This window comes from Acinetobacter sp. YH12070 (genome assembly GCF_013419625.1).
GTDB classification, from domain to species: domain Bacteria; phylum Pseudomonadota; class Gammaproteobacteria; order Pseudomonadales; family Moraxellaceae; genus Acinetobacter; species Acinetobacter amyesii.
Genome location: NZ_VOZT01000025.1, coordinates 1 through 48,481, shown reverse-complemented (window position 1 = coordinate 48,481; position 48,481 = coordinate 1). Strand labels below are relative to the sequence as shown.

Genomic DNA, 48,481 nt, shown 5'->3' with positions numbered 1-48,481 from the left:
GTCCAGATTTAAATCCAATAGAAAATATGTGGTCACGAGTCAAGGCGATTCGAACTAAGTTTAGAGTTAAAGATATTGATAAATTATTTAAAGATTACTGTAATGATTTATTTGGTATTTAGCTATATTACCTGAAATTATCATCAACGTTGAACAAAGTTCAATGGATGAACAAATAAAAAAAGCACTAACCAAAGTAAATGGTGCAACCAATGCGATCGTTGCAGCAGACATTCAAGATATACCCAAGCGAACAAATGCTGATTTATTTAAAAATCAACCGGGGATTTACGCAGCATCTTCAGGAAATGAAGGGGTAAAACTGTCGATACGTGGCTCGGGGATCAATCGCGCACCGGGGGCGCATGCTTCAGGGTTGTATGTAACCTTAGATGATTTGCCATTTACAGGGCCAGGAGGAACACCTTATGAACTGCTTGAGCCGCTGTGGGTAGAGCATATAAAGGTTTTACGAGGGGCGAATGGTTTAACACGTGGCGCATTAAGCTTGGGTGGTCTAATTAACTATGCAAGCCCAACAGGAAAAAATGCAGCAAAACTGTCAGTGCATCATGAAATGGGCAGCCACGGTTATCAAAAAAGTGAAATCAATTCAGGACAACAAATTGGCGACTTAGACTATTATCTTTCCTTAACGCAAAGTGATGATGACGGTTTTCAAGATCATGCTTCAAGCCAGAGCAAAGGTTTATCGGCCAATGTGGGATATAAAATAAACCCTAACCTTGATACACGTTTTTATCTCCGTTACCGAGAGACTGAACACCAAACGCCGGGACGTCTAACCCAACAACAGATTGAACAAAATCCAAAACAAGCAGTAGCCCAAAATATCTCGCTGAATAATAATCGTCCGCAGCCGGGAAGTCTTTGGTTGGCGAATAAAACCAATATGACTTTGGACTCGGGCGATCGTTTACAGTTGGGTCTGGCCTATCATCATTATCCGATGGATTTGCAAGAAGGTTTGTATAGTACCGATGTTGACTATGATGATATCAGCACCTTATTTAACTACCAATTTGACCGAACGCTATGGGGGCGTGAAAGTCAGAACACCTTAGGTTTTCGTAGTACCACACATTTGCCAGATGGTCAGGTCATTGAACGCTTACGTGTTGCGCAAGGCGCCTATGCTGCGGGTACAGAAACGCGGCATTATACCTATCAAGGCGGTGACTATGTTTTATATTATGCCAACGCCTTGGCACTACACCCACAGTTTTGGCTCGATAGTCGAGTTGCATTGGCGTACACCCATCGTGAAAGTGAAGTGACATGGCCTGTGCAAAGTCATAAAGAAAATATTCGTGAATGGAATGTCCTGCCATCGCTAGGTTTTCGATATCAAATCCAACCTGAAACACAGCTCTTTGCCAATGTCAGTCGAAGCTTAGAAGCACCACATCCTTGGGCTTTAATTTGGGGTTCGGATCAAAAGTTCCCCGATGAAAGTGGCGCAGCGACGGGACGCCAAAATGCTCCGATTCATTTGAATAGTCAGACAGCGAATACTCTTGAACTAGGTGGGCGTGGTCAACATGCACTGGGTGAGTGGAATATTGCATATTACTATTCACAGGTTAAAAATGAACTGTTGGCTGTTGAAATCCAACCAGAGCCTAATCCGATAATTTACGAATCGAATGCTTCAGACACCATCCATCAAGGGATTGAAGTCGGTTTAAACAGTTCACTTTGGCAAAATGATGTATATGGACAGGTTCAACTAAAACAAGCCTATACCTTGAATGATTTTCACTATAAAAATGATGCGGTATTTGGAAAAAATGAGCTGGCAGGTATACCAAAACACATCTATCAGGCTGAACTGAAATACGAACATCCTTTAGGCTTTTATGCTGCGGTGAATACACTTTATGCCGCAAAGGTCGCAACCGACTATGCCAATAGTTTCTACGCAAAAGATTGGCAAATTTGGGGAGCATCGTTCGGCTATATGCAACCACAAAAACAGTATTTGGCTTGGTTGGATTTCAGAAATATGGCCAATAAAAAATATGCATCTACCGTGACACCGGGCTATAACGATGCCGGCAAAGATCCTGCTCGTTTAACACCGGCTGAAGGTCGGGCGGTATATGCAGGACTAACGTATCATTTTAATTAAGTATCTTGTATTCAAATACAGTTATCCCTTGCAAAGCCTTATGCTGCGGATTTGAAAATAAAAAAGGGAGCCAATCAGCTCCCTTTTTTAAACCTTTGATTGGGCTGTTAAGCAGTTCGAGGCATATCCTGAATACGTCGCCATGGCTGAGCTTCTTCAATTTCATACGCCAGTTCGATCAAGGTTTTTTCATCACCGACATCGGCTGATATTTGCATACTGATCGGTAGTCCGTCGTTTTGGGTTTCTCCCATAGGAATCGACATACCTGGCGCACCAACAACATTTTGGATGGGGGTAAAAGTCACATAGTTCTGTATACGTTCAAATAACTGGTCAAACGGTAATTGAGGTGATAAATAGCCGATTTTCGGTGTGGTATGTGCAAGTACAGGCGATAGCAAAACGTCATAATGCTTAAAGATTTCACGATATTGTTGCTGCATTTTCTTTAATCGATACAGAAACAGCGGGGTTTTATAAAAGTTCTTTTTATACAACTTCGATAAACCAACGGTTAAGTGATCTAACTCTTTGGGATTAAAGTCAGCGCCAAACATTTTCTTGCCAAAGGTACTCAGTAAAAAGGACAACATCCCCCAATATTCACTGAAATCTTCAACAAAGCTTAAGGAAAAAGGTAACTGTAGTTCTTCAACATGATGGCCTAATTTTTCCAAGAGTGCTGCGCTATGCATTAAGGTTGTAGTTGTTTCGCTATCTATTTGCCCTGTAATCGATTGCGGGACTAAACCGATGCGTAGTCGACGTTTAGAAGGGCCATAAATCATGCCTATTCGTGGCAGTTTTTTATTGTAATAACTTGACTCCATTCCTGCATAAAAATGCGCTGTATCTCGTATGCTACGGGTTAAAACACCTTCACTGATGATATTAATCGGAAGAGAGCCTGCTGCTTCACTGTCATAAGTACGGCCACGGCTAGGCTTTAATCCAATCAAACCGCAGCATGCAGCAGGGATACGAATTGAACCACCGCCATCATTGGCATGGGCAATCGGCACTACACCGGCTGCAACGAGAGCTGCGGAACCGCCTGAAGATGCACCGCAGGAATAACTTAAATGCCACGGGTTATAGGTGGCTGATCCATCTTTATATTCGGTGCTGGCATTTAGACCAAATTCAGGGAGCTTGGATTTCCCTAATACGACAAAACCTTGATCTAAGATTTGTTGGCTAATTTGAGGATTACGATCGGCTGGTTTTGAACCGATGGCCTTTGAACCATGGCGTGAGGGTAAGCCTTGATAATCTAGATTATCTTTAAAGAAAAAAGGGACGCCCGCAAATAGACCATGTTCAACATATTGATTTTTCTCTAAAGCACGTTGAAAACAGTCCAATTCAATGGCATTTAGATGCGGGTTCACTTGTTCCGCACGTGCAATGGCCGCTTGTGTTATTTCCTGTACAGAGGCTTCTTTAGATTTGATGAGCTGTGCAATCCCCACAGCATCTAGATCTGTGAGTACATCGGAACTAAAGGCATGTATGCGTTGACTGTGTTTTTGATCTTCCATGAACGAACCTATTTGTTTTTTGAATTTTGGTAAATATTGAATGAATTCATTGTTATCTCAACAACAATTGTATGTATTTGAACAATATTACTTTGAGCATAATAATGACAATAAAAATTGTCAAATATTCGTCTGATCTGAGGAAAGTGCAGAGATTGTACTAAGGAGGGCATCTAAAGCCTGTTGAATCTCTTCCTTCCATGCAAAGGAGCAATTTAAACGGATATATTGAGTTTTCGCTTCCGCTACATTAAATAAACGGCCTGGTGCAACGCTAATCTGCTGTTGAATTAAGGCTTCATAGACTGCCATACTTTCAACATTCTCCGGTAATTTTAACCAAAGAAAATAACCACTTGGATGATATTGTAATTTACATCCAGTCGGCAGGCGGCTTTCCAAATAACGGTAAAACTGTAATTTGTGTTGCTGTAGACTTTTTCTTAGGACCCGTAAATGTTTTTCATAATGATAATTTGAAATAAATTCCACCAAGGCATTTTGCAATAAGGTATTGACGGAAATAGTACTCATGAGTTGTAAGTGTTGAATCGCTTGAGAGTATTTACCGGCGTGCACCCAACCGACCCGAAATGCAGCGCCCAACGTTTTAGAAAAAGAAGAGCAATGTAAGACCATATTATTTTGATCAAAGTATTTCATTGAAACAGGTTTCTTGGACGCATAATGCATTTCTTCATACACATCGTCCTCAATTAAATGCACATGATATTGGTGTAAGAGCACGGCAATTTTTTGCTTGATTTCATCACTCACTGTGAAGCCCACAGGATTATGTGAATTCAGCATCAACCAACAGATCTTGACGGGATAAGTTTTTAAAATATGTTCAAACGCGGTTAAATCAAAACCGTCTTGTGGATGTTCAGGTAAGGTCACCACTTTAAGGCCTAAGCGCTCTGCAGCTTGCAAGGCGCCATAGAAAATATTTTGCTGTAACACAATATAGTCACCCGGTGAAGCTATTGCCTGTAAGGAAAGATTCAGTGCATCCATACAGCCTGAGGTAATCACAATATCCTCTGGATCTGTGGCAATGCCTTGCATGCAATAGCGCTGTGCAATTAACTTACGTAGGGCTAAATTACCAGGTGGAAGATTATCAATGGCATCGTAACTTTTGGAATTTCGGGAAATTTGCCCCATGATTTGGGTTAACTTTTTAGAAAAAACAATGTCTTGAGCTGGAAAAGCTGATCCCAAGGGAATGATTTTTTCATCTTGTATTGATTTTAAATACTTAAATACTAGTGAGTTAATTTCAACCGGTGTGTTTAAGGACACGATTTGAGTTTGTTCAGCCTCTATTTCGACTAAGCCTTGCGCCACATAGTAGCCAGATTTCTCACGTGCATAGATTAAGCCACGCGATTCTAACTCCTGATAAGCATTCATGACTGTGATTAAACTAAAGCCGGACAACTGCACTTGTTCACGCAAAGACGGGAGCTTTTCGTGCGCTTTTAAAGTGCCATTTTCAATCAGTTGACGTAGGTGCTGAGCAAGCTGTTCCGATTTATACATAGTCATCAACTAGACAAAATTCTGTTATAAATATATCAGTAAAATTAATTGTGCATTATATTTTTATAACAGATGAGTCTGTACTGTTATATGTTTTTTCAAATTCACTGTATCTAGTTTTAAGCTTGAATTTTTTATAAGGTGCATTGACCACAACACTTGTGGCGTCAAATGGTATGGAAGTTAGGGAGTTGAATATGTTTAAAGCCAGTGAATTAGAACTGTTACAACATTTACTGGTGGATGTTCCATTGACAGATTCAACGCTGCATCTGTTGCAACAACAGCATACTAATTTAGAAGCGGTACTTTTGCGCAGTCGAATTTTGCGTCAAGTACAGCAAGTGGGCTATGTCAGTATTTGTCAGGAGCATATGAATGCCAAGGCTGAAAATGCGGCTTTTTTATTTGCACCCTTTATCTTAGCGAATTTGAATCAGAAGGTGATCTACGCTGCACCGCAAAGCCCTGAAAATATTGCGATATTGAATCGTTATTATCATGCTGAGGCTAAACTTAGCGCATTTAAAGTTGATGATGTTTTATCGGGATTCAATGTCTACATTGAGCTACATAATGAACAACTATCGCCAGCAGAATACTTCTATTTTAGTTTGATCAATAACTTATGTAATCCGAAAGTTTCCAAAATCATTTGTATTACACATCTAGATATCGACTTAGAAAAATTAAAACAGCTCGCTGAATTTTTAGATGTTGAAATCCATGTATTGGCGGATAAAGCTGAACCGATTGACTTTGATCTAAATAAAATCAATATGTTAAAGCTGCTATTTAAAGACAAAGATCAGCAATATATCGATTTATGCCAAAAATTTTCGTTTATCAATGCGAAAATTTTACAACGATTAGGTTTATATGAGTTTGACCGTGCGCAAGTCTTGGTAGAAGACATGTTTTATTCAGAACACATCTTTGAAAAAATGTCGGTCTACGGTGAATATATTCAAACGCATCTACAGCACCAAGTTAAAAAGCAAAGTCCTGCATAAGCGATAAAGATGACTAATTAAGTTTATAGCTGTGAATTGATCACTTTAAAAATGCAAAAAGCTTGTAAATCTAGACTTACAAGCTTTTTTTAAATTCAAATTTAAACCAAATTATTTGGTCTGATGATCAATTCATTATGAACTGATCATGAGCAAACATGAAATGTAAGATATACATGCAATAGCGAGTTGCAATAAGCGAATAGATTATCGCTTAAGGTAGATAAGAATTATCTGCACCAACGACAAACGCTACACCAATACAGAATAAAAGCACATAGATCGAGAACCAAATAATGGCACGTTTAAAGGCCTTATCTGAAATTTCACTGTCTGCATATTTTTGCGGTTTTTTAGGCTCTTGATTGCTCATAAGATGTACTCTAAATCCCTAATGGTTATAGGTGATTATTGGGGTATATCGCTTGAAAGCATAGATACAACATTCATCTAAATTTCTATAACAGTTATAGTTTGGAAGCAGCCATCCTGACTTAATCCATTAATAAACTATGATATTGGTCGGTTCTTTTTCTCAAAAAGTCCCAAACCAATTTAATGCGTGGCTCATGTTGTAAATCGACTAAGGTTAGCATCCAAAAGGTATGTACAAAACGAACATCTTGCGCCAAGACCTGTTCTAATTCGGGTTTTTCCTCGGCCAAAAACTTGGGCAATATTGCCAATCCTGCACCCGCACTCACGGCAATTTGTTGTGCCAAAATACTACTACTTCTAAAGTTGGCATTGAGCTGAATAGGTAAGCGCTCTAAACAATACAGTTCAGGGCTATAGACCAAATCATCTATATAGTTCACAAAAGTGTGTGATTTTAAATCTTCTAAGGTATGAATGGGTTGCGTGTTTTTTAAGTATTCCTTACTGCCATAAATCTTTAAACAATAGTCTGCCAGTCGAGTAATGATATAGGGGCCTGATTTCGGTCGATCAATGGAAATAACAATATCTGCTTCACGATATGAAAGCTTGATCATTTTCGGCACAGGAATAAGGTCGATTGTCAGCAATGGATATTTTTTGGACAATTCTGCCAAGAGCTGTGTCAAAAATGCTGTTCCAAATCCTTCGGGTGTGCCAATTCGCACACGACCTTGCATAGGTTGGTTAGGTTTTTCGATTTGTAAAAAAGCCTGTTCCATTTGTTCAACTCGAGGAACCAGTGCCAAACCTTCTAAGGTAAGCTCATAACCTGTGGCTTCACGTTTAAATAATGGCGTGCCTAAAGCCAGTTCTAGCGCATGTATACGTCGAGAAACCGTACTATGCTCCACACCAATAATTCGTGCAGTATTGGTTAAGGTTTTCGCACGAGCCAAAACCAAAAAATACTGTAAATGATCCCAGTCTACTTTCATTGTTATTGTCATCCCTGTGCATATTTGCACATCAATCGTGCGTGAATCTCTATTGGTAGTCAAAATTTTCTTTGCTAGTTTGAAGTGAATTGGAAAATATAAATATAAGGCTTTTGGATATTTTCTAAGTCAGTACAAAACAATAAGTGCCTATGGAGAGGTCATGAACACAATGTCAAATATTCAGTCAGCGACGGCTAAATTATTAATTAACGGTAAATTTGTAGAGTCAAACACTACAGAGTGGCAAGACATTCTAAATCCTGCAACTCAAGAGGTTTTGGGTCGTGTTCCAATGGCGACTATGGAAGAAGTGGATGCAGCGATTGCTTCAGCGCAAGAGGCGTTTAAAACTTGGCGCTTAACGCCTGTTCAAGCACGTATGCGCATTATGCTGAAGCTACAAGATCTCATCCGTAGCAATATGAAAGAGATTGCCCGTGTACTGACGGCTGAGCAAGGAAAGACGCTTGCAGATGCTGAAGGTGATATTCAACGTGGTTTAGAAGTCGTTGAGCATGCGTGTTCGGTTGGCACACTTCAAATGGGCGAATATATAGAAGGTGTTGCACGTGGTGTGGATACCTATACCTTGCAACAACCTCTGGGTGTCTGTGCAGGAATTACGCCATTTAACTTTCCTGCGATGATTCCACTCTGGATGTTCCCAATGGCGATTGTCAGTGGAAATACCTTTGTCTTAAAGCCATCTGAACAAGATCCATTATCGACCATGATGCTTGTCGAACTTGCAATTGAAGCTGGTATTCCAGCAGGTGTATTAAACGTAGTGCATGGTGGTAAAGACGTCGTTGATCGTTTATGCACACATCAAGCTATTAAGGCCATTTCATTTGTAGGCTCTACAGCCGTTGGTACACATGTATATAACCTTGCAGGACAGCATGGAAAACGTGTGCAGTCGATGATGGGAGCTAAAAACCATGTGGTGGTAATGCCAGATGCCAATAAAGAACAAACTTTAAATGCCCTCGTTGGTGCAGCATTCGGTGCGGCAGGTCAGCGTTGTATGGCTTTGTCTGTTGCTGTCATGGTTGGTGAAAGTAAAGAATGGGTTAATGAACTGGTTGAAAAAGCCAAAACGCTGAAGGTCAATGCAGGGCATGAGCCGAATACCGATATTGGCCCAGTCATTTCACCTCGTGCAAAAGCACGTGTACTGGATTTAATTCAAAGCGGTGTAGAGCAAGGTGCAGAGTTGCTGCTGGATGGTCGTGATGTTCAAGTCATTGGCTATGAGCAAGGAAACTTTGTCGGAGCAACGATTTTTAATCAAGTTTCAACTGATATGCGCATCTATACCGAAGAGATCTTTGGGCCCGTGTTAGCCATTATTCATGTCGATACTCTAGAGCAGGCGATTGAATTGATTAATGCCAATCCATTTGGCAACGGTGTTGGACTATTTACACAAAGCGGTGCAGTCGCTCGTACATTCCAAAGCGATATCGATATTGGTCAAGTGGGTATCAATATTCCAATTCCTGTACCAGTTCCTTTCTTTAGCTTTACAGGATCGCGTGGTTCAAAACTGGGTGACTTAGGTCCATATGGTAAGCAAGCAGTTCAGTTCTATACACAAACCAAAACCATCACCAGTCGTTGGTTTGAAGATACACAAGAAAAAGGTGAAGTGAATACCACCATTAACCTACGTTAATTTAGGAGTTCAAGGATGAATATTGCCTTTATCGGTTTAGGAAACATGGGCGGAAAAATGGCCCAAAACCTACTCAAAGCAGGTTTTACGGTTTACGGTTTCGACTTAAGCGAAATTGCGATTCAGCATTTTACTGAAGCAGGTGGCATCGTTTGCCAAAGCCCACAAGATGCCGCGAAACAAGCAGATGTCGTGATTAGCATGTTGCCTGCTGCCAAGCATGTCAAAGAGGTGTACTTGGGAGAAAATGGTGTATTGGCGGTAATGAAAGCAGGAAGCTTATGTATCGATAGCAGTACCATTGATCCGCAAACCATTAAGGATATAGCCGAGGCGGGTGCTGCACATCAGATAAAAATCTGTGATGCACCTGTTTCAGGCGGAACTATTGGTGCTCAGGCAGGTACATTAACCTTTATGGTCGGTTCGGATGATCAAACCTTTGAAAAAACCAAAGCGGTATTGGGCCACATGGGTAAAAACATTGTGCATTGTGGTGATGTGGGTGCAGGTCAAATTGCGAAAATTTGCAATAACTTGATTCTTGGTATTTCCATGGCAGCCGTTGCTGAAGGTATGGCACTCGGTGCGCGTCTGGGAATTGATCCTCAAGCCTTAGCGGGTGTGGTGAATAGTTCGAGTGGACGTTGCTGGAGTTCGGATGTATGTAATCCATGGCCGGGTATCTCAGCAAATGCACCTGCGGGACGTGGCTATACTGATGGTTTTGCAACGCAGTTGATGTTGAAAGATTTAGGGCTGGCTGTAGAAGCCGCAGGACAAGTCAAACAGCCGATTATTTTAGGCGGACTGGTTCAGCAAATGTATCAACAGCTGTGTTTACAAGGTAATGCTCACTTAGATTTTTCAAGCATCGTGCAGCAATATTTACCTAAGGATGCTGAATAATCGCATTGAACACCAATCAGGCCTAGGTATGGCTAACAATACAAACACTCGTGTCGGAATAACAATAAATTGAGACTGAGGTAGAGAAGATGTCGAATTATCAAGATGTTGCTAAGGCATTTGACTTAAATCATGCTGCCAAAGAAATGTTATCAGGCTCTTTAGAGCAATTAAATGCATGCTATGAATGCTGTGACCGTTATGCGATTGATCAAGATAAGGTCGCACTGTATTGGCAAGGTAAAGATGGGCGGAAAGAACAATATACCTTTGCAGAGCTACAACAGTGGTCGAGCCAATTTGCCAATTTTTTAAAGTCACAGGGTGTGCAAAAAGGTGATCGTGTATCGGGTTTATTACCTCGTACAGTTGAATTACTTGTGGTGATTTTAGGGGCTTGGCGAATAGGTGCTGTATATCAACCGCTGTTTACCGCCTTTGGCCCCAAAGCCATTGAACATCGTTTACACCTTGCACAAAGCAAATTGGTGATTAGCGATGTTGGTAATCGCAGTAAATTAGATGAAGTTGCACATTGTCCCCAAATCGTTACTGTTGCAGATCTAGCGGGTCAAGGGATTCAACAGGGAGATTTAAACTTTTGGGATGAAGTAAACGCACAGTCTACAGATTGTGAAATTGTCCTACAGAGCATCAATGATCCATTTCTTTTGATGTTTACTTCAGGTACTACAGGTCCTGCAAAGCCCTTAGAAGTCCCGCTTAAAGCTTTGATCGCTTTTGGTCAATATATGAAAAATGCGGTAGGGCTACGTGAAGATGATTCGTTTTGGAATATTGCCGATCCGGGTTGGGCTTATGGTTTGTATTACGGAATTACTGGGCCACTTTTACTTGGACATGCAACACTCTTTTACGAAGGTGGTTTTAGCATTGATAGTTTGTGTCAGATCGTAGATGACTACAAAGTAACAAACCTTGCAGGTGCACCGACAGCATATCGAATGATGATGGCGGCTGATCCTGAACAAATGGCAAAACTTAAAGGCAAATTTCGTGTGGTCAGTAGTGCTGGAGAGCCGCTTAACCCTGAAGTGTTCCGCTGGTTTAAACAAGTCCTAGATGCACCGATCTTTGACCATTATGGGCAGACTGAAGTCGGTATGGTGGTGTGTAATCACCATGGTTTACAACATGATATTCGCGCAGGTGTCGCAGGTTATGCCAGTCCAGGATATCGCGTGGCGGTTGTTGATGAACAAGGGCAAGAGCTAGCTGCAGGAACGCCGGGAGTGCTTGCCGTCGATATTAGTCAATCACCGATGATGTGGTTTGGTGGATATAAAGAAAGTCGTAAGTCACCCTTTGTAAAGCATTATTACCTCACTGGTGATACCGCAGAATTACACGCAGATGGCAGTATGAGCTTCGTTGGTCGTAATGATGATGTGATTACAACATCAGGTTATCGTATCGGGCCATTCGATGTAGAAAGCGCTTTACTTGAGCATGATGCAGTGATTGAAGCTGCGGTCATTGGTGTACCTGATCCGGATCGGACAGAAATCGTAAAAGCTTTTGTAATTTTAGCTGAGCATGTCACAGCGTCAGAAGAATTAGCAGAGCAGCTAGGGCAATTTGTGAAAAAGCGCCTATCTGCACATGCTTATCCACGATTGGTGGAGTTTGTTCAAGAACTGCCGAAAACCCCAAGTGGAAAAATTCAGCGTTTCTTATTGCGAAATCAAGAGATTGCGAAACAATCCACGCAGCATGCAAGTTAAATGACGTAACGATTAACCCTAAATGAATGCCGAACAATCATGATCAAAATCAAGCTTTCATTCAGTTCTAGTCATTTTCAAACTGGATGAAAGCAATTGATTGATGTACAGGAAGATAAGATGCAATTTACCGAAGAACAATTATTAATTCAGGACATGGCACGCAGTTTCGCACAGGAACAAATTAAACCTCAAGCGGCCGAATGGGATAAACACGGTACCTTTCCCAAAGCGGCTTTAGCACAGATGGGTGAACTGGGTTTATTGGGCATGCTGGTATCAGATGAATGGGGTGGTTCAGATACAGGTAATCTTGCCTATGTTATGGCTTTAGAAGAGATTGCCGCGGCCGATGGGGCAACCTCAACCATTATGAGTGTACATAACTCGGTAGGCTGTGTTCCTATTGCTAAATTTGGCACAGAAGAACAAAAGCAGAAATATTTAGTGCCTTTAGCACAAGGCAAAATGATCGGTGCATTTGCATTAACTGAGCCACATACGGGTTCAGATGCTGCTGCCATTAAAACTCGTGCAGTAAAAGATGGCAATGAATGGGTGATTAATGGTGCTAAGCAGTTTATTACCTCGGGACATAATGCAGGGGTCATTATTGTCTTTGCTGTGACTGACCCAAGTGCAGGGAAAAAAGGCATGAGTGCTTTTATTGTCCCAAGAGAAACACCTGGTTATGAAGTGATTCGTACTGAAGAAAAGCTTGGATTACATGCTTCCGATACCTGTCAAATCGCACTCACAGACGTGCGTGTGCATGAAAGCCTGATGTTAGGAAAAGAAGGTGAAGGTTTGAAAATCGCCTTATCAAATCTAGAAGGCGGTCGTATTGGTATAGCGGCGCAAGCAGTTGGTCTTGCACGTGCAGCATTAGAAGAAGCAACCCGATATGCCAAAGAGCGTATTACTTTTGGTAAACCAATTTTTGAACATCAGGCAGTTGCGTTTCGATTGGCAAGTATGGCAACAGAAATAGAGGCCGCACGCCAATTGGTCTATCACACGGCACGTTTAAAAGAAGCAGGACAACCTTGCTTAAATGAAGCGTCTATGGCCAAGCTTTTTTCATCTGAAATGGCTGAGCGTGTTTGCTCCGCAGCATTACAAGTCTTTGGTGGTTATGGCTATCTCAAAGATTTCCCGATAGAGCGTATATATCGTGATGCACGTATTTGCCAAATCTATGAAGGCACAAGTGATATCCAACGTTTAGTGATTGCCCGCAGCTTATAACGTTGTCTTTAAGACATTTAAAACGACAAGGCTTCAGACGAAGCCTACTTATAAATATTGAACATATATAGGGATCTCACATGCAATTTGAAACGATTCTGCTTGAAAAGAACAATGGTGTAGGACTCATTACTTTAAATCGTCCTCAGGCCTTAAATGCGTTGAATAGCACATTAATTAAAGACCTTAATTTAGCCTTGGATGATTTAGATCGAGATCCAACCATCGGTTGTATGGTTATTACAGGTTCAGAAAAAGCCTTTGCCGCTGGTGCAGATATTAAAGAAATGGCTGAACTGAGTTTTCCAAATATTTATTTGGATGATTTTTTTCATCTGGCAGATCGAATTGCTCAGCGCCGTAAACCTCTAATCGCAGCTGTCAGTGGTTATGCGTTAGGTGGAGGCTGTGAGTTAGCACTCATGTGCGACTTTATTTACTGTGCCGATAATGCAAAATTCGGTTTACCAGAAGTGACTTTGGGAGTAATCCCAGGGATAGGTGGGACACAGCGCTTAACGCTTGCTATTGGTAAGGCCAAAGCAATGGAAATGTGTCTGACTGCGAGACAAATGGGCGCAGCAGAAGCAGAGCAGAGTGGTTTAGTTGCTCAAGTCTTTCCTAAAGAGGCGTTGGTCGAAAAGACCTTAAAAGCTGCTGAAAAAATAGCCGAAAAATCTGTAGTCGCAACCATGATGATCAAAGAGTCAATTAACCGTGCATTTGAAGTCAGTTTGCAAGAAGGTTTGCGTTTTGAACGCAGAACATTCCATTCGATTTTTGCAACTCAAGACCAAAAAGAAGGCATGCAAGCATTTATTGAAAAGCGCCAAGCCAATTTTAAAGACAATTAAAAATAAAAAAGGATGATACGGATATGAGTACAAATAACTTAATGATTGAAGAACATGGACATTTAGGACAAATCAGTTTAGATCGCGTGGCAAGTTTAAATGCCTTGTCTTTGAATATGATCCAAGGGATTCAACAGCAATTAGCACTATGGGCTGATCAAACTAATATTCATGCTGTACTTATTCGCTCAAATAGTCCTAAAGCATTTTGTGCAGGTGGCGATATTCGTTATCTCTATGATAGTTATATGAATGGTAAAGAAGATCATCAAGCTTATTTTCAAGCTGAGTATGAAATGCTGAATACCATTCGTGCGTATGAAAAACCGATTATTGTCATACTTGATGGCTATGTACTTGGCGGTGGATTTGGCTTGGCCCAAGCATGTCATGTGCTTATCAGCAGCGAAAAATCTAGATTTGCCATGCCTGAAACTGCCATTGGATTTTTCCCAGATGTGGCTGCGACACACTTTTTATCACGTTTAGATGATATTGGTGTGTACATGGCAACTACAGGCGATCAAATCAGTGCCAGCGATGCGTTGTATCTAGATTTGATTGACTACCATGTTCCGAGTGAGCAACTTGTTCAATTAGAAGAAGAATTAAGAAATTCCAAGCAACTAAGCAAGGAAAATATTGAACAATTGATTGCGAAATATATTACTCGACCAGCGGAAAGTGAACTTAGTCAAAATGCAGATTTAATTCGTAAGCATTTTGGTTTTGAGAGCATTGATGCCATTGAAAATAGTCTTGAAAATGAACAGCATAATGATGCTCAAGCGTGGGCGTTAAAAATACGCAATACCTTGGAACAACGATCTCCAATCGCGAAAAGGATCAGTTTGCAACTCCAACATTTAGGTCGAAGTCTTTCACTAAAGCAATGCATGCAAATTGAACGACATTTGCAAGATGTTTGGTTTCAACATGGCGATATTGTCGAAGGTGTGCGCGCATTAATTGTGGATAAAGACAAACAGCCAAAGTGGCAACAGTCTAGTCCGACCTTAGATAAAATAATGGAGGAAATATCTATTTAATCAGTAATTTAAAAACATTCACGGTTCAAACACTTGGGTAATATTCATATTCAATTTCTTATTCAATATGAACAAGTGACTCAGCGTAAATTAAACATATATAAGATCTAAAAATATTGATTTTCATGAAGAAAATCATCACACAAATCAAGCATCGTGAAAATGCAACATAGAAATATCTTGCAGAATAAGGAAGATAACAATGCAAAATGTACAGGGAAACACAGCTCCACCAGCTAAGTCTTCGCATCGTTTAGCAGGTATTTCCAGCATGGTGGGTACAACCATCGAATGGTATGACTTTTTTATCTATGGTGCTGCCGCAGCACTCATTTTCAATCGACTTTTCTTTCCAAATCTTGATCCATTAACTGGCGTATTGGCAGCATTTGCCACTTATGCTGTTGGCTTTATTGGTCGACCACTTGGTGGAATTGTTTTTGGTCATTTCGGCGATAAAATTGGTCGTAAATCAATGTTATTGGTCACACTAATGTTGATGGGTATTCCAACGGTGATGATTGGGTTGTTACCGACTTTCGAAACCATTGGTTATTGGGCAACGGTCTGTTTAATTATTTTAAGATTTATACAGGGCATGGCCATGGGTGGAGAATGGGGCGGAGCAGTCCTCATGGCGGTAGAGCATGCGCCAGCGGGTAAAAAAGGCTTTTGGGGAAGTTTACCGCAAGCCAGTACAGGTGGTGGTTTATTGCTCGCTTCGGTAGCTTTAGGCTTAGTCTCAATGTTGCCTGAAGAAGCACTATTTAGCTGGGGTTGGCGTCTGCCATTTTTAGCCAGCATTATTTTACTGGCTGTAGGTTGGTATATTCGAGTGAAAGTGCCTGAGTCACCAGACTTTGAAAAAGTTAAAACTCAAACCGAAACAATTAAAGTTCCAGCAAAACAAGTGTTTAAAAATCATCCTAAGCAGTTGATTACGATTATTTTATCTCGAGCTGCTGAAAATGCTTGGTTCTATTTAGCATCGACATTTGCTTTAGCCTATACAACCACACAGCTAAATATTCCTAGACAAGACATTTTGTTTGCAACGATTTGTGGTGCTGCGGTCATCATGGTCATTACGCCAATTTTTGGGCATTTGTCTGATAAAGTTGGGCAAAAAAACATGTTCAGATTTGGTTTATGCGTACTGGCTTTATACAGCTATCCATTTTTTGCAATGTTAAATACCAAGGATCCTGTATTGGTTTGGACGGCCATTGTGATTGGTATTGGCGTAGTTTTTCCTTTGATGTATGCGCCGCAGTCACAGTTATTTTCACGCCAATTTCCAGCAGAAATACGTTATAGCGGTATTTCAATCTCAGTTCAATTTGCAGGCGTGCTAGGTGGTGGTTTAGCTCCATTAATCGCGACGAAATTGTTGAGTATTGGTGATGGAAGCCCCAATTTAATTATTGCCTATATTTCAGGCTTTGCAGTGATTGCGATTATTGCGTCGTCATTTTTAAAGCCGGATCAAATAGAGCAAAAAACAAAAGCATTTAGCAGTAAAGAAATTAAATCTTCATAAATCAAAAATCAGGTAAACAGTAGGCTGATTTAAATATAGAAATTAATGTGAATTAGCCATAGCAATCGTTGTTATGGCTTTTTTCTTGTCTGAGGATTGTAGCAGGACAAATAATATTGTCAGTATTGCGTAGGATCTTGGCGGCACAAAATATGTTTGATGTGTAAGAGCAACAAATCAAGTTTGTTACACAGATGAAAGATTTAAGCACCAATAAATTAAAAAATATTAAATATCAAAGTCTTAATTATACTATTTCGTATAATATATATTATGTTAAATAGCATATCCAAGACTGTGGCCTACACAACGCATCCGTTGCCACAGCTCGACATCGTGAATCTGTAAAATTATCATTCACGATGCCGAGTACGCTAATGAACATAATATACGTTATGCCGAAATCAGAATCTTATCAATTGGCGAATCTGACGTTCCTGATGTTTAAATTCAAACCCTCTCATTTTTTCAACTCGCTCAGGTTATAATAATGGTCTCCCAAAATATGATTGATCTAATATGAGCACCTCCAATGACCCTTTACACGGCAAAAAACTTGCTGACATCTTGGATGAATTATTGGATTACTACGGTGGTTTTGAAGGCTTAAGCCGCAAAATTGAAATTAGATGTTTTTGCATAGATCCAAGCGTTAAATCATCACTACGATTCTTACGTACTACACCTTGGGCACGTGAAAAAGTAGAAAGCTTATATTTGTATGTCTTACGCCAAAAAGCCAAACAGAAAGCGTAACGATGAATGCCTATGCTCGAATAATTTTGTATAGCAGTTTATGGTTTAAGATAAAATAAAACTGCTTAATCCTTCTAGCACTTCCTTGTACGCAGTATCTTCGCCTCAGATTTAAATTGATCCCTATTATGAGCAATACTTTTTCCCAGCATCCTCAAATTGGTGTAGTCACTACATTTTCTGAATTGATTCATAGTCATTTCGAAGGTCAAATGAATGCGCTTTGCTGGCAACGCAGCATACAAGGTGACTTTAAAGAAATAGTCGAAAAACTCGAACTGATTGAAAATATAACCGAAATTTCTATAGATGATCTGATGAAGTTAACACTTTCATCGCAAGGCCATTTAGCCAGAGAAGTTATTTTAAATGATCTGCAACAATTAACAGAATTTGGTGCATCACCTTCGTTGAACTTGCTCAAATGTTATGAACGAGATGATGAATTCGATTTCATCTCAACCGATGTTTATTCCTTTCATGTCGATCGATCACCTATCGCTACCGATACCTTTTTATGTACATATTATGGTGCTTCCAGTGATATTGTGCCAAATGATCAAGTGACACAAAGAATCTTAATTCCTAAAATACGAGAACAACTTAAAGATTTGTACGATGGCCCTACCTCAGAATTTGATGATTTTTTAGCGGAATATTTTTTTGATTTACATTATCAGCTCAAAGAAAATGCTGTGCCTGTAAATCTAGGCAATGGTCATCTTTGGCGTTTAGCGGTGGATCATCCTACACAGCCAGTTTTGCCTTGTGTGCACCGCGCACCTGTTGAAAATGCAGGTGAATATCGGCTTATGCTGATTTGCTGATTTTAAATATTGATGGATCCTGAGTCCATACGATCCATTCTGTCTAATGAATGAATCGTATGGGGTAATGCAATATCGTTTTAATCTTGATTGATTAGTCTAGATTATTTAGATCGAGCTGTATTCAGCCAGCGGTAGAGCACGGGCAATAGCACCAAGGTCAGTAAGGTGGAAGAAAGAATACCGCCAATCACCACAGTCGCTAAAGGTCGTTGTACTTCTGCACCTGTACCTGTTGCCAAAGCCATTGGTACAAAACCTAAAGAGGCAACGCAGGCGGTCATGAGTACTGGGCGTAATCGAAGTACAGCACCCTGCCATACGGCTTCATGTAATGGATATTTGTTCCTCAGCTCTTTAATAAAGGTCAGCATGACTAGACCATTTAGCACAGCAACGCCTGAGAGTGCAATAAAGCCAATACCCGCCGACATCGAAAGTGGAATATCCCTAAACCAAAGAAACAGTACACCGCCCGTTAAGGCAAAGGGTACGCCAGTAAAGACCAGCAGGCTTTCTTTCACATTATGAAATACTGCCATTAATAAAATAAAGATGGTTAGTAGTGCTAAAGGAATAACAATTTGCATTCTTGCTTTGGCTGATGCAAGGTTTTCAAATTGACCGCCATATTCAATCCAATAACCGCTTGGTAATGCATATTGTTTCAGCTGAGTCTGCATATCCGCCACAAAAGAACCTAAATCACGGCCTTCAACATTGGCAGTTACTACAATACGGCGTTTACCATTCTCACGGCTGACTTGATTGATCCCATCTACATTAGAGACTGTGGCAACATTTGAGAGTACAATACTGCCACCATTTGGCAACTTTAACGGTAGTTGTGAAATCGTACTTACATTACGATCTTGATCATTTAAACGAATAACAAAATCAAAACGGCGATCACCTTCTAAAATCTTCCCTACACTTTGTCCACCGACACTGGCTGCCACAGTATCCTGTATAGATTTAACACTTAAACCATATTGCGCAGCCAAAGCCTTATCTATTTCAATATTTAATAAAGGTAATCCTGCGGTTTGTTCAACTTTTACGGCGCTACTCCCCGCAACTTGCTGCATAATTTTGGCGATTTTAGTGGCTTCTGTGTTGAGCACTTGCATATCATCGCCAAATATTTTAACGCCCACATCACTACGCACACCTGAGATCAACTCATTAAAGCGCAGTTCAATAGGTTGGGAAAACTCACTGTTATTACCTGGAATTGTAGCCACATAAGCCACCATACGGCCACGCAGTTCATCCACACTTTCTTTAGGGTTTGGCCATTCATTTCGTGGTTTAAGCATAATATAACCATCGGAAATGTTCGGAGGCATTACATCGGTTGCCACTTCTGCCGTACCTGTACGAGCAAATACAGCCTGAATCTCTGGAAATTTTTTCAACAGCAGTTTCTCAGCGTTTTCCTGCATTCTTAATGACTCTTCTAGGCCTGTGCTTGGTGAGCGCATCAGTTGAACTGCAAAATCACCTTCACTCAGCTGTGGTGCAAACTCACTGCCAATTTTGGTGCTTAAAAGCCCAGTAATGAGCAGTAAACACAGTGCAAAAGTCATCACCACAGCCTTGTAATGAAAAGCTGTATTTAATATTCGAAGATACTGTTTTTTCAGCCAAGTCATCCAACGGCTTTCTGTTTCTTTAATTTCACCTTTTACCCAAAGCGCTACAGCAGGAGGTACAAATGTAATAGACAGAATAATCGCTGCCACAAGTGCCAATACCACAGTTAATGCCATCGGATGGAACATTTTTGCTTCTACACCGCTTAAAGCAAAAATTGGCAAATACACCACTAAAATAATTAATTGTCCAAATATCAGCGGACGGCGTGCCTGACGTGCAGCCAAAAAGACTTCTTTAAAGCGTTCATTTTGCGTTAATGGACGTTTCAACGTTTGCTGTGCATGAGCTAAACGTCGTATACAGTTTTCAACAATCACCACTGCACCATCAACAATAATCCCAAAATCCAGCGCACCTAAGCTCATCAAGTTCGCGCTGATATTCTTTTGTGCCATGCCAGTTAAGGTAAATAACATTGAAAGTGGAATAACGCAGGCAGTAATTAAAGCGGCACGGATATTACCTAAAAAGATAAATAAAATGATGATGACCAGAATTGCACCTTCAACCAAGTTCTTTTGAACGGTTTTAATAGCTTTCTCCACCAATGTGGTACGGTCATACACTGTTTCAATTTTTACCCCTTTGGGTAAGCTGGCTTGAATGTCTTTAATTTTGGCATCTACAGCTTTCGAGACAGTTCGGCTATTTTGTCCCATGGCCATCATGGCAATACCTAAAACAGTTTCTTCCCCATTATAGGTTGCACCACCTGTTCGCAAATCATGCCCTATCGATACTTGTGCAATATCACCCACACGAATTGGACTGCCATTTGGGCTGTCAATCATGGTGTTTTCAATATCTGAAATGGTGTTTAAGGTTCCCGGCACTCGAACTGTTAACTGCTGACCATTTTCCTCAATAAATCCTGCACCACGGTTTTCATTATTTTCTGTAAGCGCTTGCTGTAATTGTTCTAATGACAGGTTCAGCTGTTGCATGCGGTTTAAATCAGGTGAAACCACGTAGGTTTTATTAAAACCACCAATACTGTTGACCTCGGCAACACCTTGTACACGCTGTAATTGCGGACGCACAATCCAGTCCTGAATTTCACGCAAATCCATCGCGCTATATGCCGTACCATCTGCTTTTTTTGCATTGGGTTCTGCTTTCAGCACCCATTGATAAATCTCGCCCAAACCTGTCGAAACTGGCGACATCGTCGGAGAAACCTGAGCTGGCAATGACGACTGAACTTCCTGTACCCGCTGATTAATTTGCTGACGTGCCCAGTAAATATCCGTACCGTCTTTAAAGACAATCGTGACTTGTGACAGGCCATAACGGGAAATAGAACGGGTCAACTCCAAATCTGGAATACCTGCCATCGCATTTTCAATCGGATAAGTAATCCGCTGTTCAACTTCTAACGCTGTAAAGCCATTGGCCTGCGTATTAATTTGCACTTGGGTGTTGGTAATATCAGGTACTGCATCAATCGGCAGTTTTTGATAACTGTAAATCCCGACGGCAATCCATGTGCAGACAAACAGCATCACCCAAATTGCATTTTGAATTGAAAACTGAATAATGCGTTCGAATAGACCTGCTGGCTTTGGTAAATTTGTGTTCGGATTCTCTGAATTAGTGTTCATGGCCAGCCTCGTCTTTTTCCAGTTCCGATTTCAGTAAAAAACTGCCTTGGGAAATATACTTTTGCCCTGCATCAAGACCCGAAATCACTTCTAGCCATTGCCCATCACTGGATGCTTGTCCAAGTTTTAGCGCTTGCGCTTTTAAATGCACTTGACCTTTTTGTTCAGATTCAACAATAAAAATACTGTCTTTACCCTCTATGCTTTGCACGGCGGACTTTTGCACCCGTAATACATTTTTAGTACCTGAATCTGCCAATAGCACGTTGACCATCACATTCGGGCGAAGCTCAGCAGATTGTTGTTTTAATTTGGCACGTACCACCAAGCGTCCCGTTTGCACATCTGCCTTTGACGTCAGGCTTTGTACCTCTGCGCTATAGAGCTGATCTGAGCCATTGATTTTGAAAGAGACGTTTTGACCCGTTTGTAATTGTGCGGAATATTGATGAGTTAAGTTAAATTCTAGCCACAAATCTTTTAGCTGTTCAATGGTGAACAATTGATCTGCCAATTGCACATTTTCACCTACAACAATATCTTTTTGACTGATTACACCTGCAATAGGCGCACGAATGATAAATCGTCCGTTTTGACCGCTATTCGCGCCCAAAGCTTGCAAGCGCGATTGTGTCGACTGTACGCTAATTTGAGCCTGACGATAGGCATTTTCAGCACGCTGAAAGTCCTGTTTGGCAGAAATCCCTTGAGACCATAGCTTTTGCTCACGCTGATAATCTTGGCGAGACAAATCTAAATTGGCTTCTGCCATACGCAAATTAGCTTGCTGATCAATTAATTCAGGCACAGAAAGCACAGCTAGAGTTTGCCCTTTTTGTACGGTTTGACCGAGTGCCACACTGACTTGCTCGACATGTCCGCTAAAATTTGGGGAAATATGTGCCTGCTGATCTGTATTGACCGCCAATTTACCCGGCAATTGAATAATATTTTCGACCAGACCATTTTCCGCAGTCGCCATTTTAATACCTTGTTCCACCATTTGTTGAGCGGTGAGTTGCAGTTCACCTTCTTCCGCATGTTCTGCTTCAGCATCACTATCATTAGCCTCGTTATGCTCTCCCTCACTCTCAGTTTTATCTGCATCGGATTTGTTTGTACTTAACCAAATAGCAGTACACAGCATCAGCGTTAAGCCAATCAAAACTGCAATCATCAAAAGCTGTGAAATTTTTCCATCTTGTTTAATTTTCATGTGATTAACTGCCTTATTGTGCTGATGCGCTGTTGATGAGGGTTTGGGATGCTTCAATGGCTTTTTTATTTAGTTGGCTATAAGCATCTGAACGGCTGATTTCTTCATAATTAGTGCCAATACTTAGGGCTTCAGCACTGAGTGCGCTCTGCCAAGCCTGCGCCAAAATTTGTATTTGGCTAAGTCGAAGGTCTTGGAGTTGTTTTGTGGTTTGCTGTACATCTGTAATGGCAAATTTCCCTGCCTGAAAACCTTGCAAAGTTCGGTTTTGAACCTTTTCAGCCAAGCCAATCTGACTGCCTGTGGCATCAAACTGCGTACGTAGACCTTTAAGCTGGTGAATGCTGTTGGCGATGTCCAAAACTTACTGTTTTAACTCGCGCTGTTGCTGATGATTTAATAAAATTTGCTGTTTTTGCGCCATTGGAATGGCATATTGCTGGCGGTTAAAAATATTGAGCGGAATATCCACACCAAGTACCAAGACCGTATCATTGGTATCTGTTGGAGACTTGGTACGTGACATGCCCATATTTAGGGTTGGGTTTGGACGTGTCTGTACTTTTAAATGTTCAATTTGCTGATTTGCCTGCTGAATATTCAAGGCATACAATTTTTGTAACCAGCCTTCCGATAAATTACGCTCAACTAAACTTTGGCTCTGTTCAGGCCACGGTGTAACACTGTTATTCAACGCGATTTGCGAGGTGGTTTCACCCCATAAATTAGAAAGCTGACGCGCCACAGTTTGCTGTTTTAAAAACGCCTGTTGGTATAGACGTTGTATTTCCAAAGCTTCAATTTGAGCACGCTCCACATCCACCAAAGCTATACTGCCTGCTTGATAACGTTTTTGTGCACTGTCCAAATTAGATTTGCTGAGTTTGAGCTGTGTAGCGTAAATCGATTGCTCATTTTGAGCGATGGCTAGCTGTGACCATGCAAACTTCACAATCAACTGACTTTGTGCATTCCAAATTTGCTGTTGCAACTGTATTTGCTGTGCAGAGGTACTTGCGAGTGCTTGATTGATTTTACGCTGACCGAATACATCCAGTGGTTGGCTGATTGCGATACTGAGTTCTTGATCTTGATTGTTACCAAAACCATTTTGTTCAATCGATAGACTTGGGTTCTGCCAGAGCTTGCTTTGGCGCATATTAAAATCAGAGATTTGCTGTTGTTGTTGCCAAATATCTGTTTGGGCTTGGTAGTTTTGTACTTTGGCAAATGCAGATTCAAAACTGCTGACATTTTCTGCAAAAGTACTTTGTAAGGCCGTCGAAATACCGACAGCTAAACCTAGACGTATAAACGCCGTAAAATATAAAGACATGATTTTTCCCACTCATTTATTAAAAAAAGTGGCGGGAATGTTTTAGGCTACCCCGCCATTAGCGGGGCATAAACAGGAGGAGGTGTTCGCAGTAAGAGATCAGGGGCTTGATAAAGATTCTTCCAAACAAATTTTGGCGAATATTCAAAGGCCTGATGTGCAATAAAAAGAATCGATTGTGGATTTTGTACAATCAAATGCGTCATAGACGGCAAATGGTCTTGATGATCTTCACCAAGTTGCAGATCGTTAGCCGTATTTTTGATGGGTTTGCTACTAGATTCATCAGATGCTTGATGTAATGAATGCTTTAGATTTTTTTCACTGCTGACGCATAAGGTATTTTGATGATGACCAAAGTGATAGCTTTGTAAAACTGGGGTTTGCTCTTCATGCACACAGAAAGCAGCTGCCACGTTCCAAAGGCTTTGGAACATGAACAATCCAACTAAGACTGTTATCCATGTCGCAGAACGCATATTCCATCAATCAAGAAAATTTTAACGATTATAAAGCTTGGAGTCGGTCGAAGGTCAAGTGAATCTTTGAATTCATCTTAAAAATGAATTGCCATAGAGATATAACGTAAGGCATTCGCATTAATCCCCTAACATGACACATTCTAAAGACAATCCATTGGTGCATGATTACGATTTTTATCAGCGAAACCTTTATTTTTAATTCAGTTCTGAATCATTCTTCAACTTAGCTTTTCTTGTCACAACTAAGCCGCAGAGAACTACCAATGTCGTAACACCTAAGGACAATGAAGTCTCATAACTGTAGGCTGGAGATAAAAACATATAGATCAGCACACTTAAGATCACCAGAATGACTGCCCATGTGAGCCATGGAAATAGCCACATTTTAAACGCAATTTCAGTTCCATTTTTTTCGATTTGTGTTCTCAATTTAAGCTGTGAAAATGCAATCACTAAATAAACCAATAAGGCAATTGAACCTGTTGTAGACAGTAAAAATCCAAATACTTGGCCTGGAAATAAATAATTGACTGCACAGCAAATTAAGCCAACTACAGACGATGCAAATACAGCAATAGCAGGTACACCAGAGGCATTAATGGATGTGACCCATTGAGGAGCTTCTTTACGTGTCCCCAATGAAAATAGCATCCTTGATGAACTATAAAGTGCGGCATTCATACAACTTGCAACTGCAATAAATACCACACTATCAATAATCAATTTTGATTGAGGGACATTTAAACTGACCAAGACATATTGGAAGGTGCCTAATTGTTGTAATTGCGGTGAACGCCAATCTACCAGTGCAACCGTTATAAAAATTGAAACCACAAAAAATAAGATGACCCGATACAACACTAAATTGGTTGCGCGTTTAATTTTTTGCTCAGGATCTTTTGATTCTGCTGCAGCGATCGATAATATTTCTACGCCAAAGAATGAAAATGCTGAAATCAATATTGCTGAAAGTACGCCACCCAAGCCATTTGGCATAAATCCATCATTTTTGAACAAATTTTCTACACCACTCACATCAGGTGCTAACGGCCAAAATCCAAATATTGCGGTGAGTCCAATGGCGATAAAAATCACAATAGCCAAGACTTTTATCAAAGAAAACCAAAATTCAAACTCACCAAAACTTCGAGTACTAAAAAAGTTGGCTAAACTGAGCAGCACAATAAAGAATGTCGCAAATACAGCGCTGGATATTGATGGAAACCATGCATGCAAAATTTCTGCACCGGCAATTGCTTCAATAGGAATAACTAAAACCCAAAACCACCAATATAACCATCCGATGGTAAAGCCCGCCCAAGGCCCTATGGCTTTTCTCGCATAGGTTGAAAATGAGCCTGTGTCAGGTTGAGCTACTGCCATCTCCCCCAACATTCGCATGACTAAAAAAACCAAAATACTGGTAGTAATATAAGCAAGAACAGCGGCAGGACCTGCTTTTGCGATAGCAGCAGATGATCCAACAAATAGTCCAGCACCAATTACCCCACCAATACTGATCATCGTAATATGCCGATTAGATAGCCCTGCACCCAGTTTTGCAGTTGAATTATGTGTGGCTAAGCTATCATCATGCATCGATTAGATTCCCTGTCTGCACGGTCAGTCGTACAAATCATTATTTCCAAGATCATTAGGAATAAAAAAGGGAAAACGCTGTGTTCTCCCTTGTTTTGTAACAATTTAATCTAGAAAATGAGTTTTTCATAGTTCTAATCAAAACTTTAAGATGCAGCTTAATGCCATTTTTTCATCTAATTCACTGTTATTACTTATATAATTTATATTTATTTAAAAACTTATTTGACCATTTTCTAGATGCAAAATATGGGCTTTTAAATAATCTAACTCATCGCCATGATGCGTGACATATATCATCGGTAGCGCTGACTGTTCTTTCACCGTGTTTAAAAATGGCAATATTTGATCTTTCAGCCTGCGGTCCAGTCCTGTCAGCGGTTCATCTAACAGCAGCAGATCAGGCTGTGACAGCAATGCCCGGCCTATGGAAACGCGCTGCGCCTCACCGCCAGAAAGTTCATGCGCCCGCCGTTTGAGCAGTGGCTGTAACTCAAGCAGATTAGTCACTTGCTCAAATTTAAATTTCGCATTTTCCTGAGCGCCTAAGTTCTCCGCATATTGCAGATTTTGCTGCACATTCATATGCGGAAAAATCCATGCTTTTTGAAAAATCAGCGCAATACTGCGTTGATGCATCGGCACGTTAATCTTCTGCGCCGTATCGAACACATCACGCTGATTCAGCGATATATAACCTTGCTGCGGCTGCAGCAAACCAACCAAATTTTTCAGCAGCGTAGACTTGCCGCTGCCTGATGGCCCCATAATGCCAAGCAGCTGTTCTTGCATCTGCAGCCGAGCCTGCAATTGAAAATCTGCATATTGAAACTGAAAATCACACTGAAGCATGGCCGGCTCCGAGTTTTCGCTGATAGCGCTGTAAAATATAATAATTGGCAATCAATGCGCCAAAAGCCGCCAGCAGTGAAAGGATCACTAAACGCATTGCGGATTCTTCGCCATTGGGCTGCTGTATCAGCGAATAGATAGCAATTGGAATGGTTCGGGTTTCATCAGGAATATTACCCACAAAGGTAATGGTTGCGCCAAATTCGCCTAAACTTCGGCTAAATCCTAAAATGCTCCCGATTAAAATGCCCGGCAATGCCAGCGGCAGGCTAATTGATGCAAATACCCGTAACGGATGCGCGCCTAGTGAGCCTGCAACCTGCTCCAGCTGCTGATTAATCATTTGAAAAGACAAACGGATCGGCTGCACAATCAGCGGAAATGACACAATCATCGATGCTAAAACGGCGCCTTTCCAATTAAAAACCAGCTGAATTCCCCATTCAATTAGCATCTTGCCGATCCAGCCATTTGAACCAAACAGCACCAATAGCAAATATCCTAGAACCACCGGCGGCAGCACCATTGGCATTTGTAAAAGTGCTTCGACCAAAAATTTTAAATGAAACTCATAGCGCGCCAAAACCCATGCCAGCCCTATAGCAAATGGTAAGCAAAATACAGTGGCGCAAATGGCAACCTTAGCCGACAGATACAAGGCGCTCCACTCTTCAGGGCTTAGCATGCTTTAGCCCTTCACACCAAAGCCATAATTCTTAAACAGCATTTTGCTTTGCGCATGGTCTTTAAGATAACGGTAAAACTTCACGGCCTCAGGTTTAGCTGCGCCTTGATGTGTTAAAGCCAATGGATAAATGATCGGTTGATGGGTATGGTTTGGAAAAATCCCGGCTATTTTAACTTTAGAACTGATCATCGCATCGGTACGATAAACAATCCCCGCTTGGCACTCACCTCGTTCGACAAAAGCCAAAGCCGAACGAACATCATCTGTCCCGACAATCCTTCCATTCAAACTTGATAGCCAGCCCAACTTGGTTAGGCTTTGTTTGGCATATTTTCCAGCAGGTACAGACTCCATTTGCCCTGTACATAAGTGACCTTTGAATGCCTTGGCAAAATTAAACTGCGGCACGGCTTTAAATTGCATATTCACCGCTTTAGGCGTAATCAGCACCAAATCATTGCTTAGCATGTTGAATACTTGCTTTGCAGGTATTTTCTGTTTTTGCACCAAATAATTCATCCAGTCCACATCTGCTGAAAAATACAAATCACTTGGCGCACCGGCTTCAATCTGTTTGGCTAAAGCAGATGACGCGCCAAATACCGGTACAATTTTGATGTCTGGATTCTGTGCCTGATATTGCTTTGCAATATCGCTGATAGCATTGCTTAAACTGGCTGCAGCATAAATTTTGACTATTTCCGCCTGAGATGCGCCAGCAATGAAGCTCAGTCCTACTGCTAAAATAAATTTGAATCGCATAGCAAACTCCTAATGCTGAATAAATACGCCTTGAAGAATTTGTCCTGCTTGCACAGACTGCCCTGCAGGAATCCGAACAATGCAATTGGCTTGCATTAAATTGCTCAACATATGCGACTGCTGTTTAGACAGGCTGGTTAGTTGAAGCTTGCCTTGCTTATCAAAGTGCGCCGACATTCTTAAAAACCGCTCACGTGCATCTGCTTTTAGGTCATGTGTCATGACTGCGCTGAACCAGTCCAGCGCAGGTGTTTGACCTTGTAGGGCTTTCAATAATCTATCTGTATAAATTTGCATGCCGACATAGACTGCAGCGGGGTTGCCCGGCAGTCCGAGTAAATAACAGGAACTGCTGTCAGGACGTCGATATTGTGCAAACAGCATCGGTTTGCCGGGTTTTTGTTTCACTTTCCAGAAAATTTGCTGAAAACCGATGTCCAAGGCTGCCGGCCGAACAAAATCATAATCACCGACAGATACGCCGCCAGTCGTTAAAATTAAATTAAAGCTGTCTTTTAAACGGTTGAATAAATCTAAAACCGCCTGTTTTTCATCTGCAATATGAATCACTTCAACTTGGACGTGCTGCGACTGAAACCATACTAAAATCAGCGGCGCATTGGCATCAAATATTTTACCTGCACGATAATCTTCTATATTTTGTGCAACTTCATCACCTGTAATGACCACCGCAACTTTAGGGTAAGCGTAGACCTCACAATGAGAAATACCTACCATACTCAGTGCTGCAATTGCGCCCACAGAAAGTTTTTGGCCTTTTCTTGCCAATATTTGACCCTCTGAGAATTCCTCACCTGCATCACGAATATCCGCATGCTTATTTAAAACTGAAGTCAATTCAATTTGCTGTGCATCTGCTTTCACAATTTCTTGCCGTGCTACTGTAGTCGTGCCTTCAGGAATCGGCGCGCCAGTAAATATACGGACAGCTTGGCCTGCTTTTAAAATAGTTTCAGCCGTTTGCCCTGCGCGGATTTCTCCAATGAGCTCAAATTGCGTACCTGCTTTAATTTCACCCTCTGCGCAAATGGCATAGCCATCCACTGCGCTTTGCGCAAATAAAGGCAGCTGAATTGGTGAATGCACATCTGCCGCCAAATAACGGCCTAAAGCGTGCTGAAGCGCCAAAGTTTCATGCGCTAAACTTTGCGTATGTGTCTGAATCAGCGTAAGCGCTTCGTCCACTGAAATCAGTCCAGCCTCGGCCCCGCAGCCTGCGTGCAATACGGCTTGGTTCATTGGTAGCCTCCTGCATGCGGAATATTCTTCTGCACATCAAATAGATGCACCAAGGCAGGTAAAATGGCAATCAATGATTCTTTTGCGCCTTGTCTGCTGCCCGGCAGTGTAATGACTAAACTGTCATCAATATAGCCGGCAACACCGCGGCTAAGGGCCGCATAAGGGGTGCGTTTCTGCCCAAAACTGCGGGATGCTTCCATCAGCCCTGGAATTTCCCGTTTTAACAGCGGCTGAATGGTTTCAACGGTTAAATCTTTCTGGCCTAGACCTGTACCGCCCACGGTCAAAATCAGCGGATATTGCGTCTTATACTGTTCAATAAGAGCCAAAAGCTGTTCAGGACTGTCCGGTATCACTTGATAGCTGATGTTGCTGAAGTTTGCTTCTTCTAAAATTTCGAGGACATTTTGCCCCGCAGTATCTGGTTTTTTACCGGCAGCAACTGTATCTGAAAGCACAATAATCGAAGCCGATAAGCTTTCTTTTAATACACGGGTAAAATGTGATTTACCGCCTTTTTTCTTTTGCAGTTTCACTTGATCTAAGCATAAATCTTCAGGTTCACAATGCGGTTTCAGCATGTCATACAGCGTTAAACCGGCAAGACTGACCGCAGTCAAAGCTTCCATTTCCACACCCGTTGGACCAATGGTTTCAACCACTGCGCTAATTTCAACATGCGCCTCAAACAATTCATACTCCACATCTGCACGGTAGATTGGCAGCGGATGACAGAGCGGAATAAGTTCATCTGTACGTTTAGAGCCCAAAATACCTGCAATACGTGCGGTTTTCAGCGCGTCGCCTTTTTCTGTATTGCCATTTCGCAGCAGTTCAATGCAATGTGGCGGTGCATGCAGTATTCCAGTTGCAATGGCTGTACGGTAACTTTCCGCTTTCATGCCCACATTTTTCATTGCTTTATCCTTATTTTGTTCATTTTCAGCTGTAATATTGAAAATATTGAATTTTGGGTTTTATAAATGCCATTGGTAAATATTGGCATTCAAATGCATGATCTGGCTATTTTGATGTGAATGTTCGCATGACTCGCTATGAACATGAGCATGCTTCGTTTCGTGATCTGCCACTTCAGGCGCGTGATCCTTACGAATACAGCAGCCCTCTACATATTGACTGCTGCCATCCATATAAAACTCTTCTTTCCAAACAGGCACTTCATGCTTTACACGTTCAACCGCTTCTTCGCAGGCTGCAAAAGCTTCACGGCGGTGCGGTGCATAAGCCATAGCAATAATTGCAGTATCACCAATATCTAAACTGCCAATACGATGCACAACCCGTACATATGACACGTCGTATTTGGCTTGAATTTCCTGTTCAATTTGTCGGATCATTTTCTCAGCCACAGGCGCATAAGCTGTATATTTCAGGGCTTTTACCGCTTTGCCTTCATGGTGATTACGAACCGCGCCAATAAATACACCTATACCGCCGCATTCAGGAAATGCCTCAATGCTGTCAAAATCAGCTTGGCTGAATACTGTATCTTGTATGCGTGAAATATGCTTGAGCTCCATATTCAGCCTCCCGCCACAGGTGACAGCAGCACAACGGTACTGTCCTGCATCAATGCGGTTTGTCTTGGCACAATGTCTTCCCCAATGGCACAGGCGCAGCGCTCAAGCATGCTGAATGATTCTGGAAATTGATTTGCAACTTGCTGCAAAACCTCTGCAATTGACTGCTGTGCCAAGCAAGTCAGACTCAAATGCGCTGGCAATAGACGCTCAATAGCGCCAAAAGATTCAATTTTGATGGTGATTTGAGTCATCATTAACCTCCAATCATATGCATGCTGATTTTTCTGGTATTGCTAGTACTAGACGCTGTAATCGTGTGAAAGCCCTGTTCTTTTTGCCAAATATAGCTGCCAAGTTTGTTTTGCATGTTCAACGTATCCAGCGGATTTTCATTTTCAGCCAGTGTGCTTTTAAGTGAGCGTATGTCCTTGCTCAGGTCTAAGCCTTTTTTTGCAAATAAACAGTTAAAAAACTCACCTTGAGCATTCAGTCTTAAACGGTCACAGCTACCGCAAAATGAATTACTGATGGTTGAGATAATCCCAATCGGTAAACCGTTTACTTCATAGCTGCGGGCTGGCGATGCACCTTGCCCACACAAGATGTTCACCTCAAAAACGGTTTTCAATGTCGTTAATATTTCTTGTTCAGTGACAACGGAATCTTTAGTCCAGTTTTGATCACCGTCTAAAGGCATGAACTCAATGAAGCGCAGCTCAAAACGCTGCTGCTGTGCCCAATAAGTTAAAGGAATAATCTGCTGATCATTCAGACCTCTAATCAAAACTGTATTAATCTTAATGTCAAAGCCCGCTTGCTTAGCCGCTTCAATCCCTTCTAATACTGGCTGTAATTGTTTTTGCGTCAGCTGAAAAAATTGCGCTTCATCCAAACTGTCTAAACTGATATTTATGCCATCTAAGCCAGCTTGTTTTAGGGCCTGTGCATATTGTTTCAGATAATGTCCATTGGTGGTCATGGATATACGTTTAAGGCCTAGCTTTCTCAGCTGTTGCAGCTGTTCAATAAAATGCACAACGCCTTGACGTATGAGAGGTTCGCCGCCCGTGATCCGGATCTGATCAATCCCGCGCAGCACCATAAACTCACAAAAATTGTAAAGTGATTCAAAACTGAGAAGATTATGCTTTTTCATCCATTCAGGGTGTTCAGGCATACAATAGACACATTTAAAATTACAGCGGTCTGTCACTGAAATGCGCAATTTGCGTTTTTCACGGCCAAACTGATCCTTAAAAATGGTCGCTGGCTGTAATTGTGTCATGCTGTTCATGTTTATCTTCCATGGTGCTGTCATTTGCCCTGTCTTAGCTCAGTACAAATTTTGCGCCCTCTTTTCTTGCAGTAAAAATTGCAATAAGTGTTCCAACTTTGCGCTTTTTTGAATATTTATTTCAGAGGATTTGGTTTGTTTTTTTGACACACAAAATCAATAACTTATAAATAACTAATAGCAATTAAAAATATAAATTGCCGTTAAGCCCATTATCTAAGGTATAAAAGCAGTCTGTTTTATCTCTAGATATCATGCTCAAAAGCTTCATATTGGCTGTAGATTTTCTCTCTGGGTTCAAAAACAGCACATTAGGCTCATTATTTGAAATGAAAGCTCCGCAAAAGGTACAGCTTTTAGAGAACATTCAGCTGACGGTGCTGCTGCAGCTCATCTAGAGAGTTAATGCTGTGAAAAAAGAGTGCATTATTTTGAAAACGTGCAACTTGCATGTGCATTTTACTAAAACACCCCTTCAAACTGCGCTGTTTTTGATCAAGATGCACCTGCAGCATTGTGAGACTGCTTCGTTTCAGCAAACAAAATGGATACAGCGCTTTGCCATTAATTTCCACTACAGCTACTTCACACAAGGGATCCCGCTGCATGGCCTGATGCAATCTCGAAAGCACTTTCTTCGGGATATAGGTCACATCGCACGGGACAAACAAAACATAATCAGACTCAACATGTGACCACGCGCTTTTCATCCCTATCAATGGCCCTAAAAATCCGGCTTCATCATCTTGATAAAAGCGGATCGAGGGAATGAGCCGTTTATAAATCGAATGGTCACGATGGCTGTTGATCCAGACATTTTCAACCCGTGATTTCAACTGCTGATGGATCTTAATCAGCTGAATTTCATTATCAAATTTTTGCAGCACTTTATTCATTCCGTTCATTCTGCGGGCCTGACCACCCGCCAAAATAACCAAGTCTGTTTCTGGATAGCCTACTGATTTGGTGATTTTCTTCATCATTCTGCGTACTCCGTCTGACAGGCTTTAATCAAACCCCGTATTTCTGCTAAGCACGAACCGCAATTACCGCCGGCTTTTAAACATGCTGTGACTTGTTTTTCATGGCTAATATTCTTTTCTTTAATGGTTTCGATAATGGTATTTTTGCCGACTTTAAAGCAGCTGCACACCAGCGGACCTGCACTGTTGGTCATATTCATTGGCTGACCTGCCAGCAGCGCTTTGCGGTGCATTGCGCTCAGCCGTTCACGCTTAAACATGCCTGCAATCCAATCACGATCAGGCAGCAATGCTCTAGGCGCAATATACAAGCTTGCAATCAGATGACCGTCTTGCAGAACCACAGAATGGCTTAAATGTGCCGTTTGATCCTCTAAATTCAGCCATTCAAATGATTCGTCAGTAAATGGCAGCAAGTTTTTCAGCTGCTGCGCTGTAGTGCTGAATTTTTTACGATCGGCCAACTCAAAACGCGTCGCTTTCGCTGTTTTAATTTTGGTCCACCACACCGTGTTTTGAATGGTGTTTTGCACCATTTGCTCAAAGCCGTCACGTACATACAGTACACCTTGCCACTGTGTATAAAACGGCTGTACAAATACAGGTGTATGTTTAAATTCAGGCTCACCAGATAGTGCATCGACCACAGGATTCACCACTTTGCCTATACGCGCATCCGATGCGACTTGGTCATTCCAATGAATTGGCGCAAAGATTTGACCGCGTCGAATTTTACTGCTGACCTGTGCACGTAAAATACATAAGCCCCAGTTAGATTTCACCTCAACCAGTTCACCATCTTTAACACCAAACTTCAGTGCATCTTGCGGGTGTATTTCACAAAATGGCTCAGCGATATGCGTACTCAAATTTGCAGATAAACCTGTACGGCTCATGGTGTGCCATTGGTCACGGATACGGCCAGTATTTAAAATCAGCGGATATTCGCTGCAAACCTTATTTAGAGGATCAACAGCGGTTGTCGCGACAAATTTGGCTTTTGCATCGGCATGACTGAATTGGCCTGCTGCAAACAAACGGCTGACTGCATCAGCGCACTGATCTAACCGCCAAACTGGCCATTGCACAGGCTTTAATTCAGCATAATCTTGTGCAGATAACTTACTTAAACCCTGCAAATTAAAGTAGCGAAAAGACTCAGTGGTATCACGTTGATCTAAAGGCGCATTTTGATAAGCAGATAATTTTGCATGTTCAATAAATATGTCATAGCTGCTGCTGTAGTCAAAACCGCTATAACCCATCTTTTTCGCAACTTGTGCAATAGACCACCAGTCTGCTCTGGATTCACCCGGCGCATCTAAAAATGCAGTTTGACGTGAAATACGGCGTTCAGAATTGGTCACGGTTCCGTCTTTTTCACCCCAGCCCAATGCAGGTAAAAGCACATCTGCATATATTGCTGTGTCTGTGTCTTTGCAAATATCCGACACCACTACAAACTCGCATTGCTCTAAGGCACGTTTGACTTGATCTGCATCTGGCAAGCTCACAACAGGATTTGTCGCCATAATCCAAATGGCTTTGATTTTCCCGCTTTCTACAGCCTGAAACAGATCAACTGCTTTTAATCCCGCTTTATTGGCAATAAATGGACTTTGCCAAAACTCTTGTACTAATGCCTGATGCGCCGTGTTATCGACATCTAAGTGCGCAGCCAGCATATTGGCTAAGCCGCCAACCTCGCGGCCGCCCATCGCATTGGGCTGACCTGTCATAGAAAATGGCGCTGCACCTAATTTTCCGATTTTGCCTGTAAGTAAATGGCAATTAATAATACTGTTGGCTTTGTCTACACCGCGCGAAGACTGATTAACCCCCATCGAAAATAGCGACATAACTTTGTCAGTTTGCGCAAATTTTTCAAAAAATAGCTGTAATTTTTCTAAAGAAATACCTGTACGCTCAGCAACTGCTGTCATAGAAGCTTCTGTTTTACTTTGCTCCAGCGCTTGCGCCAAACCTTGAGTATGTTTGGTGATAAAATCTACATCACTATGATTATTTTGTACTAAATACTGCAGCAAACCGTTGAACAGTGCGACATCTTGCCCCGGTAAAATTGGCAAATGCAAATCTGCAGCCTCACAGGTACTGGTAAAGCGCGGATCAATGACCACTACGAACAAATCACGTTCTTCTTTGGCTTTCATAATGCGCTGATACAGCACGGGATGGCACCATGCTGTATTGGATCCGACCAGCACCACCATATCTGTATGCTCAAAGTCTTCATAGCTTGCTGGTACAAGGTCTTCACCAAATGCACGCTTATGTGCCGCCACAGCCGATGACATGCAAAGCCGTGAATTGGTGTCAATATTTGCAGTACCTAAATAGCCTTTGACAAATTTGTTAACGGCATAGTAATCCTCCGTCAGCAGTTGGCCCGACACATAAAAAGCGATGCTTTCACGTCCGTAAAGATCTATACATTGCTGAAATTTTTCGGCAATCAGAGCTGTTGCTGTGTTCCAGTCTGTAGCCTGACGAGTATTAAATGGTGATGTTTGACGCCCAAGCATTGGCTGTAAGACACGTGTTTCTAATCCAATCGTATCGGCTAAGTTACTGCCTTTAATGCACAGCTTGCCATAGTTTGATGGATGGTTCGTATCGCCAGTCACACTGACTTTTTGCCCTAAAGCAGTCTGTTCAACTGTTGCGCTCACGCCGCAGCCGACACCACAATATGGACAGGTGGTTTGCGTTGTTTTAATTTTATTTTCTGTGGAGCTATGCAGTTCCACGATCGGGATGCTATTCACTTCTGCCGGCTCCTTTTTCCAAACTCAATTAATTGAGTGTTACGACCAATTTCAAAAGATGACTAAATTATTTAAATTTAAGTTAAAACTAACTATCGTGTGGTGGCATGGATGCCATCGTTGGGCGGGGTATAGGATGTACCCTTCGCCCAACAAAGGATTTTTGTCACTTTTGATCCTTCAAAAGTGAGGCAACACCTACGCAAATACAAATTTCTTAAAAATGAAATTGCGCGGTCGTGACTATATTCTTTGATTAATAATGAATCACCCTGCTTTCTTTAATGCAAAATCCTTACCAAACAGCAATTTGTTTCGGATACTTGAAATTGGAGTTTGATCTGAAATCAATTCTGCATACCACGCACCGTCTTCTGTATCACCAAACAGCACAGCGCCAATCACTCTATCTTTTTGAATAATAATGCGTTTATAAATTTGACGCTTTTCATCATTCAAAATGATGTCTTCAAAATCATCCTGCGGTTCAAAGTTTCCTGCTGAAAATACGTCACAGCCGCTGACTTTTAACTGCGTCGGAACCATAGGCGCTTTGAAGGTTAAGCTGCCATGTTCGGCCAAATGCGATGCACAAATGAATGCCTGTCCCCAAAGCGGTTCAACTAAACCGAAAGTTTGGCTGCGGTGTTCAATACATTCACCCACTGCATAAATACTCGGATCAAACGTTTGCATGGTGTCATTCACCATCACACCGCGGCCGCAGCGCAGTCCTGCACTTTGTGCCAATGCAATATTTGGGCGAATACCGACTGCAAACACGACAAGATCTGCAGCTAATACCGTGCCATCCTGCAAACGTAATTGTGTCACATGACCATCTTGCCCAATCAACTCTTGGGTATTCGCTGCAGTCAAAATACGAATGCCTTTTTGCTCAATCGCTGATTTCAGCATCAGGCTGGCTTTTTCATCCAGCTGACGGTCCATAATACGGTCCATCAAATGCAGTACAGTAACATTCATGCCACGCTGTTTCAGGCCATAAGCTGCTTCTAGCCCTAATAAACCGCCGCCAATCACCACTGCATTTTTCTTCGTTTTGCAGTAGTCCAGCATTTTGTTGACATCATAAATATCACGGAAGCTTAAAACGCCTTTGAAGTCAGTTCCCGGTATTGGTGGAATAAACGGCTTAGAACCTGTCGCTAAAATCAGACGGTCATAATCGATGACCAAGCCTTTTTCTGTGTATACCTGCTTGCGCGGACGGTCTATGCGTACCGCCGCATCACCTGCTACAAAACGGATATTTTTGTCTTTATACCAAGCATGTGAATGCAGCATGATATCTTCAATGGTTTTATCACCTGAAAGCACAGGTGAAAGCATAATGCGGTTGTAATTGCCCCAAGGCTCTTCGCCTATGACTGTAATTTCATAACGCTCTGGCGCCATATCCAGCAGATCTTCTAAGCAACGCATACCTGCTAAGCCATTGCCGACCAAAACAAGTTTCATCAACTCAGACGATGGCGCGTTATTGGTAATATAGGTTTTTTGAGCAGTTGGACTAATCAGCACACGGCCATTTTCAATTTTGCTTGGAAAAACCAAGAGTTTTTGGTCTTTATCTTCTAAGCAGCGTCCAGTAGCAAGGCTGAAATGCTGTTTATAAATGGGTGATGCCACAACACGTTCACCCTGCAAGTCACCAATAATACCGCGGGACATAACATAGGCTTGGCTAAATGGGTCCTGATTGCTCAGCGCATAAACCCGCTTTTCTTCACCGACACGGAATATCGCAATTTGCTGATTTTCAATCAGTGCGCCCACACCTGTATTTGGCGTAATATCATCTAATGCACAAACATCAAACCAGTCTAAATCATTTATTTCTTTTAAAATTGTCATATTCTTCATCCTTTTTTAAACTTCTTTTAGATCACTATCTTTTCATTTTCGCCTTAGCGAGAAACCGAATAAGGATGTAAATCAAATAAAAGAAGTTTTAAATTCGTTATTCTCTTAAGCTTCAACCACTGGAATGCGTGTCGTATCGCGTTCAGCTTCTGTTTTGGGTCTGATTTGACCGCGAACGGATGCAAACTGAATATGCGGATCATTTTGCTGTTCTGCTTTTGCATTCACGAAAGTCACAAAGCGTTTACGTACTTCAGGATCTTCTACAGCAGTACGCCATTCATCTTGATATGTACCCACAACATGGCTCATACGGCGTTCAAGTTCAGCAGCTACGCCAAGCGAATCATTCACAACGACATCTTTCAGGTAATCTAAACCGCCTTCCATGTTGTCGCGCCATACAGAAGTACGCTGCAAACGGTCTGCTGTTTGAATGTAGAACATAAAGAAACGGTCAATGTATTTGATCAATGTTTGCGTATCTAAGTCTGATGCCAAAAGCTCTGCGTGACGCGGCTTCATACCGCCGTTGCCGCATACATAAAGGTTCCAGCCTTTTTCAGTCGCAATCACGCCAACATCTTTACTTTGCGCTTCAGCACATTCACGGGTACAGCCTGATACTGCCATTTTCAATTTATGCGGTGAACGCAGGCCTTTGTAGCGGTTTTCTAGGAAAATCGCCAAACCCACAGAGTCGTCTACGCCATAGCGGCACCAAGTACTGCCGACACATGATTTCACTGTACGCAATGATTTACCGTATGCATGACCAGACTCAAAACCTGCAGCAATCAATTTTTCCCAAATTTCAGGCAACTGATGCACTTGTGCACCAAACATATCGACACGCTGACCACCTGTCAGTTTGGTATATAGACCATATTCTTTCGCAATTTGACCTACGGCAATTAATCCATCCGGAGTAACTTCACCGCCTGCCATACGTGGCACGACTGAATAAGAGCCGTCTTTTTGTATGTTGCCTAGGTAGTAGTCATTACTGTCTTGCAAGCCTGCATGGCTTGGTTTAAGTACAAAGTCATTCCAGCATGACGCTAAAATATTGGCTGCCGTCGGTTTACAGATGTCACAGCCTAAGCCATGGCCATGCTGTTGAATCAGGTCATCAAAGGTTTTGATTTCGTTCACACGTACCAAGTGATAGAGCTCTTGGCGTGAATAAGCAAAGTGTTCACATAAATGGTTATTTACAGTTACACCTTGACGCTGAAGCTCCGATTTAAGTACTTGAGTGACTAATGGCGCACAGCCGCCGCAAGCTGTTGCAGCTTTAGTACATTTTTTCAATGCGCCTAAAGAAGTCGATCCGTCAGCAATGGCTGAACAAATATCTGCTTTAGAGACGTTGTTACATGAACAAATCGTTGCGCTGTCTGGCAGCAGATCGACACCGCTTCCGCCCGATTTACCTGCAGATTGTGCATAGCCAGGCATGATTAGGCTTTCTGGGCTTCCTGGAACTTCTAAGCCATTCAGCATCATTTGTAGCAGGTCATTGTATTCTTTAGCACAGCCCACCAATACTGCACCAAGTAGCTTGGTTTTATCAGCATTCACGACAATTTTTTTATAAACCTGAGCTGCTTCATCTGCATAGAAATAGCTTAAAGAATTTGGTGTCATTGCATGCGCATCGCCTACAGATGCAACATCAACTCCCATCAGTTTCAGCTTGGTGCTCATATCTGCACCAGCGAAAAGCGTGCAGTTTTGTTCCATCACATGCTTTGCTGCAATACGTGCCATGTCATAGCCCGGCGCAACTAGGCCATAAATTTTATTTTGCCAAAGCGCACATTCACCAATGGCATAAATGTCAGGGTTTGAGGTTTGGCAATAATCGTTAATTACAATACCGCCACGCTCACCAATGGCTAAACCACTTTGGCGCGCTAATTCATCGCGTGGGCGGATACCTGCAGAGAATAAGATGATGTCGGTTTCCAGTTCAGAACCATCACCAAACTTCATTACATGCTTCGCATTTGCACCGTCTTCAATGCAAGATGTTGCTTTTTGCGTATGGACTTTAACACCTAGATTTTCAATTTTCGAGCGTAAAACTTTACCGCCTAGATCATCAATCTGAACTGCCATTAAGCGTGGTGCAAATTCAACAACATGGGTTTCTAAGTTTAAATCACGCAGCGCTTTTGCTGCTTCCAGACCCAATAAACCGCCGCCGATCACCACACCTGTTTTAGCATTCAAGCTTGCGGCACGGATGGCATCTAAGTCTTCAATGGTACGGTACACAAAGCAGTTTTCACGCTCATTGCCTGGAATTGGCGGCACAAATGCATATGAACCTGTTGCGAGCACCAGCTTGTCAAAAGAAAGAATATCACCGTGATTGGTTGTGACCGTTTTATTGCGCTGATCAATTTCAACCGCTTTGGTGCTAAGGCGTAAATCTATACCGTATGCATCGGCAAAGTCGCTGCGGCATAGGGTTAAATCTTTAGCCGATTTACCGCTGAAATATTCAGTTAAATGCACACGATCATAGGCTAAACGCGGCTCTTCAGCCAAAATGGTTAATTCAACATCATCACCTGCGTGTTCCAGTACAGATTCGATAAATTTATGGCCAACCATGCCATGTCCAATCATGATGATTTTCATATTCTTTCTCCGCAAGATTTTTTTATTTGCCCCTAAATCGCGATGTTTAGAGGCAACTTTTAAGTATTAGTTTTGAGCTTCAGCTAAATTTCGTTCATTTACAGCTTGTTCAAATAGGCGCTGTTCTTTTTCTTTATGCTCTACAGAGAAGCGGATCATCAGTACACAGCTTGCAGCGATAACCACTAGACCGCCCAACACCATAAGCGTGGTTTGAATATCCAGCATGCCTTTAAGCAAGAAGCCTGCAGCCACTGCACCTACGTTACCGCCTGCACCGATAATGCCTGCAACACCGCCTAAAGCATCACGGTCAATGAATGGCACCAGCGCATAGGTAGCACCGCAAGCCATATGTGTGAAGAGCGCAAAGACTGTCATTGCAAGGATTGCAAGCACTGCAGTATTCATTTGTGAGAAGACAATCAGGAATAAGCCTTCTAGCAGAATCATGGCAAATAACACTTTGGTACGGCCATCTAAGCCTTTTTTAGTCGCTACTTTGTCCGAAACAATGCCGCCAAGCGCACGAGCAAACAATGCAAGCAAACCAAAGATACCTGCTGCCATACCCGCCTCTTTTAATCCAAAGCTGAAATGGTCGACGTAGTACATTGCTACAATGTTGTGAATAAAGATTTCAATACCGAAACAAGCTGCGTAAGCGCCAAATAGAATCCATACACGGTAATTGCGTGCTGCATGCATTAGAATTGCCAAGCCGCCTTTTTTGTCACTGCCAACACTGATGCCTTGTTCGCGAAGTTCTTTAAAGTTGCCTTGCGGACAGTCTTGTGTGAACTTCCAGTAAAGCGCACCAACAATCAGCATCATCACACCGGGTACAATCAGCGCAATACGCCAGCCCATCGCTTGCTCTACACCAAACATAACGAGTGCGCCAAGCAGTAAAGGCATAAGGGCTTGAGTTGCACCGCCGCCTGCATTGCCCCAGCCTGCTGTTGCAGCATTGGCTGTACCCACAACATTAGGCGCAAACATAATGCTTGTATGGTATTGAGTGATGACGAAGCTTGCGCCAATCGCGCCGATCAGCAAGCGGAAGAAAAGAAAGGATTCATAGCTGCTCGCAGAAGCGACACCAAAGACTGGAATACTGCCGATGATTAATAAAGCTGTATAGGTTTTACGCGGGCCATATTTATCACATAAAGGACCAACGATCAGACGGACTAAAATCGTGATCGCAACAGCGGCAATATTAATATTGGCAATTTGATCTTTCGTGAGGTGAAATTCGCCAGCAATCACTGGCATCAACGGTGCACAGGCAAACCATGCAAAGAAGCAAACAAAGAATGCGAGCCAACTCATGTGGAAGGCCCGCATTGCTGCTGAAGAAAAATTAAATAGACTTATTTTTGTGGCTTTTTTGGCATTTAAATTTGAAGACATAACCTTCTCCTGACTGAACTGAACGCATGAATTACTCGGTTATGTCGCTAACACATAACAGAGTCGATCAGAACGGACGTCGTTGGCCGTCTAACAAATTTTTAGAGTCTTCTTTGACTCAATAAGTATTAAGCACGATACGTGCCAAGTTTTTATTTCAATCGTAAATTTCATCTCTATATTTAAGCATTGAGCGCCGATCTATCCGAAAATAAGCGAATTAAGGTAAATAGATAGTCAATATGCCTATAGAGATGCGGCTGAATGTTCAAACGTGGTTCAGCCCTGCACAAGATCAGTGCACGGAAATGGTTCAATTTTAAAATGTGCATATAACCAAGCTAAAATTTAGAAGCAGATTTATATTTTGTATTGTCTTAAAATTTGGCATTTAAATTGCTTAGAAAACTCAATACGTATTTGTTTGGCTCTGTCTGAGCGTTTGCATGCCAAAACTAAAAATAGCCCTAATTGATGATGATCAAGAACGTGCTGAATTTATTCAAGCCTCATTAATTCAACATGACTTTGATGTGGTCGCCAGTTTCATGATTGATCATTTAAATATGTCATATCTGCAAAATATTCAGGCAGATGTGATTTTATTGGATATGGATCATCCACATCGCGATGTCATTGAAAGCTGTGTCAGCCAATTTGACTTACCGACTGTTCTGTTCACTAAAAATTCGAGTCTTGAAATCATCCGAAGCGCGATTGATGCGGGTGTCACGGCATATATTGTCGATGGTATTAACCCTGCACGTTTGAATAGCATTTTAGAAATTTCGATTGAACAATATAAAAAGCATAAAAAACTGCTGAATGATTTGGCTGAAACCAAGTGCAAATTGGCCGATCGAAAAGATATTGAAAAAGCCAAAGTGCTTTTAATACAAATGCATGGTTTAACCGAAGATCAAGCATTTAATTTGCTGAGAAAAAATGCCATGAGTCACCGTATGACGATGGGTGAAATGGCGCGCCGACTGCTTGATGCGCAAGCGCTGTTACAGTCTCAATTTAAGGAATAAACCATGCAAAAGCTTGAAAAAACTGATATTCAATTGGGCTATATTCCTTTACTTGACTGTGTTGCTTTGCTCTGGGCAGAACATCAAGGTTATTTTGCGGAACAAGGGTTGAACGTCACGCTGACTCAAGAACCATCTTGGGCAAGTTTACGCGACCGTCTAGCTTTTGGTTTTTTAGATGTAGCACACTGTTTATCGGCCATGCTGCCTGCGTCTGTGACGGGCAAAGACCATCTCGGCATTCCCTTACAAACCTCTCTTACACTCAGTACTAACTGCGCTTATATTAGTTTGAGTCAAAAGCTGTGCTATGAATTAAATATCCATGCATTAGATCTACCAAAAAATTCAGCAGAGAAAATTGCATCGGCGATAAAACAGAATCAAACGATTCAGTTGGCGCATGTTTTTCAGCATTCGATTCATCATTATATTTTAAGAGAATGGCTGGCACTTGCCGACACGGAACTCGCTCAAACGCAGACCTTTTCAACTCTTCCACCGCCTTATATGGTGGAAGCAATATCAACGCAACGAATTAATGGATTTTGTGTCGGAGAGCCGTGGAATACACAAGCTGAAATACAAGGCTATAGTCGTATTATCGTCAATAGCCAAGATATTATTGATCATATTCCAGATAAAGTTTTGGCTTTTACCCATGATTGGGCAGAAAAACATCCCAATACCTTAAACGCAATCCATCTTGCCATCCAAAAAGCCCAAAACGATCTGCTTCAACAAACGCATTTTTCTGAAATATTTTCTTTGTTAAAGCAATATCACATCATCCGTTTTGATTGTTCTGAGCAGATTCACGTCGAGGCTTTTCATCGGATCAAAAGCATCATTCAAAATTTTGGCAAGACCCAAGCGCCACAAACTTCAGACTTTGAATGGATGATTCAAAAAATGCAGCAATACGATCAATTAAATATTGAAGATGAAAAGGTTTTTGAAATAGCACAATCTTGTATTTATCAGGATGCTTTGGGCTGAAGTGATTGATATTCCATAAGACCCTATCATCTGAATAGTGGATCTTGTGTTACATCGACCATGAAACCTTGATTAGTTATGCATCTGCATCGATGGCGTGTAAGTCGATATTTTCTTCAACGAAGACTTCACGAATGCAATCCAGTATCTTTGGAATGTAATTACTATGATCCATATTTCGTACTGACAAAGAGATTGGACTATAGGCTTCCAAATCTAAGATTGGGATGTACATCAAATTTTTCATGCCAATATCACTGGCACTTTCAGGAATCAAGGAAATGCCCTCTCCCGACGCCACTAAGCCCAAAGCCATATGAATTTCACGCACTTCGGTTAAATGTTTAGGTACAAGTCCTAATTCGGTAAATATCGATTGAATGAGCGTGGAAAAATTCGGTTTCGGTGTCGTTGGATAGGCAAAAATTGGTTCATCTAAAATTTGAGAAAGATAAATGCCTTTGTCTTTAAATTCAGCCAAATGATGATTTTTATGAATAGCTAAACGTAGCGCTTCTTTTCTTAATAAAATACGTTTAATGGACGGATCGGTTAAGCGAAGTCGTCCAAAACCAATATCAATTCGACCGGTTTTTAAGGCTTCAATCTGGTCGCGTGTACCACATTCTATGAGTTCAACATGAATATCTGGGTTGCGTTGTCGAAATAAATAAATAATTTGCGGCAATAATGCGTATAAAAGCGAACTGACATAACCAATACGGACAGTTTTATCGACGGCATTAATTCGCTGTGCCATGGTTTTGGCCTGGGCGGTATGCGTCAATATCTGTACAGCATGCTCATAAAAAAACATACCTGCTTCTGTGGTTTTCACGGGTCTAGAACCACGCTCAAACAACGTAATCCCCAGCTCTTCTTCAAGTTTTTGAATTTGGCGGCTCAAAGGTGGCTGAGCAATACATAATTTTTCTGCTGCCTTGGTAATACTTTGCTCTTCAACCACGGTGACAAAGTAACGTAAGTGCCTTAATTCCATTTATATACCTTTTAAGTATCTAAAAATACCAAAATCGCTCTAGTTAAAGATATTACATTAAATTAGGGTATATAAATAGTTGGATAGATAAGAAATACGCAAGATGTATAAGTCGATTGAAACCCTGCTCGTGGAAATCCCAACAATCCGTCCGCACAAGATGGCTGTTGCAACCATGCAAACGCAAACCCTTGTTTTGATTAAAATCACCACCGAAGATGGTTATATCGGTTGGGGGGAAGCGACGACGATTGGTGGTCTAGGCTATGGTGAAGAAAGCCCTGAAAGCATTCGTACCAATATTGAAACTTATTTTAGTCCTTTACTGAAAACTCTCACTGGTTTGAATGTTGCTCAAACCATGCAAGCTATTAAACGTAGTATTAACGGCAATCGCTTTGCTAAATGTGCCATTCAAACGGCGCTACTCGATATTTTGGCGCAGCGTTTAAATCTGCCCTTAAGTGAAGTATTGGGCGGCCGTTTACGTGACAGCTTGCCTGTTCTTTGGGTACTTGCATCTGGCAATACGGAAAAAGACATTGCCGAAGCACAAAAGATGATTGCGGCAAAACGACACAATATTTTCAAACTCAAAATAGGTTCACGCCCCGTTGAAGCTGATGTTGAGCATGTTTTAGCTATTAAAAAAGCGTTAGGTTCAGACATTTCTATACGTGTGGATGTTAACCGTGCATGGTCTGAATTAGATGCCATTAAAGGCATTCAGTTGTTACAAGATGGTGGTGTTGACCTGATTGAGCAGCCTTGCGCAATCGATAACATTGACGCGATGCGCCGTTTAACTCGTCGTTTTGATATTGGGATTATGGCAGATGAATCACTGATGGGGCCTCAAACGGCATATCAACTTGCTCGGCACAATTCTGCCTCTGTTTTTGCAGTCAAAGTTGCACAGTCTGGCGGTTTAATCGAAGGCTGTGAGGTTTCAAAAATCGCCAAACTTGCGGGTATCGATTTATATGGTGGAACCATGCTTGAAGGCCCTGTGGGCACTATTGCATCGGCACATGCATTTTCTACATTTGACAATTTAGCTTATGGCACAGAGCTTTTTGGTCCATTGCTGTTGACTGAAGAAATTTTAAAAACCCCACTTCAATATCAAGATTTCGAACTCAAGATTCCGACCACAGCGGGTTTAGGGATTGAAATTGATGAAAACAAAATTGATGACTTACGTCGTAAATAACATTTAGCTAGGAGTAAGAAATGCTTTTCCAAGTACGCATGGATGTCAATATTCCATTAGATATGCCAGTCGAAAAAGCCAATGAAATTAAAGCTGTAGAAAAGGCTTATTCACAAGATCTACAACGTCAAGGTAAATGGCGTCATATCTGGCGCATTACTGGTCAATATTCAAATATCAGTATTTTTGATGTTGAAAGTAATGAAGAGCTACACAACATTTTACAAGGATTGCCCCTTTACCCGTATATGAATATTGAAGTTATGGCTTTAAATCGTCATCCATCTTCTATTCGTAGTGATGACAGCTGATGTGATTGGATTCCAATTGTGTAGCACATGATTGAAATCCATTGATCTGCATTTTGAGTTTGTAAATATTTGAAATAAAAGATTATCTGCCTTGCATGACTGAAGTGGTTAGTCAGGTAAATAGTTTTATCGTTCTTGATGAAGGATCGTAGCATGATTGATAAAAGTACCGCTTCCTTAACAGAAGCACTTTCTCAAATTAAGGATGGATCAACCATTATGATTGGCGGTTTCGGTACGGCTGGTCAGCCTGCTGAACTGATTGATGGACTGATTGAACTTGGGATCAAAGATCTAATCATCGTCAACAACAATGCAGGTAATGGTGACTATGGACTGGCTAAATTACTCAAAGCTGGTGCTGTCCGTAAAATGATCTGTTCTTTCCCTCGCCAATCGGACTCTTGGGTGTTCGATGAGCTATACCGTGCAGGAAAAATAGAACTTGAGCTTGTACCACAAGGTAATTTGGCTTGCCGTATTCAAGCGGCAGGCATGGGTTTAGGTCCAATTTATACACCAACAGGTTTTGGTACGTTGTTGGCAGAAGGCAAACCTACACTCAATTATGAAGGCAAAGATTTCGTCCTCGAAAATCCAATTAAAGCTGATTTTGCTTTAATCAAAGCACATCAGGGCGACCGCTGGGGCAACTTGGTTTACAACAAATCAGCGCGTAACTTTGGCCCCATTATGGCTATGGCAGCAGATGTGACAATTGCTCAGGTTTCTGAAGTTGTTGAACTTGGTGCATTAGACCCAGAGCACATTATTACCCCTGGCATTTTTGTACAACATGTTGTGGCTGTTCAACCTGCACAGCTTGAGCAATCTGCATAAATCACGTGAGGAAAGAACCATGAGCTATACCAAATTAACCCGTGATCAAATTGCAGAACGTGTTGCACAAGATATTCCAGATGGTGCTTATGTCAATTTAGGCATTGGCTTGCCCACTAAAATTTCAAATTATTTACCAACAGATAAAGATGTTTTTCTACATTCAGAAAATGGACTTTTGGCTTTTGGTCCTCCTCCAGCTAAAGGCGAAGAAGACCCTGAGTTAATTAATGCAGGAAAAGAGTTTGTCACTATGCAAACGGGCGGCTGCTTTTTTCACCATGGTGACTCTTTTGCCATGATGCGTGGCGGGCATTTAGATATTGCAGTATTAGGCGCTTTTCAGGTTGCCCGAAATGGTGACTTAGCAAATTGGCATACTGGTGCGCCAGATGCAATTCCTGCTGTAGGTGGTGCAATGGATTTGGCTGTTGGGGCGAAAAAAGTCTTTATTACTACAGACCATGTGACCAAAAAAGGTGAACCGAAAATTGTTGCTGAATTGTCATACCCTGCGACAGGCCTGCAATGTGTCGATCGTATTTACACAGATTTGTGCGTCATTGATGTAACAGTTGAAGGCATGAAAGTGATTGAAAAAGTTGAGGGTCTGAGCTTTGACGAATTACAGTCAATGACCGGTGCAAAGCTGATAGATACGACAGCATAAAGCAAAAAGTCCCTCCTTGATTAAAGCATAGGTATCTACACAAATCCCAAGTTTTGGGTTAAATTGAAGAGCATGCTCTTCAATTTAATATCTCCCATCTTGATACACGTCTCGTCAGACGATACAACGCCCTCGTAAAGCTTAATATGAAT

General features: G+C 41.7%; 39 protein-coding genes and 1 pseudogene. 17 read left to right on the top strand and 23 right to left on the bottom strand.

Features of this window, described 5'->3' with window-relative positions; genetic code table 11:
* Positions 1–163 precede the first annotated feature (163 nt).
* Positions 164–2,152 carry a TonB-dependent receptor domain-containing protein gene (locus FTU17_RS09360; protein WP_180135218.1) on the top strand — a complete coding sequence of 663 codons (1,989 nt, stop codon included), beginning with the start codon at positions 164–166 and terminating at the stop codon, positions 2,150–2,152.
* A gap of 107 nt (positions 2,153–2,259) precedes the next feature.
* Here the strand turns inward: FTU17_RS09360 and FTU17_RS09355 are convergent, their stop codons facing one another.
* Both FTU17_RS09355 and FTU17_RS09350 read right to left on the bottom strand, forming a co-directional pair.
* Positions 2,260–3,696 carry an amidase gene (locus FTU17_RS09355; RefSeq protein ID WP_180135216.1) on the bottom strand — a complete coding sequence of 479 codons (1,437 nt, stop codon included), beginning with the start codon at positions 3,694–3,696 and terminating at the stop codon, positions 2,260–2,262.
* 120 nt (positions 3,697–3,816) lie between these two features.
* Positions 3,817–5,241, bottom strand: a complete 1,425-nt coding sequence (locus tag FTU17_RS09350; RefSeq protein WP_180135225.1) for a PLP-dependent aminotransferase family protein — start codon at positions 5,239–5,241, stop codon at positions 3,817–3,819.
* A 197-nt stretch (positions 5,242–5,438) separates the two neighbouring features.
* Here FTU17_RS09350 and FTU17_RS09345 point away from each other — a divergent pair, with 197 nt between their 5' ends.
* Entirely contained in the window at positions 5,439–6,254 is an 816-nt protein-coding gene (locus FTU17_RS09345) for a hypothetical protein (RefSeq protein WP_180135214.1), read from the top strand.
* Positions 6,255–6,468: 214 nt separating this feature from the next.
* Here FTU17_RS09345 and FTU17_RS09340 read toward each other — a convergent pair whose 3' ends face one another.
* On the bottom strand, positions 6,469–6,627 hold the full coding sequence (locus tag FTU17_RS09340; RefSeq protein WP_168379604.1) for a hypothetical protein: 159 nt from the start codon (positions 6,625–6,627) through the stop codon (positions 6,469–6,471).
* 121 nt (positions 6,628–6,748) lie between these two features.
* Positions 6,749–7,630, bottom strand: a complete 882-nt coding sequence (locus FTU17_RS09335) for a LysR family transcriptional regulator (protein ID WP_218955544.1) — start codon at positions 7,628–7,630, stop codon at positions 6,749–6,751.
* A gap of 163 nt (positions 7,631–7,793) precedes the next feature.
* Between FTU17_RS09335 and FTU17_RS09330 the strand changes: the two genes are divergently transcribed.
* The 9 genes from FTU17_RS09330 to FTU17_RS09290 all read left to right on the top strand — a co-directional run bounded on the left by FTU17_RS09330 (position 7,794) and on the right by FTU17_RS09290 (position 18,239).
* Positions 7,794–9,311, top strand: coding sequence for a CoA-acylating methylmalonate-semialdehyde dehydrogenase (locus FTU17_RS09330; protein ID WP_180027174.1), 1,518 nt, complete (start codon positions 7,794–7,796; stop codon positions 9,309–9,311).
* Between the two features lie 15 nt (positions 9,312–9,326).
* On the top strand, positions 9,327–10,220 hold the full coding sequence (gene mmsB / locus FTU17_RS09325; protein ID WP_180114644.1) for a 3-hydroxyisobutyrate dehydrogenase: 894 nt from the start codon (positions 9,327–9,329) through the stop codon (positions 10,218–10,220).
* A gap of 89 nt (positions 10,221–10,309) precedes the next feature.
* On the top strand, positions 10,310–11,965 hold the full coding sequence (locus FTU17_RS09320) for an AMP-binding protein (protein ID WP_180135210.1): 1,656 nt from the start codon (positions 10,310–10,312) through the stop codon (positions 11,963–11,965).
* Between the two features lie 120 nt (positions 11,966–12,085).
* Positions 12,086–13,213 carry an acyl-CoA dehydrogenase family protein gene (locus tag FTU17_RS09315; protein ID WP_180135208.1) on the top strand — a complete coding sequence of 376 codons (1,128 nt, stop codon included), beginning with the start codon at positions 12,086–12,088 and terminating at the stop codon, positions 13,211–13,213.
* 80 nt (positions 13,214–13,293) lie between these two features.
* Positions 13,294–14,067 (top strand): enoyl-CoA hydratase, encoded by a 774-nt coding sequence (locus FTU17_RS09310; RefSeq protein WP_180135206.1) that lies wholly within the window; start codon positions 13,294–13,296, stop codon positions 14,065–14,067.
* 23 nt (positions 14,068–14,090) lie between these two features.
* Positions 14,091–15,116: an enoyl-CoA hydratase/isomerase family protein gene (locus FTU17_RS09305; RefSeq protein ID WP_180135204.1), complete on the top strand. Its 1,026-nt coding sequence runs from the start codon at positions 14,091–14,093 to the stop codon at positions 15,114–15,116.
* Between the two features lie 202 nt (positions 15,117–15,318).
* Positions 15,319–16,656, top strand: coding sequence for an MFS transporter (locus FTU17_RS09300; RefSeq protein ID WP_180135202.1), 1,338 nt, complete (start codon positions 15,319–15,321; stop codon positions 16,654–16,656).
* A gap of 519 nt (positions 16,657–17,175) precedes the next feature.
* Positions 17,176–17,412, top strand: coding sequence for a VF530 family DNA-binding protein (locus FTU17_RS09295; RefSeq protein WP_078193741.1), 237 nt, complete (start codon positions 17,176–17,178; stop codon positions 17,410–17,412).
* A 128-nt stretch (positions 17,413–17,540) separates the two neighbouring features.
* A complete protein-coding gene (locus FTU17_RS09290; protein WP_180059947.1) occupies positions 17,541–18,239 on the top strand; it encodes a DUF1826 domain-containing protein in 699 nt (232 codons plus the stop codon).
* A 104-nt stretch (positions 18,240–18,343) separates the two neighbouring features.
* Here the strand turns inward: FTU17_RS09290 and FTU17_RS09285 are convergent, their stop codons facing one another.
* The 18 genes and pseudogenes from FTU17_RS09285 to FTU17_RS09200 all read right to left on the bottom strand — a co-directional run bounded on the left by FTU17_RS09285 (position 18,344) and on the right by FTU17_RS09200 (position 42,262).
* Positions 18,344–21,499 (bottom strand): efflux RND transporter permease subunit, encoded by a 3,156-nt coding sequence (locus FTU17_RS09285; RefSeq protein ID WP_180135200.1) that lies wholly within the window; start codon positions 21,497–21,499, stop codon positions 18,344–18,346.
* Positions 21,489–22,715 carry an efflux RND transporter periplasmic adaptor subunit gene (locus FTU17_RS09280; protein WP_180135198.1) on the bottom strand — a complete coding sequence of 409 codons (1,227 nt, stop codon included), beginning with the start codon at positions 22,713–22,715 and terminating at the stop codon, positions 21,489–21,491. Before FTU17_RS09280 ends, FTU17_RS09285 begins: the two co-directional genes overlap by 11 nt.
* Before the next feature lie 13 nt (positions 22,716–22,728).
* Positions 22,729–24,051 (bottom strand): annotated as a pseudogene (locus FTU17_RS09275) (TolC family protein).
* 47 nt (positions 24,052–24,098) lie between these two features.
* Positions 24,099–24,530, bottom strand: a complete 432-nt coding sequence (locus tag FTU17_RS09270) for a cation efflux protein, CzcI-like (protein WP_218955543.1) — start codon at positions 24,528–24,530, stop codon at positions 24,099–24,101.
* A gap of 198 nt (positions 24,531–24,728) precedes the next feature.
* Complete coding sequence (locus tag FTU17_RS09265) at positions 24,729–26,132, bottom strand: amino acid permease (RefSeq protein WP_180135196.1); 1,404 nt, start codon at positions 26,130–26,132, stop codon at positions 24,729–24,731.
* Positions 26,133–26,345: 213 nt separating this feature from the next.
* The gene (locus FTU17_RS09260) at positions 26,346–26,984 is read right to left on the bottom strand and encodes an ATP-binding cassette domain-containing protein (protein WP_180135194.1); all 639 of its coding nucleotides are present in this window, start codon (positions 26,982–26,984) and stop codon (positions 26,346–26,348) included.
* Entirely contained in the window at positions 26,971–27,669 is a 699-nt protein-coding gene (gene modB, locus FTU17_RS09255) for a molybdate ABC transporter permease subunit (protein ID WP_180054735.1), read from the bottom strand. The genes FTU17_RS09260 and modB overlap by 14 nt, the downstream gene beginning before the upstream one ends.
* 3 nt (positions 27,670–27,672) lie before the next feature.
* The gene (modA, locus tag FTU17_RS09250; protein WP_180135191.1) at positions 27,673–28,434 is read right to left on the bottom strand and encodes a molybdate ABC transporter substrate-binding protein; all 762 of its coding nucleotides are present in this window, start codon (positions 28,432–28,434) and stop codon (positions 27,673–27,675) included.
* A gap of 9 nt (positions 28,435–28,443) precedes the next feature.
* On the bottom strand, positions 28,444–29,694 hold the full coding sequence (locus tag FTU17_RS09245; protein ID WP_180135190.1) for a molybdopterin molybdotransferase MoeA: 1,251 nt from the start codon (positions 29,692–29,694) through the stop codon (positions 28,444–28,446).
* On the bottom strand, positions 29,691–30,614 hold the full coding sequence (gene moaCB / locus FTU17_RS09240; RefSeq protein WP_180135188.1) for a bifunctional molybdenum cofactor biosynthesis protein MoaC/MoaB: 924 nt from the start codon (positions 30,612–30,614) through the stop codon (positions 29,691–29,693). Before moaCB ends, FTU17_RS09245 begins: the two co-directional genes overlap by 4 nt.
* 60 nt (positions 30,615–30,674) lie before the next feature.
* Positions 30,675–31,238, bottom strand: a complete 564-nt coding sequence (locus tag FTU17_RS09235) for a molybdenum cofactor biosynthesis protein MoaE (protein ID WP_180135186.1) — start codon at positions 31,236–31,238, stop codon at positions 30,675–30,677.
* 2 nt (positions 31,239–31,240) lie between these two features.
* On the bottom strand, positions 31,241–31,492 hold the full coding sequence (locus FTU17_RS09230; protein ID WP_180004419.1) for a MoaD/ThiS family protein: 252 nt from the start codon (positions 31,490–31,492) through the stop codon (positions 31,241–31,243).
* Positions 31,493–31,494: 2 nt separating this feature from the next.
* Positions 31,495–32,535 (bottom strand): GTP 3',8-cyclase MoaA, encoded by a 1,041-nt coding sequence (gene moaA, locus FTU17_RS09225; protein ID WP_180064074.1) that lies wholly within the window; start codon positions 32,533–32,535, stop codon positions 31,495–31,497.
* Positions 32,536–32,891: 356 nt separating this feature from the next.
* Positions 32,892–33,515 (bottom strand): molybdenum cofactor guanylyltransferase, encoded by a 624-nt coding sequence (locus tag FTU17_RS09220; RefSeq protein WP_373683585.1) that lies wholly within the window; start codon positions 33,513–33,515, stop codon positions 32,892–32,894.
* Complete coding sequence (locus FTU17_RS09215; RefSeq protein WP_180135184.1) at positions 33,515–36,307, bottom strand: nitrate reductase; 2,793 nt, start codon at positions 36,305–36,307, stop codon at positions 33,515–33,517. The genes FTU17_RS09220 and FTU17_RS09215 overlap by 1 nt, the downstream gene beginning before the upstream one ends.
* A 267-nt stretch (positions 36,308–36,574) precedes the next feature.
* Entirely contained in the window at positions 36,575–38,185 is a 1,611-nt protein-coding gene (nirD, locus tag FTU17_RS09210; protein ID WP_180135182.1) for a nitrite reductase small subunit NirD, read from the bottom strand.
* Between the two features lie 114 nt (positions 38,186–38,299).
* Positions 38,300–40,846 carry a nitrite reductase large subunit NirB gene (nirB, locus tag FTU17_RS09205; protein WP_218955542.1) on the bottom strand — a complete coding sequence of 849 codons (2,547 nt, stop codon included), beginning with the start codon at positions 40,844–40,846 and terminating at the stop codon, positions 38,300–38,302.
* A gap of 66 nt (positions 40,847–40,912) precedes the next feature.
* On the bottom strand, positions 40,913–42,262 hold the full coding sequence (locus FTU17_RS09200; protein WP_180009439.1) for an MFS transporter: 1,350 nt from the start codon (positions 42,260–42,262) through the stop codon (positions 40,913–40,915).
* A gap of 446 nt (positions 42,263–42,708) precedes the next feature.
* Here FTU17_RS09200 and FTU17_RS09195 point away from each other — a divergent pair, with 446 nt between their 5' ends.
* Complete coding sequence (locus tag FTU17_RS09195) at positions 42,709–43,296, top strand: ANTAR domain-containing response regulator (RefSeq protein WP_180135180.1); 588 nt, start codon at positions 42,709–42,711, stop codon at positions 43,294–43,296.
* A gap of 3 nt (positions 43,297–43,299) precedes the next feature.
* Positions 43,300–44,295 carry an ABC transporter substrate-binding protein gene (locus tag FTU17_RS09190; protein WP_180135178.1) on the top strand — a complete coding sequence of 332 codons (996 nt, stop codon included), beginning with the start codon at positions 43,300–43,302 and terminating at the stop codon, positions 44,293–44,295.
* A 76-nt stretch (positions 44,296–44,371) separates the two neighbouring features.
* Here FTU17_RS09190 and catM read toward each other — a convergent pair whose 3' ends face one another.
* On the bottom strand, positions 44,372–45,295 hold the full coding sequence (gene catM, locus FTU17_RS09185; RefSeq protein WP_180109353.1) for a cis,cis-muconate-binding transcription regulator CatM: 924 nt from the start codon (positions 45,293–45,295) through the stop codon (positions 44,372–44,374).
* A gap of 103 nt (positions 45,296–45,398) precedes the next feature.
* On the opposite strand from catM, the gene FTU17_RS09180 reads away from it, so the two are divergent.
* The 4 genes from FTU17_RS09180 to FTU17_RS09165 all read left to right on the top strand — a co-directional run bounded on the left by FTU17_RS09180 (position 45,399) and on the right by FTU17_RS09165 (position 48,329).
* The gene (locus FTU17_RS09180) at positions 45,399–46,508 is read left to right on the top strand and encodes a muconate/chloromuconate family cycloisomerase (protein WP_180026996.1); all 1,110 of its coding nucleotides are present in this window, start codon (positions 45,399–45,401) and stop codon (positions 46,506–46,508) included.
* A 20-nt stretch (positions 46,509–46,528) separates the two neighbouring features.
* Positions 46,529–46,819 carry a muconolactone Delta-isomerase gene (gene catC, locus FTU17_RS09175; protein ID WP_180009435.1) on the top strand — a complete coding sequence of 97 codons (291 nt, stop codon included), beginning with the start codon at positions 46,529–46,531 and terminating at the stop codon, positions 46,817–46,819.
* Between the two features lie 153 nt (positions 46,820–46,972).
* A complete protein-coding gene (locus FTU17_RS09170) occupies positions 46,973–47,659 on the top strand; it encodes a 3-oxoacid CoA-transferase subunit A (RefSeq protein WP_078193765.1) in 687 nt (228 codons plus the stop codon).
* A 19-nt stretch (positions 47,660–47,678) separates the two neighbouring features.
* Entirely contained in the window at positions 47,679–48,329 is a 651-nt protein-coding gene (locus FTU17_RS09165; protein WP_180026995.1) for a 3-oxoacid CoA-transferase subunit B, read from the top strand.
* Positions 48,330–48,481: the final 152 nt, after the last annotated feature.

What these genes read in the sequence shown, in the direction of transcription:
- FTU17_RS09300 (WP_180135202.1), top strand. Translation starts at nt 15,319, where the DNA reads ATGCAAAATGTACAGGGAAACACAGCTCCACCAGCTAAGTCTTCGCAT.
- FTU17_RS09350 (WP_180135225.1), bottom strand. Translation starts at nt 5,241, where the DNA reads ATGTATAAATCGGAACAGCTTGCTCAGCACCTACGTCAACTGATTGAA.
- FTU17_RS09270 (WP_218955543.1), bottom strand. Translation starts at nt 24,530, where the DNA reads ATGCGTTCTGCGACATGGATAACAGTCTTAGTTGGATTGTTCATGTTC.
- FTU17_RS09345 (WP_180135214.1), top strand. Translation starts at nt 5,439, where the DNA reads ATGTTTAAAGCCAGTGAATTAGAACTGTTACAACATTTACTGGTGGAT.
- FTU17_RS09180 (WP_180026996.1), top strand. Translation starts at nt 45,399, where the DNA reads ATGTATAAGTCGATTGAAACCCTGCTCGTGGAAATCCCAACAATCCGT.
- FTU17_RS09315 (WP_180135208.1), top strand. Translation starts at nt 12,086, where the DNA reads ATGCAATTTACCGAAGAACAATTATTAATTCAGGACATGGCACGCAGT.
- FTU17_RS09195 (WP_180135180.1), top strand. Translation starts at nt 42,709, where the DNA reads ATGCCAAAACTAAAAATAGCCCTAATTGATGATGATCAAGAACGTGCT.
- FTU17_RS09295 (WP_078193741.1), top strand. Translation starts at nt 17,176, where the DNA reads ATGAGCACCTCCAATGACCCTTTACACGGCAAAAAACTTGCTGACATC.
- FTU17_RS09265 (WP_180135196.1), bottom strand. Translation starts at nt 26,132, where the DNA reads ATGCATGATGATAGCTTAGCCACACATAATTCAACTGCAAAACTGGGT.
- catM (WP_180109353.1), bottom strand. Translation starts at nt 45,295, where the DNA reads ATGGAATTAAGGCACTTACGTTACTTTGTCACCGTGGTTGAAGAGCAA.
- FTU17_RS09165 (WP_180026995.1), top strand. Translation starts at nt 47,679, where the DNA reads ATGAGCTATACCAAATTAACCCGTGATCAAATTGCAGAACGTGTTGCA.
- FTU17_RS09330 (WP_180027174.1), top strand. Translation starts at nt 7,794, where the DNA reads ATGAACACAATGTCAAATATTCAGTCAGCGACGGCTAAATTATTAATT.
- moaCB (WP_180135188.1), bottom strand. Translation starts at nt 30,614, where the DNA reads ATGAAAAATGTGGGCATGAAAGCGGAAAGTTACCGTACAGCCATTGCA.
- moaA (WP_180064074.1), bottom strand. Translation starts at nt 32,535, where the DNA reads ATGAACAGCATGACACAATTACAGCCAGCGACCATTTTTAAGGATCAG.
- FTU17_RS09245 (WP_180135190.1), bottom strand. Translation starts at nt 29,694, where the DNA reads ATGAACCAAGCCGTATTGCACGCAGGCTGCGGGGCCGAGGCTGGACTG.
- FTU17_RS09285 (WP_180135200.1), bottom strand. Translation starts at nt 21,499, where the DNA reads ATGAACACTAATTCAGAGAATCCGAACACAAATTTACCAAAGCCAGCA.
- nirB (WP_218955542.1), bottom strand. Translation starts at nt 40,846, where the DNA reads ATGAAAATCATCATGATTGGACATGGCATGGTTGGCCATAAATTTATC.
- FTU17_RS09190 (WP_180135178.1), top strand. Translation starts at nt 43,300, where the DNA reads ATGCAAAAGCTTGAAAAAACTGATATTCAATTGGGCTATATTCCTTTA.
- FTU17_RS09230 (WP_180004419.1), bottom strand. Translation starts at nt 31,492, where the DNA reads ATGACTCAAATCACCATCAAAATTGAATCTTTTGGCGCTATTGAGCGT.
- FTU17_RS09170 (WP_078193765.1), top strand. Translation starts at nt 46,973, where the DNA reads ATGATTGATAAAAGTACCGCTTCCTTAACAGAAGCACTTTCTCAAATT.
- FTU17_RS09320 (WP_180135210.1), top strand. Translation starts at nt 10,310, where the DNA reads ATGTCGAATTATCAAGATGTTGCTAAGGCATTTGACTTAAATCATGCT.
- FTU17_RS09360 (WP_180135218.1), top strand. Translation starts at nt 164, where the DNA reads ATGGATGAACAAATAAAAAAAGCACTAACCAAAGTAAATGGTGCAACC.
- mmsB (WP_180114644.1), top strand. Translation starts at nt 9,327, where the DNA reads ATGAATATTGCCTTTATCGGTTTAGGAAACATGGGCGGAAAAATGGCC.
- FTU17_RS09335 (WP_218955544.1), bottom strand. Translation starts at nt 7,630, where the DNA reads ATGAAAGTAGACTGGGATCATTTACAGTATTTTTTGGTTTTGGCTCGT.
- catC (WP_180009435.1), top strand. Translation starts at nt 46,529, where the DNA reads ATGCTTTTCCAAGTACGCATGGATGTCAATATTCCATTAGATATGCCA.
- modB (WP_180054735.1), bottom strand. Translation starts at nt 27,669, where the DNA reads ATGCTAAGCCCTGAAGAGTGGAGCGCCTTGTATCTGTCGGCTAAGGTT.
- FTU17_RS09305 (WP_180135204.1), top strand. Translation starts at nt 14,091, where the DNA reads ATGAGTACAAATAACTTAATGATTGAAGAACATGGACATTTAGGACAA.
- FTU17_RS09220 (WP_373683585.1), bottom strand. Translation starts at nt 33,515, where the DNA reads ATGAAGAAAATCACCAAATCAGTAGGCTATCCAGAAACAGACTTGGTT.
- nirD (WP_180135182.1), bottom strand. Translation starts at nt 38,185, where the DNA reads ATGACAATTTTAAAAGAAATAAATGATTTAGACTGGTTTGATGTTTGT.
- FTU17_RS09310 (WP_180135206.1), top strand. Translation starts at nt 13,294, where the DNA reads ATGCAATTTGAAACGATTCTGCTTGAAAAGAACAATGGTGTAGGACTC.
- FTU17_RS09235 (WP_180135186.1), bottom strand. Translation starts at nt 31,238, where the DNA reads ATGGAGCTCAAGCATATTTCACGCATACAAGATACAGTATTCAGCCAA.
- FTU17_RS09200 (WP_180009439.1), bottom strand. Translation starts at nt 42,262, where the DNA reads ATGTCTTCAAATTTAAATGCCAAAAAAGCCACAAAAATAAGTCTATTT.
- FTU17_RS09280 (WP_180135198.1), bottom strand. Translation starts at nt 22,715, where the DNA reads ATGAAAATTAAACAAGATGGAAAAATTTCACAGCTTTTGATGATTGCA.
- FTU17_RS09260 (WP_180135194.1), bottom strand. Translation starts at nt 26,984, where the DNA reads ATGCTTCAGTGTGATTTTCAGTTTCAATATGCAGATTTTCAATTGCAG.
- FTU17_RS09290 (WP_180059947.1), top strand. Translation starts at nt 17,541, where the DNA reads ATGAGCAATACTTTTTCCCAGCATCCTCAAATTGGTGTAGTCACTACA.
- FTU17_RS09355 (WP_180135216.1), bottom strand. Translation starts at nt 3,696, where the DNA reads ATGGAAGATCAAAAACACAGTCAACGCATACATGCCTTTAGTTCCGAT.
- modA (WP_180135191.1), bottom strand. Translation starts at nt 28,434, where the DNA reads ATGCGATTCAAATTTATTTTAGCAGTAGGACTGAGCTTCATTGCTGGC.
- FTU17_RS09340 (WP_168379604.1), bottom strand. Translation starts at nt 6,627, where the DNA reads ATGAGCAATCAAGAGCCTAAAAAACCGCAAAAATATGCAGACAGTGAA.